General features: G+C 66.5%; 55 protein-coding genes, 1 other RNA gene and 1 pseudogene (2 of these 57 only partly in view). 34 read left to right on the top strand and 23 right to left on the bottom strand.

Going from position 1 to position 56746, the window contains the following annotated elements:
- Positions 1 to 453: the end of a hypothetical protein gene (locus ACT9TC_RS02440; protein WP_458041862.1), read on the top strand. The gene continues 714 nt to the left of window position 1, outside the view; only the last 453 of its 1167 coding nucleotides appear in the window; its start codon lies off the left edge, out of view; its stop codon occupies positions 451 to 453.
- Positions 454 to 480: 27 nt separating this feature from the next.
- On the opposite strand, the gene ACT9TC_RS02435 is transcribed toward ACT9TC_RS02440, so the two are convergent.
- Positions 481 to 1284 carry a response regulator transcription factor gene (locus ACT9TC_RS02435; RefSeq protein WP_458041861.1) on the bottom strand — a complete coding sequence of 268 codons (804 nt, stop codon included), beginning with the start codon at positions 1282 to 1284 and terminating at the stop codon, positions 481 to 483.
- A 588-nt stretch (positions 1285 to 1872) separates the two neighbouring features.
- Between ACT9TC_RS02435 and coaE the strand changes: the two genes are divergently transcribed.
- Both coaE and uvrB read left to right on the top strand, forming a co-directional pair.
- Complete coding sequence (gene coaE, locus ACT9TC_RS02430) at positions 1873 to 2475, top strand: dephospho-CoA kinase (RefSeq protein WP_458041860.1); 603 nt, start codon at positions 1873 to 1875, stop codon at positions 2473 to 2475.
- Between the two features lie 96 nt (positions 2476 to 2571).
- The gene (gene uvrB / locus ACT9TC_RS02425; protein WP_458041859.1) at positions 2572 to 4668 is read left to right on the top strand and encodes an excinuclease ABC subunit UvrB; all 2097 of its coding nucleotides are present in this window, start codon (positions 2572 to 2574) and stop codon (positions 4666 to 4668) included.
- 6 nt (positions 4669 to 4674) lie between these two features.
- On the opposite strand, the gene ACT9TC_RS02420 is transcribed toward uvrB, so the two are convergent.
- Complete coding sequence (locus ACT9TC_RS02420) at positions 4675 to 4899, bottom strand: hypothetical protein (RefSeq protein WP_458041858.1); 225 nt, start codon at positions 4897 to 4899, stop codon at positions 4675 to 4677.
- Positions 4900 to 4936: 37 nt separating this feature from the next.
- Between ACT9TC_RS02420 and ACT9TC_RS02415 the strand changes: the two genes are divergently transcribed.
- The 11 genes from ACT9TC_RS02415 (at position 4937) to ACT9TC_RS02365 (ending at position 16855) form a co-directional block, all read left to right on the top strand.
- Positions 4937 to 5377 carry a MarR family winged helix-turn-helix transcriptional regulator gene (locus ACT9TC_RS02415; RefSeq protein ID WP_458041857.1) on the top strand — a complete coding sequence of 147 codons (441 nt, stop codon included), beginning with the start codon at positions 4937 to 4939 and terminating at the stop codon, positions 5375 to 5377.
- 94 nt (positions 5378 to 5471) lie between these two features.
- Positions 5472 to 8357 (top strand): excinuclease ABC subunit UvrA, encoded by a 2886-nt coding sequence (uvrA, locus tag ACT9TC_RS02410; protein ID WP_458041856.1) that lies wholly within the window; start codon positions 5472 to 5474, stop codon positions 8355 to 8357.
- Positions 8358 to 8359: 2 nt separating this feature from the next.
- On the top strand, positions 8360 to 10303 hold the full coding sequence (uvrC, locus tag ACT9TC_RS02405; RefSeq protein WP_458041855.1) for an excinuclease ABC subunit UvrC: 1944 nt from the start codon (positions 8360 to 8362) through the stop codon (positions 10301 to 10303).
- A gap of 25 nt (positions 10304 to 10328) precedes the next feature.
- Complete coding sequence (gene rapZ, locus ACT9TC_RS02400) at positions 10329 to 11207, top strand: RNase adapter RapZ (RefSeq protein WP_458041854.1); 879 nt, start codon at positions 10329 to 10331, stop codon at positions 11205 to 11207.
- 41 nt (positions 11208 to 11248) lie between these two features.
- Entirely contained in the window at positions 11249 to 12226 is a 978-nt protein-coding gene (gene whiA / locus ACT9TC_RS02395; protein WP_458041853.1) for a DNA-binding protein WhiA, read from the top strand.
- A 143-nt stretch (positions 12227 to 12369) separates the two neighbouring features.
- On the top strand, positions 12370 to 12996 hold the full coding sequence (locus tag ACT9TC_RS02390; protein WP_036295884.1) for a superoxide dismutase: 627 nt from the start codon (positions 12370 to 12372) through the stop codon (positions 12994 to 12996).
- 123 nt (positions 12997 to 13119) lie between these two features.
- Positions 13120 to 14130 (top strand): type I glyceraldehyde-3-phosphate dehydrogenase, encoded by a 1011-nt coding sequence (gene gap / locus ACT9TC_RS02385; RefSeq protein WP_458041852.1) that lies wholly within the window; start codon positions 13120 to 13122, stop codon positions 14128 to 14130.
- Positions 14131 to 14138: 8 nt separating this feature from the next.
- Positions 14139 to 15356 (top strand): phosphoglycerate kinase, encoded by a 1218-nt coding sequence (locus ACT9TC_RS02380; protein ID WP_458041851.1) that lies wholly within the window; start codon positions 14139 to 14141, stop codon positions 15354 to 15356.
- Positions 15344 to 16156, top strand: a complete 813-nt coding sequence (gene tpiA / locus ACT9TC_RS02375) for a triose-phosphate isomerase (RefSeq protein ID WP_458041850.1) — start codon at positions 15344 to 15346, stop codon at positions 16154 to 16156. Before ACT9TC_RS02380 ends, tpiA begins: the two co-directional genes overlap by 13 nt.
- A 92-nt stretch (positions 16157 to 16248) precedes the next feature.
- Complete coding sequence (gene secG, locus ACT9TC_RS02370) at positions 16249 to 16497, top strand: preprotein translocase subunit SecG (RefSeq protein WP_458041849.1); 249 nt, start codon at positions 16249 to 16251, stop codon at positions 16495 to 16497.
- Position 16498: 1 nt separating this feature from the next.
- On the top strand, positions 16499 to 16855 hold the full coding sequence (locus ACT9TC_RS02365; protein WP_458041848.1) for an RNA polymerase-binding protein RbpA: 357 nt from the start codon (positions 16499 to 16501) through the stop codon (positions 16853 to 16855).
- A gap of 17 nt (positions 16856 to 16872) precedes the next feature.
- On the opposite strand, the gene pgl is transcribed toward ACT9TC_RS02365, so the two are convergent.
- From pgl to tkt, 6 genes are read right to left on the bottom strand one after another with little or no spacing between them, the layout of a single operon-like run.
- Positions 16873 to 17664 (bottom strand): 6-phosphogluconolactonase, encoded by a 792-nt coding sequence (gene pgl / locus ACT9TC_RS02360; protein ID WP_458041847.1) that lies wholly within the window; start codon positions 17662 to 17664, stop codon positions 16873 to 16875.
- On the bottom strand, positions 17654 to 18604 hold the full coding sequence (locus ACT9TC_RS02355) for a glucose-6-phosphate dehydrogenase assembly protein OpcA (protein WP_458041846.1): 951 nt from the start codon (positions 18602 to 18604) through the stop codon (positions 17654 to 17656). Before ACT9TC_RS02355 ends, pgl begins: the two co-directional genes overlap by 11 nt.
- Positions 18601 to 20151 carry a glucose-6-phosphate dehydrogenase gene (gene zwf, locus ACT9TC_RS02350; protein WP_458041845.1) on the bottom strand — a complete coding sequence of 517 codons (1551 nt, stop codon included), beginning with the start codon at positions 20149 to 20151 and terminating at the stop codon, positions 18601 to 18603. The genes ACT9TC_RS02355 and zwf overlap by 4 nt, the downstream gene beginning before the upstream one ends.
- A gap of 20 nt (positions 20152 to 20171) precedes the next feature.
- Positions 20172 to 21791 carry a glucose-6-phosphate isomerase gene (locus ACT9TC_RS02345; protein ID WP_458041844.1) on the bottom strand — a complete coding sequence of 540 codons (1620 nt, stop codon included), beginning with the start codon at positions 21789 to 21791 and terminating at the stop codon, positions 20172 to 20174.
- On the bottom strand, positions 21788 to 22906 hold the full coding sequence (gene tal / locus ACT9TC_RS02340; protein WP_458041843.1) for a transaldolase: 1119 nt from the start codon (positions 22904 to 22906) through the stop codon (positions 21788 to 21790). The genes ACT9TC_RS02345 and tal overlap by 4 nt, the downstream gene beginning before the upstream one ends.
- Complete coding sequence (tkt, locus tag ACT9TC_RS02335; protein ID WP_458042847.1) at positions 22903 to 24999, bottom strand: transketolase; 2097 nt, start codon at positions 24997 to 24999, stop codon at positions 22903 to 22905. The genes tal and tkt overlap by 4 nt, the downstream gene beginning before the upstream one ends.
- A gap of 255 nt (positions 25000 to 25254) precedes the next feature.
- Here tkt and ACT9TC_RS02330 point away from each other — a divergent pair, with 255 nt between their 5' ends.
- From ACT9TC_RS02330 to ACT9TC_RS02320, 3 genes are all read left to right on the top strand, one after another.
- Positions 25255 to 26478: an integrase catalytic domain-containing protein gene (locus ACT9TC_RS02330; RefSeq protein WP_458040749.1), complete on the top strand. Its 1224-nt coding sequence runs from the start codon at positions 25255 to 25257 to the stop codon at positions 26476 to 26478.
- 197 nt (positions 26479 to 26675) lie between these two features.
- Complete coding sequence (locus ACT9TC_RS02325; protein ID WP_458041842.1) at positions 26676 to 27620, top strand: heme o synthase; 945 nt, start codon at positions 26676 to 26678, stop codon at positions 27618 to 27620.
- 103 nt (positions 27621 to 27723) lie between these two features.
- Positions 27724 to 28419 carry an endonuclease domain-containing protein gene (locus tag ACT9TC_RS02320; RefSeq protein WP_458041841.1) on the top strand — a complete coding sequence of 232 codons (696 nt, stop codon included), beginning with the start codon at positions 27724 to 27726 and terminating at the stop codon, positions 28417 to 28419.
- A gap of 183 nt (positions 28420 to 28602) precedes the next feature.
- Here ACT9TC_RS02320 and ACT9TC_RS02315 read toward each other — a convergent pair whose 3' ends face one another.
- The gene (locus ACT9TC_RS02315; protein WP_458041840.1) at positions 28603 to 29049 is read right to left on the bottom strand and encodes a dinucleotide-utilizing enzyme; all 447 of its coding nucleotides are present in this window, start codon (positions 29047 to 29049) and stop codon (positions 28603 to 28605) included.
- A 127-nt stretch (positions 29050 to 29176) separates the two neighbouring features.
- Entirely contained in the window at positions 29177 to 30100 is a 924-nt protein-coding gene (locus tag ACT9TC_RS02310) for a COX15/CtaA family protein (RefSeq protein WP_458042846.1), read from the bottom strand.
- A gap of 293 nt (positions 30101 to 30393) precedes the next feature.
- On the opposite strand from ACT9TC_RS02310, the gene sufB reads away from it, so the two are divergent.
- Genes sufB through ACT9TC_RS02275 form a run of 7 tightly spaced genes read left to right on the top strand, consistent with a single transcriptional unit; the run spans position 30394 to position 37154 of the window.
- Positions 30394 to 31812, top strand: coding sequence for a Fe-S cluster assembly protein SufB (gene sufB, locus ACT9TC_RS02305; protein WP_458041839.1), 1419 nt, complete (start codon positions 30394 to 30396; stop codon positions 31810 to 31812).
- A 34-nt stretch (positions 31813 to 31846) separates the two neighbouring features.
- A complete protein-coding gene (sufD, locus tag ACT9TC_RS02300) occupies positions 31847 to 33049 on the top strand; it encodes a Fe-S cluster assembly protein SufD (protein WP_458041838.1) in 1203 nt (400 codons plus the stop codon).
- Positions 33046 to 33372 (top strand): non-heme iron oxygenase ferredoxin subunit, encoded by a 327-nt coding sequence (locus tag ACT9TC_RS02295; protein WP_396641487.1) that lies wholly within the window; start codon positions 33046 to 33048, stop codon positions 33370 to 33372. Before sufD ends, ACT9TC_RS02295 begins: the two co-directional genes overlap by 4 nt.
- A gap of 29 nt (positions 33373 to 33401) precedes the next feature.
- Positions 33402 to 34184 (top strand): Fe-S cluster assembly ATPase SufC, encoded by a 783-nt coding sequence (gene sufC / locus ACT9TC_RS02290; protein ID WP_458041837.1) that lies wholly within the window; start codon positions 33402 to 33404, stop codon positions 34182 to 34184.
- Positions 34185 to 34193: 9 nt separating this feature from the next.
- Complete coding sequence (locus ACT9TC_RS02285) at positions 34194 to 34523, top strand: metal-sulfur cluster assembly factor (RefSeq protein WP_036295934.1); 330 nt, start codon at positions 34194 to 34196, stop codon at positions 34521 to 34523.
- Between the two features lie 52 nt (positions 34524 to 34575).
- Positions 34576 to 35736 (top strand): MalY/PatB family protein, encoded by a 1161-nt coding sequence (locus ACT9TC_RS02280; protein WP_458041836.1) that lies wholly within the window; start codon positions 34576 to 34578, stop codon positions 35734 to 35736.
- Positions 35733 to 37154 carry an MFS transporter gene (locus ACT9TC_RS02275; RefSeq protein ID WP_458041835.1) on the top strand — a complete coding sequence of 474 codons (1422 nt, stop codon included), beginning with the start codon at positions 35733 to 35735 and terminating at the stop codon, positions 37152 to 37154. Before ACT9TC_RS02280 ends, ACT9TC_RS02275 begins: the two co-directional genes overlap by 4 nt.
- 68 nt (positions 37155 to 37222) lie before the next feature.
- Here the strand turns inward: ACT9TC_RS02275 and ACT9TC_RS02270 are convergent, their stop codons facing one another.
- From ACT9TC_RS02270 to ACT9TC_RS02260, 3 genes are all read right to left on the bottom strand, one after another.
- Complete coding sequence (locus ACT9TC_RS02270) at positions 37223 to 38512, bottom strand: DUF222 domain-containing protein (RefSeq protein ID WP_458041834.1); 1290 nt, start codon at positions 38510 to 38512, stop codon at positions 37223 to 37225.
- 129 nt (positions 38513 to 38641) lie between these two features.
- A complete protein-coding gene (locus ACT9TC_RS02265; protein WP_458041833.1) occupies positions 38642 to 39250 on the bottom strand; it encodes a DUF1349 domain-containing protein in 609 nt (202 codons plus the stop codon).
- A gap of 42 nt (positions 39251 to 39292) precedes the next feature.
- Positions 39293 to 39931 (bottom strand): biotin transporter BioY, encoded by a 639-nt coding sequence (locus tag ACT9TC_RS02260; protein WP_458041832.1) that lies wholly within the window; start codon positions 39929 to 39931, stop codon positions 39293 to 39295.
- A gap of 135 nt (positions 39932 to 40066) precedes the next feature.
- Here ACT9TC_RS02260 and ACT9TC_RS02255 point away from each other — a divergent pair, with 135 nt between their 5' ends.
- Positions 40067 to 41665: an ABC-F family ATP-binding cassette domain-containing protein gene (locus ACT9TC_RS02255; RefSeq protein ID WP_458041831.1), complete on the top strand. Its 1599-nt coding sequence runs from the start codon at positions 40067 to 40069 to the stop codon at positions 41663 to 41665.
- A 4-nt stretch (positions 41666 to 41669) separates the two neighbouring features.
- Here ACT9TC_RS02255 and ACT9TC_RS02250 read toward each other — a convergent pair whose 3' ends face one another.
- The 4 genes from ACT9TC_RS02250 to ACT9TC_RS02235 are packed head-to-tail and all read right to left on the bottom strand — an operon-like array spanning position 41670 to position 43655.
- Positions 41670 to 42536 (bottom strand): SURF1 family cytochrome oxidase biogenesis protein, encoded by an 867-nt coding sequence (locus ACT9TC_RS02250; RefSeq protein WP_458041830.1) that lies wholly within the window; start codon positions 42534 to 42536, stop codon positions 41670 to 41672.
- A gap of 17 nt (positions 42537 to 42553) precedes the next feature.
- Positions 42554 to 42817, bottom strand: a complete 264-nt coding sequence (locus ACT9TC_RS02245) for a hypothetical protein (RefSeq protein WP_458042845.1) — start codon at positions 42815 to 42817, stop codon at positions 42554 to 42556.
- A gap of 5 nt (positions 42818 to 42822) precedes the next feature.
- Positions 42823 to 43188, bottom strand: a complete 366-nt coding sequence (locus ACT9TC_RS02240) for a DUF3099 domain-containing protein (RefSeq protein ID WP_458041829.1) — start codon at positions 43186 to 43188, stop codon at positions 42823 to 42825.
- A 41-nt stretch (positions 43189 to 43229) separates the two neighbouring features.
- Complete coding sequence (locus ACT9TC_RS02235) at positions 43230 to 43655, bottom strand: DUF4190 domain-containing protein (protein ID WP_458041828.1); 426 nt, start codon at positions 43653 to 43655, stop codon at positions 43230 to 43232.
- A gap of 126 nt (positions 43656 to 43781) precedes the next feature.
- On the opposite strand from ACT9TC_RS02235, the gene fabG reads away from it, so the two are divergent.
- On the top strand, positions 43782 to 44492 hold the full coding sequence (gene fabG, locus ACT9TC_RS02230) for a beta-ketoacyl-ACP reductase (RefSeq protein WP_036295956.1): 711 nt from the start codon (positions 43782 to 43784) through the stop codon (positions 44490 to 44492).
- A 20-nt stretch (positions 44493 to 44512) separates the two neighbouring features.
- On the opposite strand, the gene ACT9TC_RS02225 is transcribed toward fabG, so the two are convergent.
- Together ACT9TC_RS02225 and ACT9TC_RS02220 are read right to left on the bottom strand one after the other, a co-directional pair.
- Entirely contained in the window at positions 44513 to 44746 is a 234-nt protein-coding gene (locus tag ACT9TC_RS02225; RefSeq protein WP_458042985.1) for an alpha/beta fold hydrolase, read from the bottom strand.
- A 94-nt stretch (positions 44747 to 44840) separates the two neighbouring features.
- A pseudogene (locus ACT9TC_RS02220) lies at positions 44841 to 44990 on the bottom strand (lipase family protein); the annotation flags it as partial.
- 193 nt (positions 44991 to 45183) lie between these two features.
- On the opposite strand from ACT9TC_RS02220, the gene ACT9TC_RS02215 reads away from it, so the two are divergent.
- The 5 genes from ACT9TC_RS02215 (at position 45184) to ssrA (ending at position 48517) form a co-directional block, all read left to right on the top strand.
- A complete protein-coding gene (locus ACT9TC_RS02215; RefSeq protein WP_458041827.1) occupies positions 45184 to 46017 on the top strand; it encodes a DUF4397 domain-containing protein in 834 nt (277 codons plus the stop codon).
- 34 nt (positions 46018 to 46051) lie between these two features.
- Entirely contained in the window at positions 46052 to 46684 is a 633-nt protein-coding gene (locus ACT9TC_RS02210) for a class F sortase (protein ID WP_458041826.1), read from the top strand.
- Positions 46681 to 47289 (top strand): RNA polymerase sigma factor, encoded by a 609-nt coding sequence (locus ACT9TC_RS02205; protein ID WP_458041825.1) that lies wholly within the window; start codon positions 46681 to 46683, stop codon positions 47287 to 47289. The genes ACT9TC_RS02210 and ACT9TC_RS02205 overlap by 4 nt, the downstream gene beginning before the upstream one ends.
- On the top strand, positions 47276 to 48031 hold the full coding sequence (locus ACT9TC_RS02200; RefSeq protein ID WP_458041824.1) for an anti-sigma factor: 756 nt from the start codon (positions 47276 to 47278) through the stop codon (positions 48029 to 48031). The genes ACT9TC_RS02205 and ACT9TC_RS02200 overlap by 14 nt, the downstream gene beginning before the upstream one ends.
- 116 nt (positions 48032 to 48147) lie before the next feature.
- Positions 48148 to 48517, top strand: a transfer-messenger RNA (tmRNA) gene (gene ssrA, locus ACT9TC_RS02195).
- 1122 nt (positions 48518 to 49639) lie between these two features.
- Here ssrA and ACT9TC_RS02190 read toward each other — a convergent pair.
- From ACT9TC_RS02190 to ACT9TC_RS02180, 3 genes are read right to left on the bottom strand one after another with little or no spacing between them, the layout of a single operon-like run.
- Positions 49640 to 50206, bottom strand: a complete 567-nt coding sequence (locus ACT9TC_RS02190; protein WP_458041823.1) for a hypothetical protein — start codon at positions 50204 to 50206, stop codon at positions 49640 to 49642.
- Positions 50203 to 50553 carry a hypothetical protein gene (locus ACT9TC_RS02185; RefSeq protein ID WP_458041822.1) on the bottom strand — a complete coding sequence of 117 codons (351 nt, stop codon included), beginning with the start codon at positions 50551 to 50553 and terminating at the stop codon, positions 50203 to 50205. Before ACT9TC_RS02185 ends, ACT9TC_RS02190 begins: the two co-directional genes overlap by 4 nt.
- A complete protein-coding gene (locus ACT9TC_RS02180) occupies positions 50550 to 52331 on the bottom strand; it encodes a TIGR03767 family metallophosphoesterase (RefSeq protein WP_458041821.1) in 1782 nt (593 codons plus the stop codon). The genes ACT9TC_RS02185 and ACT9TC_RS02180 overlap by 4 nt, the downstream gene beginning before the upstream one ends.
- A 311-nt stretch (positions 52332 to 52642) precedes the next feature.
- Here ACT9TC_RS02180 and ACT9TC_RS02175 point away from each other — a divergent pair, with 311 nt between their 5' ends.
- The 3 genes from ACT9TC_RS02175 to ACT9TC_RS02165 all read left to right on the top strand — a co-directional run bounded on the left by ACT9TC_RS02175 (position 52643) and on the right by ACT9TC_RS02165 (position 56110).
- The gene (locus ACT9TC_RS02175) at positions 52643 to 53620 is read left to right on the top strand and encodes a zinc-binding dehydrogenase (RefSeq protein ID WP_458041820.1); all 978 of its coding nucleotides are present in this window, start codon (positions 52643 to 52645) and stop codon (positions 53618 to 53620) included.
- 189 nt (positions 53621 to 53809) lie between these two features.
- Positions 53810 to 55339 (top strand): flotillin family protein, encoded by a 1530-nt coding sequence (locus tag ACT9TC_RS02170; protein WP_458041819.1) that lies wholly within the window; start codon positions 53810 to 53812, stop codon positions 55337 to 55339.
- A 24-nt stretch (positions 55340 to 55363) separates the two neighbouring features.
- Positions 55364 to 56110 carry a formylglycine-generating enzyme family protein gene (locus ACT9TC_RS02165; RefSeq protein WP_458041818.1) on the top strand — a complete coding sequence of 249 codons (747 nt, stop codon included), beginning with the start codon at positions 55364 to 55366 and terminating at the stop codon, positions 56108 to 56110.
- A gap of 285 nt (positions 56111 to 56395) precedes the next feature.
- Here ACT9TC_RS02165 and ACT9TC_RS02160 read toward each other — a convergent pair whose 3' ends face one another.
- On the bottom strand, positions 56396 to 56746 hold the 3' portion of the coding sequence (locus ACT9TC_RS02160; RefSeq protein WP_458041817.1) for a hypothetical protein. Its footprint extends 234 nt past the window's final position; the window shows 351 of its 585 coding nt (coding positions 235-585); its start codon lies beyond the right edge, outside the window; its stop codon occupies positions 56396 to 56398.

Genomic DNA, 56746 nt, shown 5'->3' with positions numbered 1-56746 from the left:
TTCGCCAAGCTGTTTGGCGACCTGACGCACCGAGCCGCGGCGTTCAGCGAGAGGATCGCCGTGATTTCGGTCCGGCTCGATGACCTGCCCCAGATCGCGACCGCCTTCGGCTCCGTCGAGGCTCAGGACATCGCGCACGCGTGGCGGGTCGGTACGCGTCGCTACGCGCCCACCTCGGCGATCGTCGGCCACGCGGGATCGACCGGCATCGTCGTCGCCCTGCAGCCGTCCTCGATCGGGGACGCACGCCGCGTTGCGAGCCGGATCCACCGTCGTCTGCTGGATGACTTCGGATCGATCGGAACGTCGGTCGTTCCGGTTCTCGGGGTGGGCATCGCCGTCAGCGACATCGCGGGCTACGACTCGGAGGCGCTGTTGACCGCGGCGAACGACGCGGCCGTTCGCTCGGCTTCGAGTCCGGATGCCTCGGTGATGATCGCCGGAGCAGTCTGAGACCGATCAGGAGCCGTCTGAGACGGATCAGGCGGAGGTCAGGCGGTAGCCGACTCCGCGTATCGTTTCGATCCAGCGCGGCTTCGCTGCGGATTCGCCGAGCTTGCGCCGCAGGTTTGCCACGTGCACCTCGATCGCGCGCACATCGTGTTCGCTCACGAATCCGCTCCCGCCCGCGTATCGTTCGCCGCGGAGCATGAGTGCCAGGTCGTCCTTGCCGACGACGCGACGGCCCGCCGAGAGAAGGTCGGCCATGATGTCGAACTCGCTACGTGTCAATTCGACGTCCGCGCCGTCGACCATGGCGATACGCATCTCAGGATGAAGGCGAAGACCGCGGTGCTCGTACCATCCGTCGGAGTCATCCTGTTCCGGCGCGATCGGGGCGCCGCTAACCGCTGCCGCAGCAGCCACCGCGGACGGCGCCAACTCGATGGGGGTGACCGTGGCCGGTGCCGCGGTGCGCGGACGACGCATCATGGCCTCGATGCGAGCTCGGAGCTCCCGCGGGCGGAAGGGCTTCGTGACGTAGTCATCGGCCCCCGCCTGGAGCCCCTGCAGAGTATCGATCTCGTCGGCGCGGGCCGTGAGCATGACGATGTAGGTGTCGCTGACGTCGCGGATCCGCTTGGCCGTCTCGAAACCGTCGATTCCGGGCATGCTCACATCGAGCGTGGTCACGACGGGCTGGTGCTCTCGAACGAGCTCGATTCCGTCCATACCGGAGGATGCGGCGTGCACCTCGAATCCTGCCTGCTCGAGGACCTGCGAGATCAACACGCGTATGTCCGTGTCGTCCTCGATGACCACTGCGACACCCGAGTTCGACACCAACACCCCTCCTTGCCAGGCGCGCGTGACGGAAGGTGCGCTGGCTTCGGTGATGATATCCCAGAAGACTCTTCTGAATGCTTCCCCAGGCATTCGTGTCCTAACTGTCGAGGGGCGGACGTCGCGCTGAGACCGGATTCGGGCGTTCTCTCGCGCGACGGAGTCGTGACATACGGGCCCGCCGCCGTCCAGTCCCTGTGCTCGACGTCTCCCCAGACGTGTTCGTTGCATGGTGTTGTGAATCCGTCAGGACTCTTCAGACATGCGGTCGCGAGCGACATGGTCGGACGGCTGGCGCCGGCACCGATGTTTCGAATTGCGAGATCCCCCCGGCTCTCGCTCATCTCTGCACTTCTGCCCGAGAATTTCACGCCCCCCGCGTGGTGTTCCCGTGCTCATTCTTCGTATTTCGTCGCGCCTCACGATCCGGATTCCGGCTCGCTCGGTGCGACAGATATGACGTTAGGCGGTGAGTCTCAAGGGTGGCTCAGCCCGCGCTCAGGGTCGTCTTCAGGTCACGTCTTGAGCGGATCCTGAGGTTTGCGGGTCGCTTCCTCAGGTCGCTTTCAGGCGTGGCATGCTCGATCCATGCCCCTTATCGCACTCACGGGAGGCATCGCGGCGGGCAAGTCGACGATCGCCCGTCGTCTTGCCGAACACGGTGCCGTCATCGTCGATGCCGACGCCATCGTGCGTGAGGTACAGGCCCCCGGGTCTGCGGTGCTCGAGCGCATCGCAGAGACGTTCGGCAACGACGTCATCCGCCCCGACGGTTCGTTGGATCGTGCGGCGCTCGGTGCCATCGTGTTCGGTGACGAGGCCGCTGTCGGTCGCCTCAACCACATCGTCCATCCCGCCGTGCGCGTCCGATCCCAGGAACGCTTCGCCGAGGCGCGGGCGGCAGATCCCGGCGGCGTCGTCGTCTACGACGTTCCGCTCCTCGCCGAGGCCCGCGGGGGTGACCCCTGGGACCTCGTCGTGGTGGCGCACGCACCGTCGGACGTGCGTGCGACCCGTTTGATCACGGAGCGCGGGCTTACCGCGGATGAGGCAGCGCGTCGCATCGCATCGCAGGTCTCTGACGACGAGCGACTCGCGCTCGCCGACGTCGTCATCGACGCGGCCGGCACGATCGAGCACACACTCGAGCAGACGGACGCGCTGTGGGAACGGTTGTCGACCGCGCAGTGACGCGTGGCAGAGCGATCGGACGCGCGCACAGCGATCCGGCGTGCGCGGAGCGCGAACAGCAGAGCCGGTGTCGGAGGCCCCGCTTAGGCTCGAAGCATGCAGACCACGCGCAGCGTTCGGCCGTTCGAGGTCGTCAGTGAGTACCAACCCTCGGGCGACCAGCCGGCAGCCATCGCGGACCTCGCTCAGCGCATCAACGCGGGCGAGACCGACGTGGTGTTGCTCGGCGCGACGGGAACCGGAAAGTCGGCCACGACGGCCTGGCTGGTCGAGCAGGTCCAGCGGCCGACCCTGATCCTGGCCCACAACAAGACCCTCGCCGCCCAGCTGGCGAACGAGTTCCGCGAACTCATGCCCAACAACGCCGTCGAGTACTTCGTCTCGTACTACGACTACTACCAGCCCGAGGCATACGTTCCGCAGACCGATACGTTCATCGAGAAAGACAGCTCGATCAACTCCGAGGTCGAGCGACTCCGCCACTCAACGACCAACTCGCTCCTGTCGCGGCGCGACGTGGTCGTCGTGTCCACCGTCTCCTGCATTTACGGTCTCGGTGCGCCGGAAGAGTATCTGCGGGCGATGGTCGCGCTTCAGGTCGGGGAGCGGTACGACCGCGATGCGCTCATCCGCAAGTTCATCTCGATGCAGTACAACCGCAACGACGTCGACTTCTCACGCGGCAACTTCCGCGTGCGGGGCGACACGATCGAGATCATCCCGGTTTACGAGGAGTATGCGATTCGCATCGAGTTGTTCGGCGACGAGATCGAGGCGCTGTACCGACTGCATCCTCTCACCGGTGATGTGCTCGAGAAGCTGGATGCCGTACCGATCTTCCCCGCTTCGCACTATGTCGCGGGAACAGACGTCATGCAGCGCGCGATCGGGACGATCGAGACCGAGCTCGAGGAGCGTCTGAAAGAACTCGAAGGTCAGGGAAAGCTGCTGGAAGCCCAGCGGCTCCGCATGCGCACGACGTTCGATCTCGAGATGATGCAGCAGCTCGGCTTCTGCTCCGGGATCGAGAATTACTCCCGGCACATCGACGTCCGCGGCCCCGGTGAGGCTCCGCACTGCCTGCTCGACTTCTTCCCGGATGATTTCCTCGTTGTGATCGATGAGTCCCACGTCACCGTTCCCCAGATCGGGGCGATGTACGAGGGGGATGCCTCACGCAAGCGCACGCTCGTCGACCACGGCTTCCGCCTCCCGAGCGCGATGGATAATCGACCTCTGCGGTGGGACGAGTTCAAGAACCGCGTCGGCCAGACGGTGTACCTCTCGGCGACGCCGGGCCGGTACGAGATGGGCATCGCCGACGGAATCGTCGAGCAGATCATTCGTCCGACCGGTCTCGTCGATCCGCAGATCATCGTCAAACCCGCTAAGGGTCAGATCGATGACCTGCTCGAGCAGATCCGCCTGCGCGTCGAGCGCGACGAGCGCGTGCTCGTCACGACGCTCACGAAGAAGATGTCGGAAGAGCTGACGGACTTCCTGGGTGAGCACGGCGTGCGGGTTCGTTACCTGCACTCCGACGTCGACACGCTCCGTCGCGTCGAGCTGCTGACCGAATTGCGAGCCGGTGTCTACGACGTACTCGTCGGCATCAACCTGCTGCGTGAGGGGCTCGATCTGCCCGAGGTGTCGCTCGTGTCGATTCTCGACGCGGACAAAGAGGGGTTCCTGCGGTCTGGGACATCCCTCATCCAGACGATCGGTCGTGCGGCTCGAAACGTGTCGGGTGAGGTGCACATGTACGCCGACACGATGACAGACTCGATGCGCAAGGCGATCGACGAGACGGATCGGCGCCGCGAGAAGCAGGTCGCGTACAACCTCGAGCACGGGATCGATCCGACCCCGTTGCGCAAGCGCATCGCGGACATCACCGAGGTGCTGGCGCGCGAAGGCGCCGATACGGCCGAGATGCTCTCGAAGCGTGAGGCCGGACGCGGCGCGTCCAACGCTAGGGGCAAGGCACCGACCCCGCGATCGCTCAGCACGAAGGGCCATCAGGGAATCGCGGCCGAGGGGGCGAACCAGCTCGAGGCGACGATCGGCGACCTCAGCGCGCAGATGCTCGCGGCTGCATCGGAGCTGAAGTTCGAACTCGCGGCGCGTCTACGCGACGAGGTCCAGGACCTGAAGCGCGAGCTGCGGGCTATGGAGCGCGCCGGGCACGCCTGACCCGCGTCACGGGCAGTGCAGCAGCGGCTTCGGGCCGGAGCGATCGATGCGGTGATCGTCCATCGGTGCGTGGCAGATCGGGCACGCGACGGGTCCGGCCGGTTCGGGTGCGACGTCGTCGTACGGTCCGACCGCCGCGGGGCCGGCGACGCGGATGAGTGATGCGTTGAACCACTGGTACAGCCCGCCGGCTTCGCGAATGCGTTGCCGGAGCGGGGTCTTGTCTGTCATAACGATTAGTGTACTAAGTAATCGGTAGACTGGGTGCATGCCAACCCCCGACGATCTGCTGCGCCTCGACAACCAGGTGTGCTTCGCGATCGTTACGGCGGCGCGCAACGTGGTGTCGATCTATCGACCCATCCTGGAGCCGCTCGGATTGACGCATCCGCAGTATCTCGTCATGCTCGCCCTCTGGGAGAGCGCGCCGCGATCGCTCGGCGAACTGGCCGAAGAGCTCGCCCTCGAGCCGGCGAGCCTGTCGCCTCTGATCAAGCGCTTACAGTCGCAGGGCCTGGTCAGTAGGGATCGATCACCGGACGACGAACGGATGCTGCGCATAGCCCTCACCCCGGCGGGTGCGGTGCTACGCACGCGGGCCCTCGAGGTTCCGGCGCAGGTGATGGCGTCCGTCGGCCTCGACGCGGAACACCTCGCGGCGCTGCGGGACGCGCTCGGACCGTTCGCCGGCCGCGCCGGAAGGCCCTGAATTCAGCGAGAGGTATGCGCATGCGCTCGGGCTCGGACATCCGCTCACCGCGAACCGCGAAGCCGGTGTCGGTGGCCGCTCCTACACTTGGTGAGTGCCTATCGTCCCCGTTGCTACGTCGTCGAAACTGAGCGTCAGAGGCGCTCGAGTTCACAACCTCAAGAACGTCGATCTCGAGATTCCCCGTGATTCGTTGGTGGTCTTCACGGGGTTGAGCGGATCGGGTAAGTCGAGCCTCGCGTTCGACACGATCTTCGCCGAGGGGCAGCGTCGCTACGTCGAGTCGCTCAGCGCCTACGCCAGGCAGTTCCTGGGTCAGGTCGACCGTCCCGACGTCGACTTCATCGAGGGGCTCAGCCCCGCCGTCAGCATCGACCAGAAGTCCACCAACCGCAACCCGCGGTCGACGGTCGGCACCATCACCGAGATCTACGACTACTTGCGCCTTCTGTGGGCGCGCATCGGCGTGCCCCACTGCCCGGTTTGCGGCGAGGTCATCCAACGACAGACGGTCCAGCAGGTTGCCGATCAACTCGTCGAGTTGGCCGAAGGCACGCGCTACCAGATCGTCGCGCCGATCGTGACGCAGAAGAAAGGCGAGTTCGTCGACCTGTTCCGCGAACTCGGGGCGAAGGGGTACTCCCGCGCGATCGTCGACGGCGACCTGATCCAGCTGTCCGAGCCTCCGGCGCTGAAGAAGAGCTACAAGCACGACATCGCGGTCGTCGTCGACCGATTGGTGGCGGGCCCCGACATCCTCGGGCGCGTGACGGATTCCGTCGAGACCGCGCTGGGTCTTGCGGGCGGCGTGATGCAGGTCAACTTCGTCGATGAAGAGGGCGACGATGCTTGGCAGAGTTTCTCCGAGAAGCTCTCGTGCCCCAACGGTCACCCCTTGCAGCTCACCGAGATCGAGCCGCGAACGTTCTCGTTCAACGCGCCGTTCGGCGCGTGTCCCGAGTGCTCCGGACTGGGCACGCGCATGGCCGTCGACGTCGAGCTGCTGCTCGGAGACGAATCCGCGTCCATCCGCGAAGGTGTCATCGTCCCCTGGACGACGCAGGGCAAGGGACTCTTCCAGTATTACGAGCGCCTGCTCGAGGGCCTCGCGCGCGACCTGAACTTCTCGCTCGATACCCCATGGCGCAAACTTCCCGAAGAGGTCCGCGAGGCGGTCCTGCGCGGCGAGGACTACAAGGTCACCGTCAAGTGGAAGAACCGCTACGGGCGCGAGATGCGCTACGCCTCGGGGTTCGAGGGCGTCGTGCCGTATATCGAGCGGCAGTGGCTGCAGGCGGAGTCCGACACGCAGCGCGGGCGCTGGGGCGAGTTCCTGCGCGAAGTCCCGTGCCCCGTCTGCGAGGGCGCCCGCCTGAAGCCCGAGGTGCTGGCCGTGCAGGTCCACGGCCACTCGATCGCGGATGTCACGCGGCTGAGTCTGTCCGATGCCTATGAGTTCATGCAGACTCTGCAGCTCACCGACCGCGAAGCAAAGATCGCGGCGCAGGTCCTGCGCGAGATCCGCGTGCGCCTGGACTTCCTGTTGCAGGTCGGTCTCACCTACCTGAACCTGGGCCGCTCGGCCGGTTCGCTCTCCGGTGGCGAGGCGCAACGCATCCGTCTCGCGACACAGATCGGCTCGGGCCTGACCGGCGTGCTGTACGTCCTCGACGAGCCCTCGATCGGGTTGCACCAGCGTGACAACCGACGTCTTGTTCGAACGCTCGAGACCCTGCGGGACCTCGGCAACACGCTGATCGTCGTCGAGCACGACGAAGAGACCATCCAGGCCGCGGACTGGGTCGTCGACATCGGTCCGCTGGCCGGCGTGCACGGTGGAACCGTTGTCCACTCCGGCCCCTATGAGGCGCTCCTGTCCGACGAGAATTCGCTCACCGGCGACTACCTCGCCGGGCGCCGTGAGATCCCGACTCCCCGCAAGCGCCGCAAGATCGATAAGAACCGCAAGATCACGGTCGTCGGTGCACGCGAGAACAATCTGCGGAACGTGAGCGCGGACTTCCCGCTCGGGGTACTCACCGCCGTCACCGGTGTGAGCGGCTCGGGAAAGTCTTCGCTCGTCAACGACATCCTGTACCAGGTGCTGGCGTCACGCCTGAACGGAGCCCGCACCGTTCCCGGCAAGCACACGCGCGTCACGGGCCTGGATGATCTCGACAAGGTCGTTCACGTCGACCAGAACCCCATCGGCCGCACGCCGCGCTCCAACCCGGCGACGTACACCGGCGTCTTCGACCGCGTTCGCACGCTCTTCAGCGAGACACCCGAGGCGAAGGTGCGCGGTTACCAGCCCGGTCGCTTCAGCTTCAATGTCAAGGGCGGACGCTGCGACGCCTGCTCGGGCGACGGCACGATCAAGATCGAGATGAACTTCCTGCCCGACGTTTATGTGGACTGCGAGGTGTGCCACGGCAAACGGTACAACCGCGACACCCTTGCCGTGCACTACAAGGGCAAGAACATCGCCGAGGTTCTGGAGATGTCGATCGAAGAGGCGGCGGACTTCTTCGAGCCGATCCAGGCGATCCACCGCTACCTCAAGACCTTGGTTGATGTCGGACTCGGATACGTCCGTCTCGGCCAGTCGGCCACGACGCTCAGCGGGGGAGAGGCGCAGCGCGTGAAGCTCGCCACCGAACTCCAGCGCCGCAGCAACGGACGCAGCATCTACGTTCTGGATGAGCCGACCACGGGTCTGCACTTCGAGGATGTCCGGCGCCTGCTCGAGGTCCTGGGCGGTCTGGTGGATAAGGGCAACACGGTCATCGTGATCGAGCACAATCTCGATGTCATCAAATCAGCGGACTGGGTCATCGACCTCGGCCCCGAAGGTGGGTCCGGTGGGGGGCAGATCGTCGCGAGCGGGACACCCGAGCAGGTGGCCCGCAACGAGAACAGCTTCACCGGTGCTTTCCTGGCGGAGGTGCTGGGGCAGCGCGAGCAACGCAAGGCGGGGTAACCGTGGCTGCAGCGTCGTCCCGCCCGCAGCTCCCGTATCGGCCCCGGGCGGGGGAGATCCCCACGAATCCGGGCGTGTATCGGTTTCGGGATACCTCCGGGCGGGTCCTCTACGTCGGCAAGGCGAAAAATCTCCGGTCTCGACTGAGCAACTACTTCGCGCCGTTGCACACGCTGCACGAGCGCACCCGCCGTATGGTCACGACGGCGTCCTCCGTGGAGTGGACGGTCGTCGGCAGCGACGTCGAGGCGCTCCAACTCGAGTACATGTGGATCAAAGAATTCGATCCACCCTTCAATGTCCGCTATCGCGACGACAAGTCGTACCCCTTCATGGCGATCACCCTCGCCGACGAGGCGCCCCGTGTCGTCGTGACCCGCAACCGCCGCATCAAGGGTGCCAAGTACTTCGGCCCCTACCCGAAGATCTGGGCCGTCCACGACACGATCGACCTGATGATCAAGGTCTTCCCGATCCGCACGTGCAGCGACTCGAGCTATCGCAAAGCCATGCAGACCGGGCGCCCCTGCTTCCCCGGCCAGATCGGCAAGTGCGGCGGGCCGTGCTCCATGAAGGTGACGATCGAAGAGCATCGCGCGATCGTCGATGACTTCGTCGCGTTCATGTCCGGTGGCGACCAGAGATTTCGGACGCAGCTCTCTGCGCGCATGCGTGAGGCATCCGCTGCGATGGACTACGAGAGCGCGGCGACCTACCGAGACAAACTCGCGGCCGTCGACGCGGTGCTCTCGCGTAGTGCCCTCGTGCTGGGTGAGGACGTCGACGCGGACCTATTCGGCATCGCTGAGGACGAACTCGCCGCGACCGTGCAGCACTTCGTCATCCGGGGCGGACGCATCCGTGGTGTCCGCGCCTCGACGATCGAGAAGGAACTCGATATCGAGGGCGGCGATCTGGTCGACCAGGTCCTGCAGCGCGCCTACGGCGAGGCACCGCCGGCAGACATCCCGCGCCGCGTCTTCGTGCCGACGCTTCCCTCGGATGCGACGGAGCTCGAGGAGTGGCTGCGCGAGAAGCGCGGTCGACCCGTCACCGTGCAGACCGCGCAGCGGGGACGCAAAGCCGATCTACAGCGCACGGCGAACCTCAACGCCCAACAGTCGCTCATGCTGCACAAGACCCGCCGCACGAGCGACTACATCGCCCGCAGCCAGGCCTTGACAGATCTGCAAGAGGCTCTGGGCCTCGCAGAGGCGCCCCTGCGGATCGAGTGCTTCGACGTGTCGCACCTCAGCGGGTCCAACGTGGTGGCGTCGATGGTGGTCTTCGAAGATGGGCTGCCGCGCAAAGATCAATACCGGTCGTTCTCGATCGCAGAGACGACGGATGACACGGACTCCATTCACCAGGTTCTGACGCGTCGACTGGCCTACCTCGACCGTCCCGAAGAGCCCGAGATCGAGGGCGCGCCGCGCAAGCGCCCCCGCTTCGCGTACCCGCCGCAGCTCCTGGTGGTCGATGGTGGGAGGCCACAGGTCGAGGCTGCGGCGCGAGCACTCGCGGACTCGGGGCACGAAGAGGTCGCGCTGTGCGGCATCGCGAAACGGCTGGAAGAGGTCTGGCTTCCCGGCGACGAGTATCCGGTCATCCTGCCGCGCACGAGCGAGGCCCTCTACCTGCTGCAACGGTTGCGAGACGAGGCTCACCGCTTCGCGATCACACATCAGCGGTCCCGTCGCCGCAAGGACATCCAGAGCGTCCTCGCCGAGATCCCCGGGCTCGGAGCCGAACGCATCCGGGTCCTGTTGCGGCACTTCGGTTCCGTCGCCGCACTCAAGCGGGCGAGCGCTGATGAGATCACCGAGGTGAAGGGCATCGGCCCCAAGCTCGCCGCGACCATCCAGTCCAGATTGCAGGACGCCGCCGAGGTGGCAGCGGCTGTCGAGGGCGCGAGCGTCCCGCCCCTCGCCGAGTCAGTAGGCTAGAAGAAGGGCGAATCGGGGCGGAGCGATGACGGATACGGACGGCAGCGCGGGGGAAGTCCTGGTGGTCACAGGCATGTCGGGGGCGGGAAGGTCGACAGTCGCCAACGCGCTCGAAGACCTCGACTGGTACGTGGTCGACAATCTGCCGCCGCAGATGTTGCGCCCGTTGCTCGACATCACGGGCCTCGCGGCCGGTGCGCTACCGCGTGTCGCCGCTGTTGTCGACGTGCGCGGAAGAGGGCTGTTCGAGGACCTCCCCGACGTGATGAGCGCACTTCGCAAGGGTCGCCAGGTGCGGCTCGTGTTCTTGGATGCCTCCGACGAAGTCCTCGTGCGCCGCTTCGAAGCGGTCCGGCGGCCGCATCCGTTGCAGGGCGAAGGCACGATCCTCGACGGGATTCAACGGGAACGGCGGCGCCTCGCTCCCATCCGCGAGAGCGCGGACCTGATCATCGACACGAGCGCTTACAACATCCACCAGCTCGCGACCACCGTGTCGGAGCTGTTTCTGGAGGAGAGCTCGGCGCGCCACACGATCACCGTGCAGAGCTTCGGCTTCAAATACGGCGTCCCGCCGGATGCAGACCTCGTGGCCGACATGAGATTTCTCCCCAACCCCTTCTGGAACGAGGACCTTCGTCACCTCACCGGTCAGGACGAACGGGTGAGAGACTTCGTGCTCGCGCAGGAAGGCGCGACCGAGTTCTTGGATGCTTACGCGTTGTCCCTGACGCCCGTATTCGCCGGGTATCAGCGGGAAAACAAGCGGCATTCCACCGTCGCCGTGGGCTGCACGGGGGGCAAACACCGCTCGGTCGCGATGGCGGAGCAGCTAGCCGCTCGGCTCTCCGCCGTGCCCGGGGTTGCCGTACGAGTGAAGCATCGCGATCTCGGTCGCGAGTAGGCTAGGCGGGTTCATGTTCGACCCGATCCGAGGAGCGCAGGTTGCCACTCACCGCCGATGTCAAGGCCGAACTGGTGACCATCCGCGAGTCGCGAGCAACGGCGCGCGTCGCCGAAGTGACGTCTTTGCTGCGTTTCTCGGGCGGACTGCACTCCATCGCGAACAGGATCGCCATCGAGGCGGAGCTGGACTCCGAGGTGCTCGCGCGTCGTACGGCGCGTGACCTGGTCGAGCTCTACGGTGTTCGTCCCGAGCTCGGTCACGTCCAGGCATCCTCCTCTCGCCAGGAGGGTCACTTCGTTGTTCGGGTCATCGAGGGCGGCGAGACACTCGCGCGCCAGACGGGCCTGCTCGATCAACGTCGTCGTCCCGTGCGCGGTCTGCCCAACAAGCTCACGACGGGATCGCGCGAAGACCTCGCCGCGATCTGGCGGGGGGCGTTCCTCGCGGCCGGCACCCTCACCGATCCCGGCCGCTCGGCGGCGCTGGAAGTCACCTGCCCCTCATCCGAAGCCGCGATGGCCCTCGTCGGCGCCGCACATCGCCTCGGCGTGGCCGCCAAGGCGCGCGAGGTACGGGGCGTTCACCGCGTCGTCGTCCGCGACGGTGAGGCCATACGCGCCCTCCTGCAGGCGATGGGCGCCCTTCGCGCTGCGGCGGAATGGGAGCAGCTGCGTCAACGGCGCGAAGTTCGCGCGGGAGTGAACCGCCTCGTGAACTTCGACGATGCCAATCTGCGTCGCTCGGCTCAAGCTGCCGTGGCTGCGTGCGCGCGCGTCGAGCGGGCTCTCGCGATCCTCGGCCCGGGCATTCCCGACCACCTGCGTGAGGCGGGGGAGCTGCGCCTGGCGCACCGCGAGGCGAGCCTCGATGAGCTCGGGCACCACGCCGATCCCCCCCTCACGAAGGACGCCGTCGCAGGACGTATCCGTCGACTTCTCGCGATGGCGGACAAGCGTGCCGAGGATGAGGGAATTCCCGGCACCGAGGCGGGAATCCCCGTCGACGTCGACGCCTGATCGGCGCGATCCACGCCTCACGAGGGTCACGTTGCATGCCCTGGATCGGGAAGCAAGTCCCTGGTCTCTGTGTTGCCCATCGTTAGGATGAGAACGTCATCCGCGCCGCGCGAAGCGTGGCACCGACAGGAGGAAATACGACTATGGCGACTTACACGCTGCCCGAACTTCCCTACGACTACGCCGCACTCGAGCCGCACATCAGCGCCTCGATCATGCAGCTGCACCACGACAAGCATCACCAGGCTTACGTGACCGGCGCCAACACGGCGCTCGAACAGCTCGCCGAGGCCCGCGACAAGGGCGACTTCGCGTTCGTCAACAAGCTCGAGAAGGACCTCGCTTTCAATCTCGGCGGACACACGAACCACTCGATCTTCTGGACCAACCTCTCGCCGAACGGTGGCGACAAGCCCACCGGTGAGCTCGCCGCCGCGATGGATGACCACTTCGGTTCGTTCGACAAGTTCACGGCCCACTTCACTGCCGCCGCGCTCGGCGTGCAGGGCTCCGGCTGGGCCGGACTGTTCTGGGACTCGATCGGTCAGAACCTGATCATCCAGCAGTTCTTCGACCAGCAGTCGCAGTTCGCCGCAGGCACGGTTCCCCTCCTGCTCCTGGATGTCTGGGAGCACGCGTACTACCTGGACTACAAGAACGTTCGCGCCGACTACGTGAAGGCTTTCTGGAACATCGCCAATTGGGCGGACGTTCAGACGCGTTTTGAGACCGCCCGTGAGAAGACTGCGGGTCTGCTGGTAATGTCGTGACGAAGGCGAGGACGCCGCTGAGCCCTTGCTGAGTCGAGGGCCCGGCGTCCTCCTTTCATCCCACAACGCGCGTATCCGCGCACCTAAAGGCGCCGCCCCGCGCCATGAGAATCGGGAGACACCGTGTCTGTCAAGATCGGCATCAACGGCTTCGGCCGCATCGGACGCAACTACCTTCGCGCGGCACTCGCGCAGGGCGCTGACCTGGAAATCGTGGCGGTGAACGACCTCACCGACAACAAGAGCCTTGCTCACCTCCTCAAGTACGACTCGGTCGGCGGCCCCCTGGCCGAAGACATCACGTACGACGCCGACTCGATCACCGTCGGCGGCAGGAAGATCCGTGTCTTCGAAGAACGCGACCCGGCGAACCTGCCCTGGGGCGAGCTCGGTGTGGACATCGTCATCGAGTCGACCGGTCGCTTCACGAAGGCCGAAGATGCCAAGAAGCACATCGCCGGCGGCGCGAAGAAGGTTCTGATCTCGGCGCCCGCCACGGGCGACGACGCGACCATCGTGATGGGCGTCAATGAAGAGACGTACAACCCCGAGACCGACGTCATCATCTCGAACGCGTCCTGCACGACCAACTGCCTCGCTCCGCTGGCAAAGGTCTTCAACGACGCGTTCGGCATCGAGCGCGGCTTCATGATGACCGCTCACGCCTACACGGCCGACCAGAACCTGCAGGACGGCCCCCACAGCGACCTGCGCCGTGCACGCGGCGCCGCGATCAACATCGTTCCCGCGTCGACCGGTGCGGCCAAGGCCATCGGCCTGGTTCTGCCGGAACTGCAGGGCAAGCTGAGCGGCTCGTCGTACCGCGTTCCGGTTCCCACCGGATCGATCGTCGACCTGACGATCATCACGCCCACCGAGGGACTGACGGTCGACCAGATCAACGCCGTCTACAAGACCGCAGCCGCCGAGGGGCGCCTCAACGGCATCCTCGAGTACACCGAGGACCCGATCGTGTCGAGCGACATCCAGGGCAACCCGCACTCGTCGATCTTCGACGCCGAGCTCACCAACGTCAGCGGCAACCTGGTCAAGGTCTCCAGCTGGTACGACAACGAGTGGGGTTACTCCAACCGCCTCGTCGACCTCACCGAGTACGTCGGCGAGCGTCTGTAGGTCTGTCGATGCCCCTGCGCACCCTCGACTCGCTGGGGTCGCTCGCCGGCACGCGCGTCATCGTCCGGTGTGATCTGAACGTCCCCCTGCGGGACGGGAAGATCACGGACGATGGCCGCGTGCGCGCGTCGTTGCCGACCCTGAATGCCCTCATCCAGCGCGGCGCCCGCGTCGTCGTCTGTTCGCATCTCGGTCGCCCCGACGGCGCGCCCGACCCGAAGTACAGCCTCGAACCGGTCGCGCAGCGCCTGTCGGAACTCCTCGCCAAGCCGGTCGCGTTCGCTCGGGACACGGTGGGGGAGTCCGCTCGAGAGGCTGTCGCCGCTCTGGAAGACGGCGATGTCGCGGTTCTCGAGAACCTGCGCTTCGAGCCGGGCGAGACGTCGAAGGATGCGGCCGAACGTCGCGCATTCGCGGAGCGCCTGGCGGCACTCGGTGACGCCCTCGTTTCGGACGGGTTCGGTGTTGTCCACCGCAAGCAGGCGAGTGTTTATGAGCTGGCCGAACTGGTGCCGTCCGCCGCAGGCCTGCTCATCCAGACGGAACTCGATGTCCTCGACCGGCTGACGGAGAACCCCGAGCGTCCCTACACCGTGGTGCTCGGCGGATCGAAGGTCAGCGACAAGCTCGGCGTCATCTCGCACCTTCTTCCGCGCGTTGACCGCATTCTGGTCGGCGGCGGCATGCTCTTCACCTTCCTCGCAGCGGAGGGTTCGAAGGTCGGTGCGAGCCTGCTCGAAGCGGATCAACTCGACACGGTTCGCGATTACGTGCAGACGGCGAAGGACACGGGCGTCGAGCTGGTGCTCCCCACGGACATCGTCGTCGCATCGAAGTTCGGTGCCGACGCCGAGCACACCGTCACGGCTGCCGACGCGATCGAAGAAACAGTGTTCGGTGCATCCGGTCTGGGACTGGACATCGGCCCCGAGACGGCGGCTCGTTTCGCCGAACTCATTCGGGGGAGCAAGACGGTCTTCTGGAACGGCCCGATGGGTGTCTTCGAGATTCCGGCATTCGCCGCCGGTACCAAGACTGTGGCGAAAGCCCTCACCGAGGTCGACGGCCTGAGCGTGGTCGGTGGCGGGGATTCCGCTGCCGCCGTGCGTCAGCTCGGCTTCTCGGACGATCAGTTCGGCCACATCTCGACGGGCGGCGGAGCCAGCCTGGAATTCCTCGAGGGTAAAAAGCTCCCCGGACTGGAGGTCCTCGGATGGGAACAGTGACACAGGGCGGCTCGCGCCAGGGGCGTACGCCGCTGATCGCCGGCAACTGGAAGATGAACCTCGACTACCAGCAGGCTATCGCGCTGGTACAGAAGCTCGATTGGGCTCTGAAGGACGCCAAGCACGACGCGAATTCTGTCGAGGTCGCCGTCTTCCCGCCTTTCACCGACCTGCGAAGTGTGCAGACGCTGATCTCGGCCGACAAGATCGAGTTCTCTCTCGGCGCGCAGGATCTCTCGGTCCACGACTCCGGCGCCTACACGGGTGAGATTTCGGGCCAGTTCCTGAAGAAGCTCGATTGCGGGTACGTCCTGATCGGACACTCCGAGCGCCGTCAGTACCACGACGAGGGCGATGAGGTCGTCGCGGCCAAGGTCAAGGCCGCCATCAAGAACGGCCTCGTGCCCGTGATCTGTGTCGGCGAGACCGCCGAGGATCTCGAAACGCATGGTGCGAGTGCTGTGCCGGTGGCGCAGTTGAAGACGGCCCTTGCGGATGTCGTAGCCGGCACCGAGTTCGTCGTCGCGTATGAGCCGGTCTGGGCCATCGGCTCCGGGCAGGCGGCTACCCCCGAACAGGCCCAGCAGGTCTGTGAGAAGCTTCGTGCGGTCGTCGCCGAGACGCTCGGAGACGACGCGGCCGCGGCGACACGCTTCCTATACGGTGGTTCGGTTGCGGCCGGCAACATCGCGGGTTTCATGCGTGAGCCCGATGTCGACGGGGCGCTTGTCGGAGGAGCGAGCCTCAAAGTGGACGACTTCGCAGCCATCATCCGTTATCAGAAACATGTAGGCGTCTAGGCTCGCGCCTATACTTGAGCACGCCGTTGTTTGACGACTGGCTGGTTTACAAACTTGCGCCCTCCCGACGGGTGCTCTGAAAGGCTTTTCCGGTGGAGATAATCGAATTCGTGATGCAGGTGATCCTCGGCATCACGAGCCTCTTGCTCACGCTGTTGATTCTTCTGCACAAAGGGCGCGGTGGTGGACTGTCCGACATGTTCGGCGGCGGTATGACATCGTCCCTGGGTTCTTCGGGCCTGGCGGAGCGAAACCTCAACCGGTTCACCATTGTGCTCGCCTTGACGTGGTTCGTGGCGATCGTCGCACTCGGCCTCATCGCCAAGTTCCAGGGGATCTGACATGGCTACAGGCGGCAACGCGATCCGCGGCACTCGGGTGGGCGCGGGCCCGATGGGCGAGCAGGACCACGGGTACCACGCGGAACGGATTGCCGTTCCGTACTGGGACGCCCTGGGTAATGAGACGGTGCGTTACTTCGCCGCCGGGGTGCCGGAGGACGAGATCCCGGACACGATCGACAGCCCGCACTCGGGTCTTCCGGCCGGGCGCGACAAGGCTAACCCGCCTGCTCTCGCCAAGACCGAGCCGTACAAGACGCACCTCGCCTATGTGAAGGAGCGTCGTACGGACGAGGAGGCGGCCGCGCTTCTCGACGATGCGCTACGTGCCTTGCGCGAGCGTCGCGGCCTCGACTGACCCGCTCCGAGACCTTTTCAGTCGGGGTCGATGAGTTCCGCGGGTACTTCCGCGGCCGCTTCGGCGTCGACGAAGAACAGCGTGCGGTGTCGACCCTTGGCCCCGGCGGCCGGGACGCTCGTGTAGCTCGCACCGGCGAGAGCCAGTCCCAGCGCGGAGGCCTTTTCGGATCCGGTCAGGACGAGCCAGACGCGCTGTGAGGCATTGAGGACCGGGCGCGTCAGCGTCACCCGGACCGGGGGTGCTTTGGGGGAGTCGTGCACGGCGACGGCCGCCCGATCCGTGACGCCGATCTCCGGGCGGTCGGGAAAGAGTGACGCAATGTGGGCGTCCGGCCCGACGCCGAGAAGACAGATGTCGAAGCTCGGCCATGCGCCGGCTTCCGCCGCATCCGACGTCGAGAAGCGAGCAAGCTCCGCCGCGTAGGCTTCGGCGGCGGCCTCGGGGGAGTCCGAGCCGTCGGAGGCGAGAATCTCGTGCACGTTCTCGTCCGGCACATCGAGCTGGCCGAGCAACGCACGACGCGCCTGAAGTGCGTTCCGATCCGGATCGGACTCGGGTACGTAGCGTTCGTCGCTCCACCAGAAATGCACACGGGACCAGTCCACGAGTCGTACGCCCGGCTGCGCGGCCACCGCCGCGAGAACGGCAACGCCGGCACGCCCGCCCGTGAGAGACACGTGGGCGATCGGGCGCTCGATGCTCAGGACGGTGAGTTTCTCAACCACCCGCCGTGCGACCACCGACATGACCGTGTCCCGGTCAGCGCTGACGACGACGCGACGATCCGTGAGATTCTCAGTCGACATGCGGCTCCCGGCTGACGGGCGGGTCCAATAGCTCCCAGCCCTCGGTGATCACACGACCATACAGCAGGTCGGGATCGAGGCGACGGAGCTCCTCGGCGAGGCATTCCCGCAGGGTGCGCCGCGGAAGCACCAGGTCGTGCTGCGGCTGCCCTTCCTGTGTGAGACAGGCAACGGCCGGCGAGGAACGCTCGAGCAGGATGTCTCCGCCGTCGCGTTGCAGCTGGACAGACTTGATCCCATCCACCCATTCTTCGGGCGGCATGTACTCCCAGGTCACCGGCACAGCGAGCTTGAGGCGCAGCCATGCCGCCAGGAGCGCGGTCGAGGGCGATGTGCTCGCACCGCGCACGAGGGCGCCCGTGATCGGGGCGAAGGGGGGCTGGTCGAGGACTGCTGCGAGCTGCTCCCGCCAATGCGTCAGACGAGTCCAAGCAAGATCGGTGTCGCCGGGGGCATGATTCTCGCCCAGCGTCGACAGACGGTCGGCGGCACGGGGGCCGGTCGACGCATCCGTGATCCGACGCTGAGCCATGCGGCCGAGCGGCGAATCGGACGGCCTGCGCGGCGGCTCGTCCGGCCACCACACCACGAGGGGCGCGTCCGGCAACAGCAGCCCGGTGACCAAGCTCTCTTCGTTCGACGCGGCGGATCCGGATGCACGAAGCACGATGACCTCGCTCGCGCCCGCGTCGCCGCCCACGCGGATCTGCGCGTCGAGTCGGGGCTCGCCGGATGTGTCGGTGAGCAGCACGATGACGCGCATCGGGTGTTCGCGTGATGCGTCGTTCGCGGCCTCGATCGCGTCCTCTTCGAGTCCGTGCCGTGTCGCGATGATGAGGGTGAGAACGCGGCCGAGGGCGACGACGCCGCCCTCTTCGCGGGCGTTGACCAGCGCCTTGGCGATCTGGCTCACGGTGGTATCGGGCATCTCGATGATCATGGGCGTCTCCACACTCGTCCGTCGCGGGCGAGAAGTTCGTCGGCCGAGGCAGGTCCCCACGAGCCGGGGCTGTACTGCTCGAGCGGTCCACCCTGCGCGGCCCAGAATTCCTCGATCGGATCGAGGATCCGCCACGAGAGTTCGACCTCTTCGTGGCGGGGGAACAGCGGCGGCTCACCCAGGAGCACGTCGAGGATGAGGCGCTCGTAGGCCTCGGGGCTTGCCTCGGTGAAGGCGTGGCCGTACCCGAAGTCCATCGTCACGTCGCGCACCTGCGTGCCCGCCCCGGGAACTTTCGATCCGAATCGGATGGTCACGCCCTCGTCCGGCTGAATCCGGATGACGAGCGCATTCTGACCGAGTTCGAGAGTCTGGCTGCGCAGGAAGAGGTGCTGCGGTGCGCGCTTGAATACGACCGCGATCTCGGTGACGCGACGGCCGAGCCGCTTGCCCGTGCGCAGGTAGAAGGGGACTCCGGACCAGCGTCGGGTCGCGATCTCGAGCTTCAGCGCCGCGAAGGTCTCGGTCGTCGAGGCCGAGTCCATGCCGTCTTCTTCGAGGAACCCCGCGACCTTGTCGCCACCCTGCCAGCCACCCGCGTACTGACCGCGAGCGGTCGATTCGGCGAGATTCGCCGGAAGTTGCACCGCCGCGAGAACCTTCTCCTTCTCTGCACGCAGATCGTGCGCCGAGAGTGAGATGGGCTCCTCCATGGCGGTCAGGGCCAGGAGCTGGAGCAGGTGATTCTGGATGACGTCGCGCGCCGCACCGATGCCGTCGTAGTAGCCGGCGCGGCCACCGACACCGATGTCCTCGGCCATCGTGATCTGTACGTGGTCGACGTAGTTTCCGTTCCAGAGCGGTTCGAACAACTCGTTCGCAAACCGTAGCGCCAGGATGTTCTGGACCGTCTCTTTGCCGAGGTAGTGGTCGATGCGGAAGATCGAGTCCGCCGGGAAGGCGACCTCGAGCGCGTCGTTCAGCGTTCGTGCCGAGGCGAGGTCGTGTCCGAATGGCTTCTCGATGACGACGCGGCGCCACGAATCGTCCCCGTTCGCGTTCTCGTTGACCAGTCCCGAGTCCCGCAGTTGCTTCGCGACCATCGCGAAGTCCTTCGGGGGGATGGAGAGGTAGAAAGCGTGATTGCCCATCGTGCCGCGTTCGACATCGAGCCGTTCGACGGTCTCGCGCAGGCGGCGGAAGGCATCCGGATCGTCGAACTCGCCCGACACGAAGCGAATGCCTTGCAACAGCTGGCGCCAGGTCTCTTCGCGGAACGGCGTGCGGGCATGCTGCTTCACGGCCTCGTAGACGACGTTCGCGAAGTCCTGGTCTTCCCAGTCGCGACGCGCGAATCCCACGAGCGCGAAGCCCGGGGGCAGGAGGCCGCGGTTGGCGAGGTCGTAAACCGCCGGCATCAGCTTCTTACGCGACAGATCGCCGGTAACTCCGAAAATGACGAGCGCGCTGGGGCCGGCGATGCGGTTGAGGCGACGATCGTCCGGGTCGCGCAGCGGGTTGTGCCCGCGCGAGATCTCGATGGGCATACAGGTGTGCCTCTCTGGGGTTACTGGGCGGCTTCGAAGAGCGCCAAGACCTCGACCGTGGGGTCGGTCAGCGTGAGCGTCACGACCGGACGCCGGTGATCCGCGAGCACGGACGCATCGCCGGATGCCTGAGCCTCGATCAGCTGGCCGAACGTGAACGGGAGTCCCGGGATTTCGAGGTCGACATCCGTTCGCTCCGTGATCTGGAGGAAGACGCCGACGGCGGGCCCACCCTTGTGGAACTGCCCCGTGGAGTGCAGGAATCGCGGCCCCCAACCGAACGTCGCCGGACGACCGGAGTCGGCTGCGACGAGTTCGCGAAGACCCGAGAGTTGCGGGATCGCCAGGCGGTCGACGTAGGCCTGGACCGCGACGTAGCCGTCCGCGGGCAGACGCGACCAGAGTGCGTCGAGGACGCCCGCGATGGTGCCGGACGCGGCGAGCTCCGGGTCGCTGACGCGAACCTCGACGCCGTCGACGACGAACGCCGGGGGAGCGGTCTCGGGACGATTCTCGAGCAGACCGCGCGTGGCGATCTTCGCCGACTCGACGTCGGGCTGATCGAACGGATCGATGCCGAGGATGCGTCCCGCGATTGCCGTGGCGTACTCCCACACGATGAACTGCGCACCGAGCGAGCCGCTCACGAGGACCTCGCCCGGGTGACGCTCGAACAGGTGGAAGTGCTCCGCGTCGTCGACGAGGCGGACGAGCTGCAGGTCGGGCAGGTCTTCGTCGAGTTCGGGTGAGACGGGCAGCAACACGACGGGCAGGATTCCCGTGCCCTGCTTGCCGGTCGACTCTGCGACGAGCTGCTCGATCCAGTCGGGCAGACCCACGATGTGGGTCCCGTCGCTGATCAGGCCCATCTTGTCGCGTCGAGGGTTCGTGCCAGCGATAGCCGCCGCGAGGATGAGCGCGGGGTTCTCGGGGCTGTCGATCGCGACCTCGAGCAGCGTGGCGTCGGCCTCGTCGAGAAGTTCGCCGATGTCGACGCCGGCCAGGCCGGACGGCACGAGGCCGAACGCCGTGAGGGCCGAGTAGCGCCCGCCGACCGTGGGGTCGGCGTTGAAGACGCGGTATCCCGCTGCGCGCGCCGAGACGTCGAGGGGCGACCCCGGGTCGGTGACGACGACGATTCGCTCGACCGGGTCGATCCCGAGGTCGCGGAAGGCGGCCTCGAAGGTGCGACGCGCTGAGTCCGTCTCGACGGTGCCGCCCGACTTCGACGACACGATGATCGCGGTGCGGTCCAGTCCGCCGGTCTCGGAGTCGCCGTCGAGCGCCGCGAGCACCTGTCCGGGTGCGGTGGAGTCGAGGATGACGAGCGGTACGCCCGACGTCTGCGTGATGACCTCGGGCGCGAGCGACGAGCCACCCATGCCGGCGAGCACGAAGCGATCGACACCCCGGGCCAGCATGTCGGCTCGGAGCGCCTCGATCTCGGCGACGAGCGGACGCGAGACCGTCACGGCCTGCACCCATCCGAGACGCTTGGATGCCTCCGCCTCGGCGGCCGGGCCCCAGAGGCTCGCGTCGCCGCTCGTGATGCCGGAGGCCACGAGGTCGGCGACGAGGGTGGGAACCACACGCGCGACGGCCTCTTTCGGGGCCCCCGAGACGTGGATCTCGAAGCTCATCGGGCAGACTCCGGTGCGCCGGCCAGGGCCTGTGCGACGGTCTCTTGCAGATCGTGCCACGAGGCGATGAATTTCTCGACGCCTTCGTCTTCGAGCACCTGGGTGACATCGTCGATGTCGATGCCCACCGCTGCGAGCCCGTCGATGACGGCGTGCGCGTCGGCGTAGTTGGTCGTGATCATGTCGCCGGTGACGACACCGTGGTCGAAGGTCGCCTGAAGCGTCTTCTCAGGCATCGTGTTGACCGTGCCGGGAGCGACCAGCTCGGTCACGTAGAGGGTGTCGGGCAGCGCAGGATCCTTGACTCCCGTGGACGCCCACAGGGGGCGCTGCGCGTGGGCGCCGGCCTCGAGCAGCGCGGTGGCGCGCTCGGTGGCGAACTTCTGCTCGTACAGCTCGAACGCGAGACGAGCGTTGGCGATGCCGGCCTTCGACTTGAGGTTGAGGGCCTCGTCCGTACCGATGGCGGTGAGGCGCTTGTCGACCTCGGTGTCTACACGGGAGACGAAGAACGATGCGACGGACTCGATCGTGGTGAGATCGATCCCGGCCGCCTGCGCCTTTTCGAGGCCGGCGAGGTAGGCATCGATGACGTCGGAGTAGCGCTCGAGGCTGAAGATCAGCGTGACGTTCACCGAAATGCCCGATCCGATGACCTCGGTGATGGCCGGAAGGCCTGCCTTCGTCGCGGGGATCTTGATGAGCGCGTTCGGTCGGTCGACCGCGGCCGACAGCTCCTTCGCCTGCGCGATGGTTGCGTCGGTGTCGTGCGCGAGGTCGGGCGAGACCTCGATCGACACGCGGCCGTCCACGCGATTCGTGGCGTCGAAAATCGGACGGAAGATGTCGCACGCGTCGCGCACATCGGTCGTCGTGAGCGAGAAGATCGTCTCGTCGGCGTTGGCGCCGGCCGCGCGCTGGGCGTCGATCGCCTCTTCGTAGCCGATACCCGCCGAGATCGCACCCTGGAAGATCGTCGGGTTCGTGGTCACGCCGACGACATTGCGCGTATCGATGAGTTCCTGCAGGTTGCCGGTCGTGATGCGCTGCCGGGACAGGTCGTCGAGCCAGATGCTGACGCCCGCTGCCGAGAGGTCTGCGGTGGGGGTTGTCATGAGTTCTCCTCGATGGTCTCGCGTGCCGCCTGGATGACGGCCTCGGCCGTGAAGCCGAACTTCTCGTACAACGTCTTGTAATCGGCGGACGCACCGTAGTGCTCGATCGAGACCGAGCGGCCGCGGTCGCCGACGATGCCGCGCCACGGCAGCGCGATTCCGGCCTCGACCGAAACGCGCGCGGTGACCTCGGGCGGAAGGACGTGCGCACGGTACGCCGCATCCTGTTCGTCGAACCACTCCAGCGAGGGTGCCGACACGACGCGGGCGTTGATGCCCGCGGCGGCGAGCGACTCGCGGGCGTCGACGGCGATCTGAACCTCGGATCCCGTCGCGATCAGGATCACGTCGGGCGTGCCGTTGGGCGCCTCGGCGAGGATGTAGGCGCCGCGCGCCACACCGTCGGTCGAGGCGAACGTGTCACCGGATGCCTCGCCATCGCCGCGCTCGAACGTCGGAACGTTCTGGCGGGTCAGGGCGATACCTGCCGGGCCGCCGTGGCGACGCAGCAGTTCGAGCCACGCCGCGGCGGTCTCGTTGGCATCTGCGGGACGAACCAGCGTGAAGTTCGGCACGGCACGCAGGGTCGCGAGCTGCTCGATCGGCTGGTGCGTCGGACCGTCCTCGCCGAGGGCGATCGAGTCGTGCGTCCACACGAACAGGCTCGGGATGTCCATGAGCGCCGCCAGGCGTACGGGCGGGCGCATGTAGTCGCTGAAGATCAGGAAAGTGCCGCCGAACGGACGGGTCGGTCCGTGCAAGACGATGCCATTGATGATCGAGCCCATGGCGTGCTCGCGAATGCCGAAGTGCAGGACCCGGCCGTACGGATTTCCGGTCCACTCGTGGGTCGACCACTCTTCGGGGATGAAGGATTTCGCATCCTTGATCGTCGTGAGGTTCGACTCGGCCAGGTCGGCGGAACCGCCCCAGAGTTCCGGGAGTTCCGCCGCGAGGGCGTTGATGACAGTGCCGGAGGCGGCGCGAGTCGAGACATCCTTGCCGGCCTCGAAGACGGGCAGGGCGTCGGCGATGTCGACCGGCAGTTCGCGTGCGAACAGACGGTCGAGCAGTGCCTTGCGATCGGGGTGGGCCGCGGCCCACGCATCGAAGGCCTCTTGCCAGCGTGCCTTCTCGGGCGCCGTGCGCTCGGCGAGGGCGCGGGTGCGCTCGATGACCTCATCGGGAACGACGAAGCTCTGCTCCGGGTCCCAGCCGAGCACGCGCTTGGTGGCCGCGAGCTCGTCCGAGCCGAGCGCCGATCCGTGGATCTTTCCGGTGTTCTGCTTGCCGGGCGAGGGCCAGCCGATGATCGTCTTCAGCACGATGAGCGACGGACGCGAGGTCTCGCCCTGGGCGGCTTCGATCGCGGAATAGAGCTCGGCGACGTCCTCGACGTACTCGCCGGTCTTCTTCCAGTCGACCGTCTGAACGTGCCAGCCGTACGCCTCGTAGCGAGCGGCGACATCCTCGGTGAAGGCGACGTCGGTGTCGTCCTCGATCGAGATCTGGTTGGCGTCGTAGATGACGACGAGGTTGCCGAGCTCCTGGTGACCGGCGAGGGAGGATGCCTCGCTCGTCACGCCCTCTTCGAGGTCGCCGTCGGAGGCGATCACATAGACGAAGTGGTCGAACGGGCTCTCGCCGGCGGGCGCCTCGGGGTCGAACAGGCCGCGCTCGTAGCGGGCCGCGTACGCGAAGCCCACCGAGGATGCCAGACCCTGACCGAGGGGGCCCGTTGTCATCTCGACGCCGGCGGTGTGGCCGTATTCGGGGTGCCCCGGGGTCCGGGATCCCCACGTCCGCAGGCTCTTCAGGTCATCGAGTTCGAGGCCGAAACCACCCAGATAAAGCTGAACGTACTGCGTCAGCGATGAGTGACCCGCCGAGAGGATGAAGCGGTCGCGTCCGAGCCAGTGTGGGTCGGCCGGGTCGTGTCGCATCACGTGCTGGTAGAGGAGATACGCCGCGGGGGCGAGGCTCATCGCGGTTCCCGGGTGGCCGTTGCCCACCTTCTCGACCGCATCTGCCGCGAGCACGCGGACGGTGTCCACGGCCTGCTTGTCGATCTCGTCCCAACGCAGTTCCGACACCGGACCGCCCTTCGTCGTAGAGAGCGCCTCTGCCGCCTCTCGGGCACACGCCGAATCGTTTTCGGTGGTGTTCACGGGGGAGGGCGCGAGGGCGCATGTCATGTGGTTCCAGCATAGCGAAGGGGCAACCTCGCGCGGCTGTTCGCGACGTGCCTCAGTTTCTTTGAGCGCGTGGGGTGTGTTGGTGCCTCACATACTTTGAGCGCGAAGCTTGCCTGTGTGGAAGGCAAGATTGAGATGGCCGCGAGGCGACAGGTGACGAACAAACTCCGTGACGCGTACCGGAAAGCATCGAAGCACGACAAGGCCCGGATCCTTGACGAGGTGATGAGCACGACGGGGATGGGCCGATCAACGGCGCGGCGGATGCTGACGGGGCCGGTGCTGCCGGATCCGGCGAAGCAGGTCGATAGACGCCAGTTGCGGGCCAAGACGTATAGCGATGATTCGAGGCGGCTGCTGGAGCATGTGTGGGCGCTGATGGGCATGCCGTGCGGGAAGTACCTCGTGGTGATGCTGGAGCTGTGGATGCCGCTGCTGCACGCTGCCGGCGACCTCGACAAGCCATTCGTGACACCGCAGACGATCGTCGAGCTTCAGACAATGAGTCCGGCAACGATCGACCGGTATCTGAGCCCGGCACGTCGGGCGATGCAGTTGCGGGGGATCTCTACGACGATCCCGTCACCGCTGCTGCGCAACTCGATCGGGTTGTCGAAGGTCGGGGATGCCCCGGTCACGGCACCCGGGGTGATCGAGGCGGACACCGTCGCGCATTGCGGACCCACGTTCGTCGGCGAGTTCGCACGCACGTTGACGATGACCGACATCGCCACCGGGTGGACCGAGAACGCCTCGATCCGCAACAACGCGGCCAAGTGGATCGTCGGCGCTGTCGGCGATCTGCAGAACATGTTCCCATTCGAGCTGCGCGTGTTCGACTCGGACAACGGATCGGAGTTCATCAACCATGATGTCGCGGACTGGCTCCAAGCCCGTGACATCGCCCAGACCCGGTCCCGCCCTTACAAGAAAAACGACCAAGCGACCGTCGAGTCGAAGAACAACCACGTCGTCCGCAAACACGCGTTCCATTGGCGCTACGACACCCCGGACGAGCTCGCGCTGCTGAACGAGCTCTGGCGGCTCGTCTCACTACGGTTGAATTTCTTCACCCCGACGAAGAAGCCCACCGCATACGCCACCGCGGCCAGCGGGCGCCGCACACGCCTCTACGACGCACCGAAGACACCCTGGCAGCGAGTGCGCGATTCTGGGGTCCTCACCGCCGAGCAAGCCGACGTCGTTCAGGCCCGGATCACCGGGATCAACCCCGCCGATCTGACCCGCCGGATCAACCAGATCCAGCTCCAACTCATCGAGCTATCACAAGCCAAAACCGAAGCCATGACCACCAGCCGACACCTCGACATGACATCCTTAGAAACGTCGATCCGTCGACTCCAAACAACCAAATGAACCGCAAGCCTCGCGCTCACCATACGTGAGGCACCGCATCACCCTTCGCGCTCACTTCTAGATGAGGCACCTCGGTTCGTATTTTCTCGCGCGACTGTTGGTATCGCGCGGTGCATTGCCGGTGCCGCTCGGCGGGGAGGGGGTGCGAAGCGATGACATAGACTTGAGCGGTACTTGCGAGCGCCGAGTGGGGAGCGATGGACATCACGAGGACGCCTGACGCCCCGGCATCCGCATCATCCCCGGTGCCCGCAGTTCCGCGGTCTTTCGGGCGCACGCTGCGTGCCTATGTCGCCCTGACGAAGCCCCGTGTCCTGGAGCTGTTGCTCGTCACGACCGTCCCGGTCATGATCCTCGCCCAGAACGGGCTACCCAACCTGTGGCTGGTACTCGCCACCGTCATCGGCGGCTCGCTCAGCGCGGGGTCTGCTGCGGCTTTCAACATGTACCTCGATCGCGACATCGACGCGCACATGCAGCGAACGGTGAATCGACCGCTCGTGACAGGCGAAGTCTCGCCGCGGGGTGCGCTGGTCTTCGCGTGGTCGCTCGCGGTGCTCTCGACTCTCTGGCTCTGGCTGATGACGAACGCCCTGGCTGCGATCTTGTCGGCGACGGCCATCTTCTTCTACGTCGTGATCTACACGATGATCCTCAAGCGTCGTACCGAGCAGAACATCGTCTGGGGCGGCATCGCGGGGTGCTTCCCGGTCGTGATCGGCTGGTCGGCCGTCACGGGTTCTCTGACGTGGACCCCGCTCATCCTGTTCGCGCTCGTCTTCCTCTGGACGCCGCCGCACTACTGGCCGCTGTCGATGAAATACAAGACGCAGTACGAAGAGGTCGACGTTCCGATGCTCGGGGCGACTCGCAGTGGTGCGCAGGTTGGCCTGCAGGTCATCCTGTACGCGTGGGCGACCGTCGCGTGCTCGCTGCTACTCATCCCGGTTGCCGAGATGGGGGTCGTCTACACGGCATCCGCTCTCGTGTTCGGTGGCTGGTTCATCTACGAGTCCCACCGCCTCTACAACCGTGCCGTACGTGGCACCGAGCCGGCCCCGATGCGTGTCTTCCACGCATCCATCACGTACCTCACCCTCCTGTTCGTCGCGATCGCGGTCGATCCGCTGCTGCCGTTCTAGGTGGGGGAGTGGCGCGGTCCACCAGCCTGCAGCGTTCCGGGCACTCGCCGCATCGGATCTCCGAGGCAGTCGCGCGTGGACTTCTGGTACGCATTCGGCGGCTGTGGGTCGATCTCTAGCGGACGCGGATGCCGAACTCGTTTCCGCGGCGCGCAATGGCGTCGTGCTGTCGTGTATCACGCAGGCTCGGCGTCTGGGGATCTGGGTGTTGCGAGAACCCGAACCTCACGTCGCTGCGTTGCCCCACGCCCGCGGCAACAAGCCGAACGGTGTGATCGTCCACTGGGCCAACGCGCTCGTGCCGCGGCATCCCGACGCTCTCGAGGATCCGATCGAGAACGTACTCGCCCGCGTGGCGGCGTGTCAGCACTATGAGTCAGCGATGACTGTGTCGGAGTCGGCCCTCCGACAGGGTCTGGTCGAGCGAGACGCTCTCAAACAATTTCCTCTCACTGGTCGTGCGAGGGAGATTCTCGAGTGCGCGGTGCCGTTCTCCGACTCGGGTCTGGAGACGCTCTTCTTCGTCCGTCTGCGCTGGTTGGGGGTCCGGATTCTTCCGCAGGCGTGGATACTCGAGCATCGCGTCGACTTCTTGATCGGTGAACGCTTGGTCGTCCAGATCGACGGGGGTCATCGTGTCGGTTTCCAGCGCAGCCGGGACATCGCGTATGACGCTTTGCTTCTGGCCGCGGGCTATCACGTCTTCCGTGTCTCGTACGAGCAGGTCATCGACGATTGGCCGGTCGTCCAGGACCGAATCGCTCGGGCCGTGGCGGCGGGTATTCACCGCGCAGCCTGACGAGATGTAGCGTGCGCGCCGCGTGAAGGTCGGAGATCGTGGCGCTGTCGGCGCGAACGTGCCACAGGCATCCGACGCCGAACGTATCTCCGACGCCCGCCGGAATGTTGACGCCAGGTCGTCCGGGAAACACCGATCGCCGGGGCTGATTTCTCAGCGGCCCGGCGATCAGAAGTGCGGCGATCAGCGCGTGGTCGGCGTGACCTTCTCTTCGGTTGCGGTGCCGAAGTCGACGCTCGGAGCTGCCGGGTCGGCAGACGCGTCGTCGAGGACGACGACTGTCTCTACCTCGGGCTTGTCGTCGAGATCGTCGTCGAGGTCGTCGGCGTCATCGAACGATTCCGCAATGACCACCTCCGGCTCGGCACGCTTCACGAGGGACGCGGCCGCAGCGAGGGTGAGAGCGAACGCCAGGCCGATCAGACCGACGCCGATCAGGATGGAGCCCAGGACGGCCCACGACTGGCCCGCGTAGACATCGACACCCGTGGCGCTTCCGTCGAGGATCGCGTTTGTCATGACGTCGAGCTTGTCGAGCGTGAGCCACACGCCGACACCACCGGCTGCGACGGAGCCGACGACGAGGACCCAGTAGGGAACGCTGCGGACGAGGCGGGGACGGGCGGTCATAAGTTCTCCTTGTTCGTGGCACGGCGTACACCGCCGACGCAGAGACTCTTCCCGTCCCGCTGGTGCGCGGCCTATCCGAACCCTATGGGTTCGCTGTGCGTGCGGCCATTCCTTGGAGCGCGCGCGACTACGGAGCGGGGACGGATGCCGGAAAAGCGGAGTCTTCACGCTCCACCGGAATTCCGGTCGTCGGCACCTTCAGATGCATGATGACGGCCGTCATCGCCGCGACGAGCAACACCGCGAGCACCATGTGGATGTTGACCAGCACGACCGGGAGTCCGGTGCGCGCCTGCCAGAGTCCCACGGCGATCTGCACCGCCTCGACGGACAGCAGCAACAACACCCGGCGCCGAAGCGGTCGGCGCCATGTTCCGATGAGGAGAGCGAGTGTCAGCGCCAGTGTGGCGTAGGCGGGCCACGAGTGCACGTGCTGCATGAGTTCCGGATCGAGCCCGTTGCGCGCGGCACCCGAATCCCCGGCGTGGGGACCTGCCCCGGTCACCAGGATGCCTACGAGGACCGTGATCACCACGGCAACCGACGTCAGGTGCGCCAGGACCGCGATTCCGCGCGGCACGGCGCGCACTCGGGCACCGGGGGCGGAATAGACGCGGACGACGAACACCGTCGCGAACGCGACGAGCACGACCGACGCGAAGTAGTGCAGACCGACGACGTAGGGGTTGAGGTTCGTCAAAACGGTGATTCCACCGATGACCGCCTGGATCGGTACATACAGGCCGATGATCAGTGCGAGCCAGAACAGATCGGGACGAGTGCGACGCATGCGCACGACGAAGAGAAACGTGATGATGGCGACGGCGACGAGCGCGAAGGTGAGTAGGCGGTTGCCGAACTCGATGACTCCGTGGATGCCCATCTCCGGGGTATTCACGAAGGATTCGGGCGTACAGCGTGGCCAGGTCGGGCATCCGAGACCCGATGCCGTGAGCCGGACGAGTCCGCCGGTACCGACGATGGCGACCTGGACGACGAACGTGGCCCAGGCCGCGAAGATGACGCGACGATCGATGCTCGACGGGAGCATCCGCCAGAGCTTCTGTGCGCGATCGGGTTCCTGCGACAAGCGGATCGCCTCCTGAGGGGTCCCACGTCCGGTCGGGCGCGGGCGGTGGTCGGCCCGCTGGACGGGGCGACCCTGTAGAATCGAGGGGTTGCGGCGCGCGTGCGAAAGCACTCGACGCACTGTCAACAGTTTAGGCGCGCGGAACGTGTGCCCCTGAGCCTGGCCCGGAAGCGGCGGACTCCTTTCTCGCACACAGAGAACGGATGGATCGCCGGGGCGGATGAAACCGTTGCGGCCAAGAGGAGAGTGTGACCATGTCTGATGTCCTGATCGATCGCCCCGAACTCGCGGGGCTCGGAGTTTACGAATTCGGCTGGCACGACAAGGACGCTGCGGGGGCTGCCGCCAAGCGCGGCCTCAGCGAAGCGACGGTTCGTGACATCTCGGCTTTGAAGGCTGAGCCCGAGTGGATGCTGCAGCGCCGTCTGAAGGCGCTCGAACTCTTCGGTCGCAAACCCATGCCGACGTTCGGCGCTGACCTCAGCGACATCGACTTCGACAACATCAAATACTTCGTGCGGTCGACCGAGAAGCAGGCGCAGTCCTGGGAAGACCTTCCCGAAGACATCCGCAACACGTACGAGCGGCTCGGGATCCCCGAGGCGGAGCGTCAGCGCCTCGTCTCCGGTGTCGCCGCCCAGTACGAGTCCGAGGTCGTGTACCACCAGATCCGCGAGGACCTCGAGCAGCAGGGTGTCATTTTCATGGACACCGACACCGCGCTCCGCGAGCACCCCGAGATCTTCGAGGAGTACTTCGGCACGGTCATCCCCTCGGGCGACAACAAATTCGCAGCTCTGAACACCGCCGTGTGGTCGGGCGGGTCGTTCGTGTACGTGCCTAAGGGTGTCCACGTCGAGATCCCGCTGCAGGCGTATTTCCGTATCAACACGGAGAACATGGGCCAGTTCGAGCGGACCCTGATCATCGCGGACGAAGACAGCTACATCCACTACATCGAGGGCTGCACGGCCCCGATCTACAAGAGCGACTCGCTGCACTCGGCTGTCGTCGAGATCATCGTGAAGAAGAACGCGCGCGTTCGGTACACGACGATCCAGAACTGGTCGAACAACGTTTACAACCTCGTCACCAAGCGTGCGGTCGCGCACGAGGGCGCGACGATGGAGTGGATCGACGGCAACATCGGCTCCAAGGTCACGATGAAGTATCCGGCTATCTACCTGATGGGCGAGCACGCGAAGGGCGAGACCCTGTCCGTCGCTTTCGCTGGTCCCGGTCAGCACCAGGACGCCGGCGCGAAGATGATCCACATGGCTCCGTACACGCAGTCGTCGATCGTCTCGAAGTCGATCGCCCGCGGCGGTGGACGTGCCGGATACCGCGGTGAGGTTCGTGTGGATGCCAACGCGCACCACTCGGCGAACACGGTCCGCTGCGACGCGCTCCTGGTCGACACGATCTCGCGGAGCGACACGTATCCGGCCATCGACATCCGTGTGGATGACGTGCAGCTCGGCCACGAGGCGACCGTCTCGAAGGTCAGCGAAGAGCAGCTCTTCTACCTGCAGTCCCGCGGCATGGCCGAGGACGAGGCGATGGCGATGATCGTCCGCGGATTCATCGAGCCGATCGCCCGTGAACTGCCCATGGAGTATGCCCTCGAGCTGAACAAGCTGATCGAGATGGGCATGGAAGGAAGCGTCGGATGATTCTTCGACCGACGACGAAAGGACGAGTCGGCGAGTGACGACGACAACGACCACCCCCCGCCAGGTGCCCGGAAACGTGCCCCACACCGACGGAGGATGGGGCCAGACCACTGCGCGCACCATCCCCGTTCAGACGCGCTCCGCGCGCCCCCGTTCGTTCGTTCCCGCGGACTTCGCTCGGCCCACCGGCCGCGAAGTCAACTGGAAGCAGACGCCTGTCGCGCGCCTCGCCCCGCTCTTCGACGACGTCGCCGGTGATGACGGTGCCGTCACGATCACCTTTACCGGTGCGGTCGCGGTCTCGGAGTTGACCGCCGGTCAGTCGCCCCGTGGCGAGATTTTCGAGCCCGAAGATCTGCCGAGCGCCATCGCGTGGTCGCGCGCCGCCGAGGCGCTCTACTTCGCCGTTCCGGCGAACGACGAGCTCGCCGAGCCCGTCGTCGTGACATTCATCGGTGCCGGTGCGGGTCTACGCGCCCACGCCCACATCGTGATCGAGGCCCGCGAGAACTCCAGCGCGACGGTCATCCTGCGCCACGAGGGTTCTGCGGCGTTCGCCCAGAACGTCGAGATCATTGTGCGCCGGGGTGCCCGACTGAACGTCGTATCGGTGCACAACTGGGACGACGACGCGGTACACGCCGCAACGCACCAGGCTCGTGTCGAACGCGACGGCAGCCTGCGTCACTCGGTTGTCAGCTTCGGCGGCGGTGTCGTCCGGGTCAACCCCTCGGTCGATCTCGCCGGTGCGGGTTCGGAGGGCGAGCTGTACGGCCTGTCCTTCGCCGATGCGGGTCAGCACCTCGAAAGCCAGGTGTACGTCCACCACCGCGGGCCGCAGACGCGCGCCGATGTGCTCTACAAGGGCGCCCTGCAGGGCGTCGGGGCGCGTTCGGTGTGGATCGGCGACGTTCTCATCGGACCGGATGCCACGGGCACCGATTCCTACGAAGCGAATCGCAACCTTGTCCTCACCGAGGGTGCGCGCGCCGACTCGATCCCGAACCTCGAGATCGAGACCGGGGACATCAAGGGCGCCGGGCACGCGAGTGCGACCGGTCGTTTCGACGACGAGCAGCTGTTCTACCTGCAGGCTCGCGGCATCACCGAGGACGAGGCGCGTCGCCTGGTCGTTCTCGGATTCCTCGCCGAGATCGTGCAGAAGCTCGGCGTGCCCGCCCTGGAAGAAGAGCTGACCGCGGCGATCGAGGCTGAGCTCGCCGAGGGCCTCGCGTGACCCTGCAGCGCGCCTGCGCTCTGAGTGAGCTCGAGCAGGACACCGCTAAGCGCGTCGAGCTCGACGGCGTTGCGATCGCCGTCGTCCTGGACGGAAACGGTGACGTTCACGCCATCGGTGATGTCTGCACGCACGGCGACATCTCACTCTCGGACGGCTTCGTCGAGGGCGAGACGCTCGAATGCTGGGCCCATGGCTCGGCATTCTCGCTCCGCACGGGGCGCCCCCTGAACCTTCCGGCTTACGAGCCGGTCCCCGTCTTCGTCGTCCAGATCGACGGCGACGACGTGCTCATCGATCCCGCTTCCACCGTGGCCGTCTGACCGGCCGAGTTCGTTAGGAACCCACTTACATGTCTGTCCTCGAAGTTCGCGACCTGCACGTCACCGTCGAGACGGATGCCGGCGTCACGCCCATCCTGAACGGCGTCACCCTCACGATCCGCACTGGCGAGACCCACGCGATCATGGGCCCGAACGGCTCGGGAAAGTCGACCCTGGCGTACACGATCGCTGGTCACCCCAAATACACCGTCACCTCCGGCTCGATCACCCTCGACGGCGAGGACGTCCTTGCGATGACCGTCGACGAGCGTGCCCGCGCGGGGCTGTTCCTGGCGATGCAGTACCCCGTCGAGATCCCCGGTGTGACCGTCAGTAACTTCCTGCGCACCGCCAAGACGGCGGTCGACGGCGAAGCGCCCTCGATCCGTAACTGGGTCAAGGACATTCGCGTGTCGATGAAGAATCTGCGCATGGACCCGAAGTTCGCCGAACGCAACGTCAACGAGGGCTTCTCGGGTGGCGAGAAGAAGCGTCACGAGATCCTGCAGCTCGAACTGCTGAAGCCGCGCATCGCGGTGCTGGACGAGACCGATTCGGGACTCGACGTCGACGCTCTCAAGATCGTGTCGGAGGGTGTCAACCGCGCCAAGGCAGAGACCGACCTCGGCGTGCTGTTGATCACGCACTACACACGCATCCTGCGCTACATCGCGCCCGACTTCGTGCACGTGATGGTCGCCGGCCGCATTGTCGAAGAGGGCGGCCCCGAACTCGCGGACCGCCTCGAGAACGAGGGCTACGATCGCTTCCTCGACGTCGCACCCGAGTCCACCGCGCCCGCGGGCGCTTAGGATATATCCATGACCGCGACCCTCGCTCCTGAGAAGTACGACGAGGTTTCCGAGGCGCTCAAAGACGTCATGGATCCCGAATTGGGGATCAATGTCGTAGACCTCGGACTGATCTACGACCTCGGCTGGGACGACGAGAACGACGCCCTGGTGATCCACATGACGCTGACCAGCGCCGGATGCCCGTTGACGGATGTGCTCGAAGAGCAGACGGCGCAGGCACTCGACGATGTCGTCGAGCGGTTCCGCATCAACTGGGTGTGGATGCCGCCGTGGGGTCCCGAGAAGATCACCGATGACGGCCGCGACATGATGCGGGCACTCGGCTTCTCGATCTGACCGCAGCGGCTTGACCGACGAAGCGGAATCCGCGCGTCGCTAAGCTCGACGGGTGACCGTCGTCCCCTTGGAAGCGCTGCCTCTCGAACTGCTGCGTGAACGATCGAGTGTCAAGTGGCGTCGCTACCCGGCGGATGTGCTGCCGATGTTCGTCGCTGAGACGGACTATCCGCTCGCTCCCGCCATCACGGCGGCGCTCTCGCGTGCGCTGGATCTGGGCGATACGGGATACACATCGCCGGCGTCGGGCATTCGCGAGTCGTACGCGGCGTTCGCGGCGCGACGGTTCGGATGGGATGTCGCCCCCGACGCCATTCGCTCGACCGGCGACGTGATCATGGGCGTGGTCGAGATACTGCGACGCTCGATTGCTCCCGGGGACCGCGTGGTCGTGACGCCGCCGGTGTACCCGCCGTTCTACGACGCGATTCCCGAGGCCGGTGGCGTCGTCGAGCGCGTTCCGCTGCTGCGACGGGGTGGCGGGTTCGAGCTGGACCTTGCTGGCATCCAGACGGCGCTGCACGACGGAGCGCGCGCGGTGTTGCTCTGCAACCCGCACAACCCGACCGGGACGGTTCACTCCCGAGAGACCCTCGTGCGCCTTGCCGAGATCGCCGAAGCGGCCGGCGCGGTGGTGGTGAGCGACGAGATCCACGCCCCGCTCGCGCAACCGGAGGTGACGTTCACCCCATTTCTGGCTGCGTCCGAAGCCGCCGCACGCGTCGGGTACGTCGTCACCAGCGCCAGCAAAGCGTTCAACCTCGCGGGGCTGAAGTGCGCGCTGATGATCGCGACCGACCCGAAGCGCTTCGATGTCGTGCGTAATCTGCCCGCCGAGGTCGAGTGGCGGACGGGTCTATTCGGGGCTCTCGCGGGTGTGGCTGCGTTCTCGCCGGAGAGTGACGCGTGGCTGGACAGCATGCTCGCCGCGGTCGATCGCAACCGACGGTTGCTGGGCGAGCTGTTGGCCGAACACATTCCCGGTGCGCGCTATGACGCGCCCGCTGCGGGCTACCTCGCGTGGATCGATCTGTCCGGCGTCGGTTGGGGTGATAATCCCGGAGTGAAGATCCTGCGCGACGCGAAAGTCGCACTGCACTACGGACCGGCTTTCGGGGTTGAGGGCAGGGGTCACGTGCGCGTCAACATCGGCTGCTCGGCCGAGGTGCTGACGGAAGCTGTTCAGAGGATCGGGGCGCTGATCGAGAGGTGAGCGGCGCCGTCCGCACGTCGCCCCACCCCGGCGAGCCCACGTCGATCTGGGATGTCCGTCTGATCTGGGTCACTCTCGGCGCGGTCGCTCTCATCTTCCTGGCGGCGACCCAGTCCCTGGCGATGACGACCGTCATGCCGATCATCAGCGACGAGCTGAACGGAGAGTATCTCTACGCGCTGGCGTTCGCGGGAACACTCGCGACCGGTGTTATCGGGATGGTTGTGACGGGGGCTTGGTCGGATAGATCCGGACCGAAGGTCCCCCTCTACGTATCCATCGCGCTGTTCCTCCTCGGGCTGATCGTGGCGGGGACCGCGCCGAACATGCAGATGCTCGTCGTGGGCCGGCTGCTGCAGGGCCTCGGCACCGGTGGCCAAACGGTGGCGCTCTACGTCGTGGTCGCGCGAATCTATCCGGCCGCTATCCACGGACGCGTCTTCGCGGCGTTCGCGGCGGCATGGGTCGTGCCGTCTCTCATCGGACCGCTCGCGGCGGGCGCCGTGACCGAGCACCTGCACTGGCGGTGGGTGTTCTTCGGAGTGGCTGTGCTGACAGTCGTGGCATTCACCGCGGTGGCCGTGCGGCTGCACGGCCTGGATATGCGGACGTCGGGGCCCGCCCGTGGCGGCTTCTGGGGGCGCCTGGGGCTCGCGATGGTGGTCGCCGCCGCGGTTCTCCTGCTCGGGATGTCTGGGGGATTCGGTGCCGCGAGCCCTGTTGTTGCGGTCGCGGCGGCCGTGCTGATCGGGTTTGCGGCACGCCCGCTTCTTCCCGTGCGCACGCTTCGAGTCGGCCGTGGTCTGCCGAGCGTGATCCTTCTTCGCGGGCTGATAGCCGGTGCGCTGTTCGGTGCCGAGGTGTACGTGCCGTATCTGATGATCGACCGGTACGGGTTCTCGCCGACGTGGGCGGGTCTCGGACTCACGACCGCTGCACTCGCGTGGGCGGTCAGTGCGGACATCCAAGGACGTTACGGCGATCGCATCGGCAATCGACGGATCGTCCTGATCGGCTGCAGCCTGCTGACCGTCGCGACGCTCACTGCCGCGGTATGTGCCCTCACCGCAGCACATCCGGCCATCCTGATCGCGGGATGGACGTTCTCGGGCGCGGGCGTCGGGCTGATCTATTCGCGGTTGACGGTGCTGACGCTGGCCTATTCGACGCCGCGGAACCAGGGCTTCAACTCGTCGGCGCTCTCGATATCGGACTCGACCGGCGCCGCGGTCACGATCGCCGTGCTGGGACTCGTATTCACCGGGTTCTCGGGCACGGGGTGGGAGTTCCCCGGTGTGTTCCTGGTCGCCTCGGCCATTGCCGTTCTTGCGTTGGTTCCGGGTCTGCGCATGGGTCAGGAGCGCGGGTTCTCGCCCGCGCTCGGTGCGAACACGGGGTCACTTCGACAAGCTCTGTGACCGTGGACCCGGCAGGGCTCGGCGGGTCACTTCGACAAGCTCAGTGACCGTGGGGTGCCCGCGGTGCCTCAGAACGGTGGTGGGTCCGTGTTCGGCGTGAAGAGGACCAGCGCGGGCGGGGGTTTGTCGATGTAGATGTGACCACCGGGTGAGGTCCATTCGAGGATTCCGCCGCCGAGTTGCCGCACGGTCCAGCCCGTTTCGCCTTTCAATGTGTGGTGTCGTTTGCAGAGGCAGGCGAGGTTGCAGACGTCGGTGTCGCCGCCCAACGCATAGTCGAGGGTGTGGTCTCGATCGCACCGGTGGGCGGGTTGTCGGCATCCGGGGAATCGGCAGTGTTGATCCCGAGCCCGGAGGAACCGTTTCATGTCCGCCGACGGCGTATACCGGTCCACCGCAAGCACACACCCCGTGATGGGGTCGGCGAGGACCCGGTCCCACCCGGTCGCGTGTCCCGCGAGTTGCCGGGCCGTGGCGGGGTCGATCGGGCACCGCCCGACCAGCTCGGCGGGCTCATCCGTGACGCCGGCCAACGCGAGGGCGGGGATGGTGACGTTCACGATCGCTTGGATCGCCCCGAGTCCACCAAACCCGTCCGAGAACCCCGCACCCGTTTCCACGGAGGGATTCGTCGTCAGCATCATGTCTGCGACGAGGTCCGCACGGATCTGATCGATCGTCCGCACATCAGACGGGTCGGCGTTCTTGATCGCCTTCGCTTGCTGCGTGATGCGGTCGTGCATCCCGTGGGCGAGTACCGCGGGTTGGATGGTGCTGAACTCCGCCATCCCATCCCCGATGTCCCGCACACCGACACCCCGCGAAGCACGGGCTTCCTGGTGGCGTTCCGTCAGCGTCCGGGGCTGCAACGATTCCGCGAGCCTCGCGAGCGCGGACCCGAGCCGTCCGGGTGTCGTCCCCTCAGCCCGCTCCACAGCTTCGTGCTCGAACACGGCACGCGCGTCCGCGTCGGTGAGCGGCATCCCGTGCTCCATGATCACCGCGACATGCCGCGCGCTGACCCGGCCCTCATCCCACGCGTCAAACGTTGCGGGGAACGCTTCGGCTAACACGGCGGCGTCGTTCATCCGGCCCTGCACGGTGCGATCGGACATGCACGCCGCGACCGCCAACTCCGCAGCCAAAGCACGAAGAGGCAGTTCTGCCTCACGCGAGGACGTCGACCCCAACTCAGCGACTCGACGCATCCCGAGATCCGCAGCATCCGCCAGGACCCGCGCCTGCGCAGCTTGCGCACGAGCGACCGCCCGCGATGCCTCGGCGAACCGGATCGCGAGGTCACGCGCTTCGGTATCGACGTCGCAGATGTCAGCGACGCGACTGTTGTTCGAATGCATGTTCTAAACTCTACGGATCACCACCGACACCCGAACCCCGAAAAGCCCCCACATCACGCCAGAATCCGAACCGAAAAGATGAGAGTTCTCACATCCTCAAACCGCAGACCTCAGATCGCCCGGCGGGACTTACGTTGCCTCGTCCGTGCCGGTGTCGCTCGCGTGAAGCTCGGCGTCCGCGTTCGTCAGCCGCCAGCTGAGGAAGTGGACGGACAGACCGGGACGGGAGGGTGCGCAGCAGAAGGGCCCCGCTTCGAGGTGCGCTCCGGCCGGGAGGGGAGCGACGCGAACGAGGCGCCACGGCTCGTCGTCGACCCGGGCACGAATCGTCACCGCGCCCGCGGACCAACTGGCGCGCACCGTCGCGATCCGTCCGGCCCAGGCCGGGACCGGAGAGAGAGACCAGTCCGACTGCCGGCGGGTGACCACGGCTCCGAGACTCTCTTCACCATCGCTGCGTTCGACCCCGGCCTTGATCCAGTTCTCGTCGTCGGCTTTCAAGAACACACCAGCCTGGTCGAACTGTTCTGGAAGGTCGACGCGGAAACTCACTTCGACGGCCTGCCCGTCCTCGATCGGTCGGAGCAGTGCGTGCTCGGTGTCGTGGATGAATCCGTAAGCGGTTTCACGCCAGGCGTCGCTTCCTTCTTTCGCGGTCACGAAGAGGCCGTCATCCGTGACGTGAACGTCCGCGGGCTCGGATGTCCAGCGACCCTCGCTCCACGCGACCTCGGTCATGTTCACGCTTCTGGTCGATGCGAAGGCAGGTCAGAAAGCGGGTCAACCGCGCGCGCGACGATCCAGCGTCCGTACGAGCAGCCAGGCCGCGGGAACCAGCAGGGCGGCGAAGGCGGCCTTGATCACCCCGGGCACGATGAAGGGCAGCACGCCCGCGCCCATGATCGAGGCGAACGACACATCCGAACCGACGACGTTCGCCAGGATCAGAGCCATGTAGGGCACGCCCACGAGGAACGGGATGATGCTGGCGGTCACGAATCCGACGAAAGCCAGGACGGGACGACGGTCCCAGGCGCGCTGAGCGAACCATCCCGCGACGAAAGCCGCGGGGATGAAGCCGACGATGAAGCCGAAAGAGGGGGACAGGACATAAGCCGGCCCAGCGACCGGCCCCGCGAAGAGGGGGAGCCCCGCGAGCCCGAGCAGCATGTAGGACGTCAGGCTGACGGCACCACGTCGTGCTCCGAGAGCAGCGCCGACCAGGATGACTCCGAGCGTCTGGCCTGTGATCGGCACGGGGCCGATGAAGAACGAGACCTTCGCGAGCAGCGCTACGACGACAACGCCCGCAAGCACGAGGGTCGCGTCCATCGCGAAAGCGCGGGCGCGGGTGGACGGGCGTCCGACGACGTCGGCGAGGACGCGGCGCGGGCCAGCGGCGGGTGCGAGGGCGGTCATGAGACTCCTTGGGCGTCGGGACGGCAGGCATCGTGGCGGCGCTCGACAGCGATGGTTACGCGCTCCCGACTTATACTAGGGGTTTGGCACGTCTGCCCTTTTGTACCCACCCCACCGACGGAACGGACATCCGCTGTGCTCGCCGTGCACGATCTCGAGATCCGCGTGGGCGCCCGAATTCTCATGTCGGGCGTCACGTTCCGTGTCTCGCCCGGCGACAAGATCGGACTGGTCGGCCGCAACGGAGCGGGCAAGACGACTCTGACGAAGGTCCTGTCGGACGATCTTCCGCCCGCCGACGGCCGCGTCGAGCGGACAGGTGAACTCGGATATCTCCCGCAGGACCCGCGCGCGGGCGACCCGTCGATGCTGGCGCGCACACGCATCCTGGACGCGCGTGGGCTGGGATCGCTGGCCATCGAGATGCAGCAGGCGGCGCTGACGATGGCCGACGACGATGCGAAGGTCGCCGCGAAGGCGATGAATCGCTACAGCGCGCTCACCGAGCGCTTCGAATCCCTCGGTGGTTACACGGCGGAGGCCGAGGCGGCCACGATCTCGCACAACCTGTCGCTGCCGGATCGTCTGCTCGATCAGCCCCTGAGCACGCTATCCGGTGGGCAGCGCCGCCGTATCGAGCTGGCCCGCATCCTCTTCTCCAACGCCGACTCGATGATCCTCGATGAGCCGACCAACCACCTCGACGCCGACAGTGTCGTGTGGCTGCGCGAGTTCTTGAAGAACTACAAGGGCGGGCTGATCGTGATCAGCCACGATGTCGAACTCGTCGGCGAGACGGTGAACCGCGTCTTCTATCTCGACGCCAACCGCCAGGTCATCGACATCTACAACATGAACTGGAAGAACTACCTGCGTCAGCGGGTGGCCGACGAAGAGCGCCGCAAGAAAGAACGTGCGGGCGTCGAGAAGAAGGCGACGCAGCTGCAGATGCAGGCGGCGCGATTCGGTGCGAAGGCCTCCAAGGCGGCCGCGGCGCACCAGATGGTCGCCCGCGCCGAGAAGATGCTGTCGGGCCTGGACGAAGTCCGCCAGGTCGAGCGGGTCGCAAAGCTCCGGTTCCCGAAACCGGCCCCCTGCGGGAAAACCCCGCTCATGGCGACGGGCCTGTCGAAGTCGTACGGCTCGCTCGAGATCTTCACGGACGTCGACCTGGCCATCGACCGCGGGTCGAAGGTCGTCATCCTCGGCTTCAACGGCGCCGGAAAAACGACCCTGTTGCGTATCCTCGCGGGCGTCGACAAGCCGGACACGGGGCGGCTCGAGCCCGGGCACGGTCTGAAGGTCGGCTACTACGCCCAGGAGCACGAGAACCTCGACGTCGACCGCTCCGTGCTCGAGAACATGATGTCTGCGGCCCCCGACATCACCGCGACCGAGGCACGCAAGGTGCTCGGATCGTTCCTCTTCACCGGCGACGACGTGCTGAAGCCCGCCGGGGTTCTGTCGGGTGGCGAGAAGACGCGTCTGTCGCTCGCGACGCTCGTCGTCTCGTCCGCGAACATGCTTTTGCTCGACGAGCCGACGAACAACCTCGACCCCGCATCGCGCGAAGAGATCCTCGGCGCGCTCTCGCACTACGAGGGCGCCGTCGTGCTCGTCTCCCACGACGAGGGAGCCGTCGAGGCGCTGAACCCCGAGCGCGTGCTGATCCTGCCGGACGGCGTCGAAGACATCTGGAACCGCGAGTACGCGGACCTCGTCTCCCTCGCCTGACTCGTCAGCGAGAGGCCGCGTCGAGGATGGCGTCCTCGGCATCGGTGTCCGCGTCGCGTCGCCGGGCCGGCCGACGCGGAGTGCGCGGCGAGGCAGGGCCCGACGCATCCGATTCCGGAGCTTCGTCTTCGGCACGGTCTTCGCGACGCTGTGCGATCTCGGTCTTGATGACATACCCGATGAAGATGAATCCCATGATGGCGAACAGAATCCACTGGATCGCGTAAGACAGGTAAGGACCGGGGTCTTCCGTCGGTGACGTCAGCGCCGTGGGACGCTCTGCGGGCGCGGGGTCCTCGGAGACCATGAGACCGTATGCCGCCGTGACGGTTTCAGGCCCGGTGCGTTCGGCGATCGCGGTCAGGTCGATCACCGGCACCTGACCCTCGGGCGCGCCACGCCCGGACGCGGGCGCGGCCTCGCCCGGACGCAATCGAGCCGTGACGGTGACTTCGCCGGACGGGGGAGCGGGCACAGTCGCGGGATCGGAGCTGTCGGAAGCGGGAGGCACCCAGCCCCTGTTCACGATGACGATGCGCCCGTCGTCGAGCCGAAACGGGGTGAGCACCTCGAAGGCGCTCGTGCCGCCGTGAGGCCGGTTGCGGGCGAGCAACTGCTCGTCGGGAAGGTAGCGACCCTTCAGCACGACCGGCAACCACTCCGTGTCGGGTCTGAAGTCGGAGGTGCCCGAGAGAACGGCTGCCACGGGCACCGGTTCTGCGTCGTAGTTGGCCTCGATCAGCGCGAGATCCGCCGACCGCTCCTGGTTGCGTGTGAATTGCCAGTTCGACAGGAACGCGCACGCGATCGCGAACACGACCGCGAGCGAGACATAGATCGCCCAGCGGCCCGCCGTGGGCAGATTCTGCATGCTGCGTTTCTGGGCCATCAGCCGCCGTTCGCAGCCACATGGTGAGGTGAATCCTTCGACGCGTCCGCCTGGGGAGCGAACGGCTCCAGCTCGACGGGGAAATCACGCGCGGCCAGGTAATCGCGAAGGTACCCGGCGTGTTCGTCGCACGCGAGCCAGACCTTTCGCCGATCGGCTGTGTGGATGCGGGGGTTCCGCCAGATGACCTGCCACGATGCATCCGTCCGACAGCCTGCACGGGAGCAGGGCGTACCGTCGGGCTCCTGCCCGCCGCCGAGCATTGACATCAGTGCGTGTCCTCGGGCCGTGGTGTTTCGGTGAGAAGAATCACACCCGGGGTGGACTCGGATCGGGGCGCGGCGGTCGAGGGTGAGGGAGCGGCCGGAGCGGGGAGCATCCGCTGCACGGGCTCCGCTCGTGCGCTCGAGTCGTAGCCGACGTTCGCGACGATCACGGCAACGTAAGGGAGGAAGATCGCGCCAGCCGCGAACACCCACGTGTACCAGCCGTAGGGCGTCACGACGGCCATCAGAATGAAACACGAGACGCGGATCGCCATGGTCCACATGTACCGCCGCATACGTGCCGCGGCCTCATCGCGTGGAGCGCGCGGCAACGAGGTCGAGGACAGGGAATCTGCGGGTGTTTTCACGGTGCTTCCAGCGTACGCCGCCGGAAGCACCGTGAGCCCGTTCAGGAGTACATGCCGGGCGAGTTCTCGATCGACGTGACGAATGCCGGGATCAACGCCAGGATCGCGATGCCGACGATAACCCATAGTCCGACACCGACCCAGCCGATGATCGTGCCCGCGAGGCCGAGCCCGCGTCCCTGCTCGCCGGTGCGCTTGATCTGGCCGAGGGACATATGGCCGGTGATGACTGCGACGATCGACGGGATGAACGGGATCAGGACGAACCCGACGATCGCGCTGATGAGCGAGACGATCGCAAGCGTGTTGGTCTTCGGAGCCGGCGGGTACGAGCCATAGCCCGGGGACGCGGGGTAATTGCCGGCGGGGTAGCCCTGCGATGGCGGGGGTGTGGCGGGGTATCCCTGCGACACCGGGGGTGCGGGGGGATAGTTGCCGGGGTCGCCAGCGGGCGGGGTGGAAGTCATGAAAAGCCTCTCGTCGGTACACCTCAGACTCGCAGCGTCCGTGCGCGCATGTCAACGCGGCGGTGTCTCAGGTGGGACGGTGCCTCGGTAGGGTGGAGCGGTCTCATCCCGACCCACAGGAGTGCCATGACCACCGAACGCGTCGTCCTCGTCACCGGCGGAAACCGCGGCATCGGTCGCGCGATCGCCGAACGCTTCGTTGCCGAAGGACACCGCGTGGCCGTGACGGCCCGGTCGGGCGAAGGGCCGGAGGGAACGCTGACGGTCCGCGCGGATGTCACCGATTCCGCTTCGCTGGATGCCGCGTTCACCGAGGTCGAGGCGCAGCTCGGTCCCGTCGAGGTCGTCGTGGCAAATGCGGGGATCACGAAGGACACTCTGCTGATGCGGATGTCGGAGGACGACTTCGATTCGGTCGTTTCCACGAACCTCGGCGGCGCATTCCGTGTGGTCAAGCGTGCGTCGAAGGGCATGCTGCGTGCACGTTGGGGCCGAGTCATCCTGATTTCCAGCGTCGTCGGACTCTATGGTTCTGCCGGGCAGGTCAACTACGCCTCGTCGAAGAGCGGGCTCGTCGGTTTCGCCCGCTCGCTCACGCGCGAACTGGGTGGCCGCGGAATCACGGCAAACGTTGTGGCCCCGGGGTTCATCGAGACCGACATGACCGCGGCGCTGCCCGACGAAACGCAGGCGGAGTACAAGCGCAGCATTCCCGCCGGTCGGTTCGCGACTCCCGACGAGGTCGCCGGTGTCGTCACGTGGCTGGCGTCAGACGACGCCGCCTACATCTCCGGCGCCGTCATCCCCGTCGACGGCGGGCTGGGGATGGGCCACTGACCTCAGGTCGGGCCTAACCCTCACCGCGCGATGGCGTCGAGAATGGCCTGACCCACCGCGGTCGGCTGCGTGAACTGCGGCCAGTGCCCGCTGCCCAGATGCACGACACGTACATCGTCGAGCGTGGTGAACTCAGTGCCCCATGCCGGCCACTCCTCCAGCATCGCGCGCAGTGCCGCCTCGTCCATGGTGCCGCTCAGCACGGTCACGGGGCGCGTGCGGCGGCGAAGATCGTGGAAGTGGATCGGATCCATCGGCACGCCCGCCGGTACGGGAAGGGCGCGAGCCGAGCACAACCTCGCCGGGCAGCGCGTCGATCTGCGCGACGACCGCCGCAACCCAGTCGGCGATGCCGATGTCCGCAGAGTCGGCAGCGGGGGACCCGGTTCCCGGCAGGGTCAGCGGATGGGTGCGATTACCGGCGTCGGTCAGCGTCGGGACGACATCGTCCCACGAGGAGGCATCGAGCCAGAGACCGGGTACGAGGATGATGTCCATGCCGAGAAACTACGTCGCGCCTCCGACGTTGAGAAGCCTCAAAATCCGCGTACTCGCGGCCCTGGATGGCATACAGGGATGAGAGTTCTCTCACGAGTCCACAAATACTCATCCACCTGCATCCGTCACGCACCTTCGCCCGGAACAACTCTCTAGACGGCGCGAAAAGCTCGCGCCCGTGAAGGAGGACAACGTGCGCAAGACAATTGCTGCCGGCATTGCTGTCGGCGTCGTCGCCGCCGTGGGATTCATCACCCCCGCGAGCGCGATCTCATCAACGACCGCCGATCTTTCGGTGCTGCATGCCGTACCCGACACTCCCGTCGACGTCGACGTCTACGTCAACGGTGACCTGACCCTCGACGACTTCCAGCCGGGAGACCTCGCCGGCCCGCTCGATCTGCCCGCCGGCGACTACGTCGTCGCCATCACGGCACCGGATGCAGCGGACGACAGCGCCCCCGTCATCGGACCCATCACCCTCACCCTCGCCGCGAACACCAGCTACACCGCCGTCGCTCACTTGACGGATGCCGGAGCCCCCACGGCCACGCTGTTCACCAACGACATCAGCACCACCGCCGCAGGCGAGGGTCGCCTGACTGTTCGCCACGTTGCCGCGGCACCGGCCGTCGACATCCTCGCCGGCGGCACCCCCGTCGTCGAGGACCTCACCAACCCGAACGAGGCGACGCTGAACCTGGCCGCCGGTGTGGTCCCGGCCTCTGTGGCGCTGGCAGGCACGACGGATCCCGTGATCGGACCCGCCGATGTCAACGTGCAGGAAGGCGTTCTGACGATCGTCTATGCCTGGGGCAGCGCGGCGGATGACAACCTCGCCCTCGCCGTGCAGACCATCACCGGCCTGCACTCCTCGCCCGACAGCGTCAACTCGGGCTCGGCCGGTCTTGTCGCAGAGAACGGTCCTGCACCGCTCGTCTGGGGCATCGGCATCGGCATCGTCTTGGCCCTGGGTGCGGCGGTCGCGGCCGCCCTGGGCTTCCGGTCAGTCCGCTCGCGCGGCTGACACCCGATAGGGCGAGCAACAGGAGAGCATCACCATGAACCGAGTCCCCCCGCTCATCATTGCGGTGTTTTTGCTCGCCCTGACGGGATGTTCGCTCGCCCCCGCCCAACTCCCGGACGCGGGGGCGAGCGACGCCCCAACCCCCACTCCCACCCCGGCGCCCACCGCCGTGATCGACGTGCCCCGCACCTCGAGTGAGGTGCCGCCGGTCGTCGCGCCCGTCGCTCCGGTGCGGGTGCAGGTGCCGTCGGCATCGATCGACATGTCGATCAGGCCCGTCGGCATCGAGGACGGCGGCTTCATGGAGCTGCCGCCCGAGCCGACCGTCGCCGGCTGGTATCGCTTCGGCGCGTACCCCGCCGCGGGAACCGGCAACACCGTGCTCGCGGCACACGTCGACTCGAGCATCTATGGCATCGGTCCGCTGTCGAACCTCCGGAATTTCGAACCCGGTACCGAGGTGCAGGTCGAGAGCGAGGATGGCGGGATGACGCGCTACGCCGTCGAAAGCGTCACCTACTATCCGCGCTCGCAGCTGCCGACCGAGCAACTCTTCGCTCGCGACGGCGCCCCCGCCCTCGTGCTGATCACGTGCGGCGGCAGCTTCGACGCCGAAAGACGCTCCTACAGCGATAACGTGGTCGCCATCGCCCGACCGATGGCATGACCGGGCGAACGACCCGCGGCGCTGCGCGTCACATCCGAAAGGTCAACGGCATGGATGCCGATCCCGAGCAGTCTCTCGACGCGAGATTTCGCGCGGGTGATGAGCGCTCACTCGAAGAGGTGTATCGGCGCTGGTCGCCGGTCGTCTACACGCTTGCCCTGCGATCGCTCGCGGACACCTCGGATGCCGAGGACGTCACCCAGAAGACCTTCGTCGCCGCCTGGACCGGGCGCGAATCGTACGACCCCACCAAGGCTGCGCTCGCAACGTGGATCATCACGATCGCGAAGCGCCGCATCGCCGACACGCACGAGGCGCGCGCGCGGGTCAGGCGTTTGCAGGAGCAGTTGGAGCGGGTGACACATCCGGATGACCTGGTGGCCGCGCCATCCGTCGACCTGGCCGAAACCCTGCTCGTGGCGCAAGAAATCGAACGATTGGAACCGGATGCTCGGACCGTCGTGCGACTCGCCTTCTTCGACGACCTGACCCACCAAGAGATCTCAGCCAGACTCGACATGCCCGTGGGTACTGTCAAGAGCCATATCCGCCGAAGTCTGACCCGAATGCGCACCAGATTGGAGGCCGTCGATGTCGCACCGTGACCTGAACAGTGAGTCGCACCTTGACCCGGAACAGCTCGCGCTGTTGGCGATGGGCGAGCCGGTGACCTCGGATGCGGATGACGCCCACATTGCGGCGTGTCCGGACTGTCAGCACGAACTCGGCGAGCTGCGCCACGCGGCCCTTGTCGGGCGGTCGGCGATCGACGCCGGCGAGATGCTCACCCCGCCCGAGCGGGTGTGGAACGCCATCCGCGACGAGGTCGGTCTGTCGGCGCCGGATGCGGAACCCGTCACGTCCGCCCCGCGTACAGGACCCGCGCACGCTGCACCCCGCCGGGGTCGCCGTGGTGGCCTGGCCACGGCCTGGGTGCTCGCGGCGTCGCTGGTCGTTGTCGCCGGTGTGGCCGTCGGCGGGTGGGCGATCGGGCAGCGCACCGCCGTGGTCGAGGTGGCCGCGGCATCCCTCGACGCATTCCCCGACCACCCCGGAGCCGTGGGTGCAGCCGTGCTCGAAGAGACACCGGACGGTACGCGGATGGTGCGGGTCGAACTCGAGGCCGATGAGGCGCCGGATTCATACCGTGAGGTGTGGCTGATCACGAAGGATGCCTCGGCGCTCGTGAGCCTCGGCGTGCTCGACGGCACCGAGGGCACCTTCACGGTGCCGGCCGAGATCGATGTGTCGCAGTACGTGTTGGTCGACGTGTCGAATGAGCCCGACGACGGCCAGCCCGGGCACTCGGGCGACTCGATCGTGCGAGGGGAGTTGGGCTTCTTTTAAGGGTGGCCAGCGGCCCCTCGGGCCTGTAAACTGAGATGCTCGGGTGCTGGCAACAGACATCCCGAGCGTGGTAATTCAACAGCGTGCGACAACGGCCCCTTCGAAAGAAGGTCCATGGGGATGATCGGTTTCGACATCGCCTGCGAACCTGCGAGAAGCGGGCCGAGGATGCAGGGTTATCTCGTAAACGATCTCTGCAAAACAATAAGTGCCGAAACCAAGCGCACTGACTTCGCCCTCGCTGCCTAAGCGAGCCCGATAGTCCGTCAGACCGTGTGTGATCCCGACACGGAGCCTGGCGTCATTTAGGGGTCTTGCTGCGTGATGGCGCCTGAACGTCACGCGGGACTTTTCTCAGGCTGGGCTTGTCTACCTAGATGCTTGTGGCAAAGGTAGGAGCCGAGCAGAACGTCAGCACAAGCTACGCCCGTAGAAGGCGCAGAATCACAGCGTTGGACGGGGGTTCGATTCCCCCCATCTCCACATTGGTCGTTGTCGCACGTTGGGGGGCCCGGCTCCCGCGCGCTTTATGCTCGCGGGGGCCGGGCTCTTTTTTGTGGGCCTTCGGATGCTCCGCTGTCGCAAATCGTCGCTGGCGCGGCATCGCGGCGACAAATTGCGACAGCGGAAGCGCCCGTTTCGGCCTCGACCACGGTCACTGAGCTTGTCGAAGTGACCCGCCCGACTCCATGGAGGCCGCAATGCCCGACCCGCGCCGCACCCCCATCTCGACCGGCATGCTCTCGCTCGCGACGGCGGATGCTCCCGAGAAATGGGCAGTTCGCACCTCGGACGGGACTGTACGTTCAACGGTGTAACTCCGATTCTGGAGGACCACCGTTGAACGTACAGTCCCGTGCTGACATAGGTCTGCCCGTTCTCGACCCAATAGCGGCTGGTCTGATGGGCGTGTTGGGCTCGCCTTGTGGCACTCACAGTCTCAGCGTGGCGCATACACGTTGACCTCGCTGGGCGGTCGGTGCTCGGCGTGTCTGAATGCATGCCGGAGTGTCGGCCGTCGCGTGCTCATCCTGAGCATCCGGCCAACGTTCGGCGGGGACCATGTCGGCGTTCACGAACGGCAGATGCGTCACCTGCTGCAGGATTCGAGCGATATCGGGGACTTGGCCGAGCTTTCGGCCCGGCCAAGTCACGAGGCACTGGACCGTGTCAGTCAAAGGGTGAGTCTGCACGGTGGACGACGGCATTTCCCTGCGCGTCCGCTTCTGTCCAGGATCGTCCCGCCTGCGTGAACTCAGCGGCGAGATTGAGACCGGTGCGACGCTCGGAAATTTGCTCGTCCCAGATCGAACGCACAGCTGCTTGGCCCCGCTCGCTCAGATCGTCGTACCCGCTTGCCCCTGCGAGAACTGACTTCGCGGCGTTGACTACATCGCCGTCTTCGTGCGTTAGCGGTTTCCGGACCATAACGCCACGGTAGCGAGTTGTGCCACGAATGGGCGATGGTGCACCGAAGTCGGTTCGACAGGCTCGGTGGGTGGGGCGCTTTGACCGACTCAGCGATCGGGCGGGGTGAGCGCGCGGGTGGGCGTTTCGACTCGTCGCTGCGCTCCTCGCTCAACGACCGGCAGGTGCGGGTGGTCGCTTCTACAGGCTCAGCGAGCGGGACGCCAGGGACGTCCAGGCGGTGAGGAGCAGGACACCGACGACGCCGAAGGCGAGCCAGGTTAGGAGGGCGGCGGGCAAGCCGGTGATGAAGAAGCCGAGGAGCAGGGCGCCGAGCCAGAGAAGGCCGATCACGAGCAGCGTTACGACAGCCAGGAGGATCGCGCGCACCGGGTGATGGCGGAAGGTTGCGAACCCCGCAGTGCCCCGACCGATTGTGGTTCCGGCGAGCAGAATCAGCACCACCGTGAGGGTCACCGGCACGAGCCATGACGATGCCAGCGCTGCGAGTCCCACTGCCAGCACGACCGCCAGGCACGCGGCCCACACCGTCCAAGCGCGTCCTGCTCCCGAGACGAGAGACCGCAGTCGCCCGACCACCACGCCGAGTGACCCGACGATCGCGCAGAACGACGCCAGCGCCAACGCAAGGAAAGGGACGGAACCGCCGGGAGTCACGAACGGCGCGACCAGCAGAGCCTGAACCACGGCGTTGCCGCCGACCGCGGCGAGAAGCACGGGCCATGCCCGAGCGAGCAGCCGAGTCATCCGTTCCTCGCCGCCTTGTCGATGACGTCCATGATCGAGCCCGAGTACAACTGATCGTCGCCGACTGTCACCGTGACGACGGTCTGGTCGTCGGCGGGGGAGACGACCGAGATGTCTGTGCCGTCCACCGTCTCGCCCTGGCACGACACCTCGCCCGATGGCGCCTGGGCACAGACGGGTGCGGTCAGTACCTCGACATCCGCGTCGAGCAGGACATCGATCGCCGCGTATCGCACCTCGGCCAGGTGATTGCCCCCGACGGGCGCGATCGCCGCGACCTGCGAGCACCCCGTGAGCGACAGGCCGACCAACAAGAGCACGGGCACCAGAGCCCGCCGCGCGCTCACAGGCCCCTCGCGTTCTCGTAGGCGACGAGTCGAGCATGGTCGGTCATCCGCTGACTTTCGAGCGCCGCATCCGTGATCATCGACAGATCAAAGGGAGCGCGGAGCAGCAGCTCGGTGTTGCGATCGAGCGGCGAACCCCGACGCATCATGGGCGTCTCGGCCCAGTCGTTTGCGGCGAACTCGCGGCTCTGCGACGCCAGGTCGGCGAGGCTGCCGCTCGTGCCGGGCACGGCGGGGGAGGCGTGATCGAGCACCGTCGTGAACAGCGACATCGTGCCATCGCGGTTGTCGATGATCTCCACAACCTGCTGTTGCTGCGGAAAATCGATGCACGAGGCGGTCGTGATCTCCCAGAAGCCGCCGGTGGGGGAGGCGTGGGCGAGGATCTGGTTGAGGTGCGTGTGGCCGTTGAGCCATCCGATCACCACCGAGTATTTCAGCAGCAGATCGACGAACTCTTCCGCGCCATGCAGCACCTCGGTGTCGCCCGGGCGCTGCGCGCGATTCTCGAGCGTCAGGCTGTTGTGGTGGCTGAAGATCAGCACGAGCCTCTGCTCGGTCTGCGCCTTCTCGAGCTCGCGCTCGAGCCAGCGGAACTGCACGTCGGGCACCGCGCCATCCGGACCCGCGACCTGATTGCAGGTATCGAGACCGAACGCGCGGATGTGTGGGGTGAGCTCCGTCTGCCACCACGTCTCGCCGGAGTCGAGGTTGTGCTGCGTGAACCCGTGCCCGATCGGCCCGGGCGCTGGCTGCGTGACGAAGTGTTCGGCCATGAACTCGCGCTGCTCGAACAGGAACCGCTCGGGATTCGCCGTGACGCTCCGGAATCCCGGACGCCCGAGCGCAACACCGAGCGCATCCATCGCCTGCTGAAACACGCTGGTGCTCGACGCGTAGCCGTTCAGGATGCTTCCCGCCGTGCCATCCAGCGAGTACGACTTCTGCCCGCCGACCGCCAGGGCGTGCAGCTGCGGGCTGAGATCGAACGTGCCGAGCAGGAGCGTGTCGTGGTTGCCGTACACGGCGTACCAGGGGGCGGGCAGTCCGACCGACTCGACGGGCTTGGCGATGGACTGCGCGAGCAGATCGGGCAGGCGGGGGAAGCCGTAGTCGCCGAACGCGCCTCCGGCCGGATCGCCGGGACGATACGCCCAGGTCGCCTCGGACCACGCCTGAACGCCCTGAAACTTCTTGCCGGCGCTCGCGGGGTCGACCGCGAGGCCGTCCATCAGGTCGATGTACCAGCGCAATTCGAGGTGCGAGTGCATGTCGGCGCTGTCGCCCGTGACGATCGCCGCACCCATCGGTGCGCCGGTGAGGGGGCTGTAACGGGCATCCGAAAACGCCTGGACCATCGCGGCCGTCGCGTGCGGGCTGAGTGGATCGTGCGGGTGGAACGCCGAACCCCACGCCGAGTGATCCTGCACGATCATCGGCTCGATGCGGCCGGGGGACTGGGCGTCGATCACGTGCAGGTCAGACAGATGCCCCATGTAGAGCAGCGATCGGCGGGCGGTTGTGCGCGTCGAGCTCGGGGTGGCACGCAGCACATCGAGGCGGGGGATGTAGGGCTCGCCCGGGCCCGTCGTGAGGCCGCGGTACTGACCCTTCACGATCGAGCCCTGGCGGATCGTCTGCAGGAGCGTGCTCGGGATGTCTGAGGTCGAGGTTGCCGCCGTACCCGCGGCGAGCCGCGGGGCGAGGTCGTTGATGCTCAGGCTGGTCGCCGCGGCGAGCAGCGCGCTCTGAAGAAGGAACTGTCTGCGTGACAGCACTCGAGCCATCCATTCGGGTCAGATGGGGACGGGCGCTCGGGTGCGCTCGCGGCACGAGCATATCGCTCGCGCGGGTTCGGGCGTGGGCGGGTGTGAGTAGTCCCTTCGACAAGCTCACGGACCATCGGTGCGGTCGCTCCCGCAGCGTCAGCGACGGGGGTGTTTCGAATCGGGCTTCGCCTCGATCAACGAGGGTTGGGCATACATGGCGGCGCCTCTGCGTTGGCGTCGAGGTACCCGTCGGGACAAACACCCCCGACATCCCGCCGCACAACACGCGGCCGCACATCAGCAACACAAGGAGCACCACCATGCGCGCACTGATCCACCCCACCTTCGGCGAAGCCAGCGACGTTCTCGAAGTCGCCGAACGGCTCATTCCCGAGCCCAGCGCGGGGGAGGTGCGCGTGCGCACGGTGTTGGCGCCGATCCACAACCACGACCTGTGGACGATTCGCGGCACCTATGGCTTCAAACCCGATCTGCCGGCGGCATCCGGTACAGAAGCAGTCGGCGTCGTGGACGCGCTCGGCGAGGGGGTCGACCAGCTGCAGATCGGGCAGCGCGTCGCGACCGGCGGCACGTTCGGCGTGTGGAGCGAGTACTTCGTGGCGAAGGCATCCGGACTCGTTCCCGCTCCCGATTCGGTGAGCGACGAAACCGCGGCGCAGATGATCTCGATGCCGTTCAGCGCGCTCAGCCTGCTCGAATACCTCGACGTACAGCCGGGCGAGTGGATCGTGCAGAACACCGCGAACGGTGCGGTCGGCAAGCTCGTCGTGCAGTTCGCAGCAGCGCGCGGCGTGCGGGTGCTCGGCCTGGTGCGGCGCGACGCGGGCGTCGACGAACTCGGTGCCCTCGGCATCCGGAACATCGTTTCCACCGAGAGCGCTGACTGGCGCGAGCGTGCCGCCGCGATTCTCGGCGATGCGGCCCCGCGCGCGGCGGTCGACTCGGTCGGTGGTTCCGCGGCCGGTGACCTGTTGTCGCTGCTGGGCGAGGGTGGCACGCTCGTGTCGTTCGGAGCGATGGGCTCGGACAAGCTCGAGCTGTCGTCGGGCGACCTGATCTTCAAGCAGGCGACCGTCAAGGGCTTCTGGGGCAGCAAGGTCAGCCAGTGGATGGATGCTCCGAAGCGCGCCGCCCTCTTCGGCGAGCTCATCGAGCGGATCGGGTCCGGAGAGGTCACGTTGCCCGTGGGTGAGGTTTTCGAGTTCACGGATGCTCGGGCCGCTGCGGCCGCGAGTGACCAGCCTGGGCGCGCAGGGAAGATCCTCCTGCGCTTCTAAGTCGACGGGTGCGCTGACGCGGTCGTTGAGCGACGAGCGTAGCGATGAGACGAGACGTGCGCGTCGGCGCGTCGTTTCGTCTCGCGAGGCTCGCTCATCGACCGGGCTGCGCTCGCTCAACTGCCGGGGTGCACATAGGTTGGATATCACGGCGTGCACGCGGCAGGCCTGAAGAAGGAGACCCACCACATGGATCCGTTCCTGCTCATCGCCATCGCCGTCGGCGCCGGAATAGTTTTCGTTGTTCTGATCATCGTGCTGATCCTGTTCCGCCTCTGGTATCAGGTTCCGCGCGCCGACGAGGCCATCGTCATCGTCGGTAAGAAGGCCCGCGACAGCACCGAGGGCGAAGCCAACAAGATGACCGTGATCAGCGGTCGCGGGGCGCTCGTCAACAAGCTCACCCAGCGCTCCGACCGGGTGTCGCTGCGCTCGCGTCAGATCAAGTTCGAGCCGACCGCGCAGACGAACAACGGTGTGACGATCGATCTGACCGGCGTCGCGTTGGTCAAGATCGGCTCGACGCCCGATCAGGTGCGCCGCGCCGCGGAGCGTTTCGCGTCGCAGGACGATGCCATCGTCACCTTCACGACCGAGCAGCTCGAGGGCGCGCTGCGTGGTGTGGTCGCCAAGCTCACGGTCGAGCAGGTCATGCAGGACCGCCAGAAGCTCAGCGACGAGATCGCCGAAGGTATCTCGGGCGACCTTCTCGCGCAGGGTCTGGTGCTCGATTCGTTCGCGATCCAGGGCATCACCGACAAGAACAACTACATCTCGGCGCTCGGTGCGGTCGAGGTGCAGCGTGTGCGCCGCCAGGCCGACGTCGCCGAGATCGATGCGCTGCGCGAGGTCAAGAAGCGCCAGCTCGCCGCCGACGAGGCCAACCTGATCGAGCAGACCGCGCTCGACAAGAACAAGGCCGCCGCGCTGTCGGAGGTCGGTCGGGCCAACGCGCTCGCCGAGCAGTCGGAGAACCTGGCGCGTGCCGAGGCTGAGCAGGGCGTCCTCCTGCAGGAAGCCAACAACACGCAGGCCCGCCTCGACGCCGAGGTCAAGAAGGTCGCCGACGCCGACAAGTACAAGCAGCAGACGGATGCCGAAGCTCAGGCATACCAGCAGCAGACCGCCGCGGACGCCGAGGCGTACAAGCGCCAGAAGAACGCCGAGGCCGAACGCAAGGTCGCGCAGGAACGCGCGGATGCCGAGGCGTACGCCGTCAACGCGCAGGCCCAGGCCCGCGAGGCCGCCGCATCCGCCGAAGCCGCCGCGGTGCGTGTGCAGGCCGAAGCCGATGCCCTCGCCGTGCGCGTTCAGGCCGAGGCCGAGGCCGAGTCGATTCGACTGCGCGGAACCGCCACCGCCGAGGCGATCGCCGCCGAAGCCGAGGCTCTGCGTGAGAACCAGGACGCGATTCTCGCGAAAGAGGTCATCGGGCAGCTGCCGCAGCTCATGGCCGAGTTCGCCAAGGGCTACCAGAAGATCGGCAACATCACGCTGATCGGTGGCGACACCGCCGGAACCCACATGGCCCGCGAGCAGTCGACGAGCCTCTCGGCGACGTTCGAGAGCGTCAAGGCGGCGACTGGTCTCGACCTGAGCGCGATCATCCAGGGGCAGGCGCTCGGGCGGGGCATCGCGGAGGGCTCGGCTGCCGCTGCAGCTCCCGCGACCGTCGCGTCAGGCCCCGTCGCTTCGGCGTCCGACTCCGCCGGGGCCTGAGCGCCGCGCGGACGGATCCCTTCGGTGGACGACTTCCAGCTGGCCCGTATCGGCGCCGGAAGTGTCACGCTCCACGATGCCCGACGCAAGGCTCGCCGGACCGTAGACCTCGAGCCCTTCGAGATCGGGGTGTACCCCGTGACGGAGGAGCAGCTCGCCGAGATCCTGGGCGAGACATCCGTGCACCCACGGCGCCCGGCGGTAGAAGTGAGTTGGCTGCGAGCCATCCGCTTCTGCAATGCGGCGTCGGAGTGGGAAGGGCTCGACCCGGCCTATTCGTTCGAGGGTCAGGATGTCTCGTGGCACGTCGATTCTGACGGCTACCGTTTGCCGACCGAGGCCGAGTGGGAGTTCGCGTGCCGTGCCGGGTCAACCGGCGCCCACTACGGCCCGCTCGCCGAGGTGGCCTGGACGAGTGGTGATGGGACCACGACCCCGCAGAACGTCGGCGGCAAGCTGCCCAACCTGAACGGCCTGTTCGACACCCTCGGCAACGTGTGGGAGTGGTGTTGGGACCTGCTCGACCCCGGTCGATATCGGGACTATCGGGTGTTCCGCGGCGGCGGGTACGCCGACGACGCGTGGAGCGTTCGGGCCTCGACCCGGCGCGGCGGACCCCCGCGGGCGACGCACGAGGATGTCGGGTTTCGCCTGGCTCGGGGCGGGTTCGACGGTGTCGGCGAGGCGCAGGGCTGGGCGGACGCGGTGGACCGGGAGCGTGCGGATCTGGATGGGCCGCTGCCGCCGGGCTGGACCCCGCTCGGGCGATGAGCGTCTGGGTCTTGCTGCGTATCGTGGCGACTTGCGTGGTTTCGGCGTAATTCTGGAAGGAATCTTGGGGCTGGAAGGCTCGGATATGGCCGAAAAGCGGCCTTCGGTGCCCGTCCTTCCTTTCAGATTTGCGCTTTCCCGGGGGCTGATCTGGGCAACTCTGCGCTGCCGGGCGAACATCCGAGAGGATCGCTATGGCTGATGTTGCCTGAGGTGGGCTCCGCGGGGCCATCCAAGCGGGATCGCACCTCTCGGATGTCCGCCCTATGCGGGTATCGGGCTCGATCAGGCGGGGCGCTCGATGACGAGCAGGCCTTCCTTGGTGTCGGCCACGGCGACCCAGCCGTCGCCGAAGAGGAACGTCACCCCGTAGCCGTCGTCGTCGGTCGCGACGGTCGTGTCGGGGTTTTCGGTGACGTACATGCCGTCGGGTGATTCTTCCGCGACCCAGCCGCCCTCGGTCAGCTCCTCTTGGGCCTTTTCGGCTTCCACGGGGTCAATTCCAGCCCAGCCGTAGATCTGCAGCCCGGTTGTCAGGGCTCCTGCCGCACCCCAGATGCACCACAGGCCGTCGGGGATCTCGCGTGATCCGATGCGGAACGCTTCCTCCTGTGCCTCCCACCCTGCCTCGACGAA

Source organism: Microbacterium sp. HM-570, from assembly GCF_054165885.1.
Note: the sequence above shows the minus strand (reverse complement) of the source record. Positions and strands in the feature narration are given on the sequence as shown.

Coding starts and splice junctions, on each gene's coding strand:
- coaE (WP_458041860.1), top strand. CDS start 1,873: ATGCCCCTTATCGCACTCACGGGAGGCATCGCGGCGGGCAAGTCGACG.
- uvrB (WP_458041859.1), top strand. CDS start 2,572: ATGCAGACCACGCGCAGCGTTCGGCCGTTCGAGGTCGTCAGTGAGTAC.
- ACT9TC_RS02420 (WP_458041858.1), bottom strand. CDS start 4,899: ATGACAGACAAGACCCCGCTCCGGCAACGCATTCGCGAAGCCGGCGGG.
- ACT9TC_RS02415 (WP_458041857.1), top strand. CDS start 4,937: ATGCCAACCCCCGACGATCTGCTGCGCCTCGACAACCAGGTGTGCTTC.
- rapZ (WP_458041854.1), top strand. CDS start 10,329: ATGACGGATACGGACGGCAGCGCGGGGGAAGTCCTGGTGGTCACAGGC.
- ACT9TC_RS02390 (WP_036295884.1), top strand. CDS start 12,370: ATGGCGACTTACACGCTGCCCGAACTTCCCTACGACTACGCCGCACTC.
- ACT9TC_RS02380 (WP_458041851.1), top strand. CDS start 14,139: ATGCCCCTGCGCACCCTCGACTCGCTGGGGTCGCTCGCCGGCACGCGC.
- tpiA (WP_458041850.1), top strand. CDS start 15,344: ATGGGAACAGTGACACAGGGCGGCTCGCGCCAGGGGCGTACGCCGCTG.
- ACT9TC_RS02365 (WP_458041848.1), top strand. CDS start 16,499: ATGGCTACAGGCGGCAACGCGATCCGCGGCACTCGGGTGGGCGCGGGC.
- pgl (WP_458041847.1), bottom strand. CDS start 17,664: ATGTCGACTGAGAATCTCACGGATCGTCGCGTCGTCGTCAGCGCTGAC.
- ACT9TC_RS02355 (WP_458041846.1), bottom strand. CDS start 18,604: ATGATCATCGAGATGCCCGATACCACCGTGAGCCAGATCGCCAAGGCG.
- zwf (WP_458041845.1), bottom strand. CDS start 20,151: ATGCCCATCGAGATCTCGCGCGGGCACAACCCGCTGCGCGACCCGGAC.
- ACT9TC_RS02345 (WP_458041844.1), bottom strand. CDS start 21,791: ATGAGCTTCGAGATCCACGTCTCGGGGGCCCCGAAAGAGGCCGTCGCG.
- tal (WP_458041843.1), bottom strand. CDS start 22,906: ATGACAACCCCCACCGCAGACCTCTCGGCAGCGGGCGTCAGCATCTGG.
- ACT9TC_RS02325 (WP_458041842.1), top strand. CDS start 26,676: ATGGACATCACGAGGACGCCTGACGCCCCGGCATCCGCATCATCCCCG.
- ACT9TC_RS02315 (WP_458041840.1), bottom strand. CDS start 29,049: ATGACCGCCCGTCCCCGCCTCGTCCGCAGCGTTCCCTACTGGGTCCTC.
- ACT9TC_RS02310 (WP_458042846.1), bottom strand. CDS start 30,100: ATGCTCCCGTCGAGCATCGATCGTCGCGTCATCTTCGCGGCCTGGGCC.
- sufB (WP_458041839.1), top strand. CDS start 30,394: ATGTCTGATGTCCTGATCGATCGCCCCGAACTCGCGGGGCTCGGAGTT.
- sufC (WP_458041837.1), top strand. CDS start 33,402: ATGTCTGTCCTCGAAGTTCGCGACCTGCACGTCACCGTCGAGACGGAT.
- ACT9TC_RS02285 (WP_036295934.1), top strand. CDS start 34,194: ATGACCGCGACCCTCGCTCCTGAGAAGTACGACGAGGTTTCCGAGGCG.
- ACT9TC_RS02270 (WP_458041834.1), bottom strand. CDS start 38,512: ATGCATTCGAACAACAGTCGCGTCGCTGACATCTGCGACGTCGATACC.
- ACT9TC_RS02265 (WP_458041833.1), bottom strand. CDS start 39,250: ATGACCGAGGTCGCGTGGAGCGAGGGTCGCTGGACATCCGAGCCCGCG.
- ACT9TC_RS02260 (WP_458041832.1), bottom strand. CDS start 39,931: ATGACCGCCCTCGCACCCGCCGCTGGCCCGCGCCGCGTCCTCGCCGAC.
- ACT9TC_RS02250 (WP_458041830.1), bottom strand. CDS start 42,536: ATGCAGAATCTGCCCACGGCGGGCCGCTGGGCGATCTATGTCTCGCTC.
- ACT9TC_RS02245 (WP_458042845.1), bottom strand. CDS start 42,817: ATGCTCGGCGGCGGGCAGGAGCCCGACGGTACGCCCTGCTCCCGTGCA.
- ACT9TC_RS02235 (WP_458041828.1), bottom strand. CDS start 43,655: ATGACTTCCACCCCGCCCGCTGGCGACCCCGGCAACTATCCCCCCGCA.
- fabG (WP_036295956.1), top strand. CDS start 43,782: ATGACCACCGAACGCGTCGTCCTCGTCACCGGCGGAAACCGCGGCATC.
- ACT9TC_RS02225 (WP_458042985.1), bottom strand. CDS start 44,746: ATGGATCCGATCCACTTCCACGATCTTCGCCGCCGCACGCGCCCCGTG.
- ACT9TC_RS02210 (WP_458041826.1), top strand. CDS start 46,052: ATGAACCGAGTCCCCCCGCTCATCATTGCGGTGTTTTTGCTCGCCCTG.
- ACT9TC_RS02205 (WP_458041825.1), top strand. CDS start 46,681: ATGACCGGGCGAACGACCCGCGGCGCTGCGCGTCACATCCGAAAGGTC.
- ACT9TC_RS02200 (WP_458041824.1), top strand. CDS start 47,276: ATGTCGCACCGTGACCTGAACAGTGAGTCGCACCTTGACCCGGAACAG.
- ACT9TC_RS02190 (WP_458041823.1), bottom strand. CDS start 50,206: ATGACTCGGCTGCTCGCTCGGGCATGGCCCGTGCTTCTCGCCGCGGTC.
- ACT9TC_RS02175 (WP_458041820.1), top strand. CDS start 52,643: ATGCGCGCACTGATCCACCCCACCTTCGGCGAAGCCAGCGACGTTCTC.
- ACT9TC_RS02170 (WP_458041819.1), top strand. CDS start 53,810: ATGGATCCGTTCCTGCTCATCGCCATCGCCGTCGGCGCCGGAATAGTT.